Source organism: Kitasatospora sp. NPDC059648, from assembly GCF_042734825.1.
Classification (GTDB): Bacteria; Actinomycetota; Actinomycetes; order Streptomycetales; family Streptomycetaceae; genus Kitasatospora.
Genome location: NZ_JBHWDU010000030.1, coordinates 1 through 52,615, shown reverse-complemented (window position 1 = coordinate 52,615; position 52,615 = coordinate 1). Strand labels below are relative to the sequence as shown.

General features: G+C 75.2%; 42 protein-coding genes. 18 read left to right on the top strand and 24 right to left on the bottom strand.

Annotated elements, in window-relative coordinates; genetic code table 11:
• Positions 1–170: 170 nt before the first annotated feature.
• Entirely contained in the window at positions 171–812 is a 642-nt protein-coding gene (locus ACFV1W_RS19625; protein ID WP_380418142.1) for a polysaccharide deacetylase family protein, read from the bottom strand.
• 717 nt (positions 813–1,529) lie between these two features.
• Between ACFV1W_RS19625 and ACFV1W_RS19620 the strand changes: the two genes are divergently transcribed.
• From ACFV1W_RS19620 to ACFV1W_RS19610, 3 genes are read left to right on the top strand one after another with little or no spacing between them, the layout of a single operon-like run.
• Positions 1,530–2,933, top strand: a complete 1,404-nt coding sequence (locus ACFV1W_RS19620) for a hypothetical protein (RefSeq protein WP_380418140.1) — start codon at positions 1,530–1,532, stop codon at positions 2,931–2,933.
• Between the two features lie 56 nt (positions 2,934–2,989).
• On the top strand, positions 2,990–4,231 hold the full coding sequence (locus tag ACFV1W_RS19615; RefSeq protein WP_380418138.1) for an AAA family ATPase: 1,242 nt from the start codon (positions 2,990–2,992) through the stop codon (positions 4,229–4,231).
• The gene (locus tag ACFV1W_RS19610) at positions 4,228–5,664 is read left to right on the top strand and encodes a VWA-like domain-containing protein (protein WP_380418136.1); all 1,437 of its coding nucleotides are present in this window, start codon (positions 4,228–4,230) and stop codon (positions 5,662–5,664) included. Before ACFV1W_RS19615 ends, ACFV1W_RS19610 begins: the two co-directional genes overlap by 4 nt.
• Positions 5,665–5,760: 96 nt before the next feature.
• On the opposite strand, the gene ACFV1W_RS19605 is transcribed toward ACFV1W_RS19610, so the two are convergent.
• From ACFV1W_RS19605 to ACFV1W_RS19565, 9 genes are all read right to left on the bottom strand, one after another.
• Positions 5,761–8,625 (bottom strand): condensation domain-containing protein, encoded by a 2,865-nt coding sequence (locus tag ACFV1W_RS19605; protein WP_380418134.1) that lies wholly within the window; start codon positions 8,623–8,625, stop codon positions 5,761–5,763.
• Positions 8,622–10,436 carry a non-ribosomal peptide synthetase gene (locus tag ACFV1W_RS19600; RefSeq protein WP_380418132.1) on the bottom strand — a complete coding sequence of 605 codons (1,815 nt, stop codon included), beginning with the start codon at positions 10,434–10,436 and terminating at the stop codon, positions 8,622–8,624. Before ACFV1W_RS19600 ends, ACFV1W_RS19605 begins: the two co-directional genes overlap by 4 nt.
• Before the next feature lie 72 nt (positions 10,437–10,508).
• Complete coding sequence (locus tag ACFV1W_RS19595) at positions 10,509–12,284, bottom strand: amino acid adenylation domain-containing protein (RefSeq protein WP_380418130.1); 1,776 nt, start codon at positions 12,282–12,284, stop codon at positions 10,509–10,511.
• A gap of 41 nt (positions 12,285–12,325) precedes the next feature.
• Positions 12,326–13,501, bottom strand: coding sequence for an acyl-CoA dehydrogenase family protein (locus tag ACFV1W_RS19590; RefSeq protein ID WP_380418128.1), 1,176 nt, complete (start codon positions 13,499–13,501; stop codon positions 12,326–12,328).
• On the bottom strand, positions 13,498–16,584 hold the full coding sequence (locus ACFV1W_RS19585) for an amino acid adenylation domain-containing protein (RefSeq protein WP_380418126.1): 3,087 nt from the start codon (positions 16,582–16,584) through the stop codon (positions 13,498–13,500). The genes ACFV1W_RS19590 and ACFV1W_RS19585 overlap by 4 nt, the downstream gene beginning before the upstream one ends.
• A gap of 260 nt (positions 16,585–16,844) precedes the next feature.
• Positions 16,845–18,104, bottom strand: a complete 1,260-nt coding sequence (locus ACFV1W_RS19580) for a non-ribosomal peptide synthetase (RefSeq protein WP_380418124.1) — start codon at positions 18,102–18,104, stop codon at positions 16,845–16,847.
• 41 nt (positions 18,105–18,145) lie between these two features.
• Positions 18,146–19,510 carry an MFS transporter gene (locus ACFV1W_RS19575; protein WP_380418122.1) on the bottom strand — a complete coding sequence of 455 codons (1,365 nt, stop codon included), beginning with the start codon at positions 19,508–19,510 and terminating at the stop codon, positions 18,146–18,148.
• A gap of 396 nt (positions 19,511–19,906) precedes the next feature.
• Positions 19,907–21,043 carry a PP2C family protein-serine/threonine phosphatase gene (locus tag ACFV1W_RS19570; RefSeq protein ID WP_380418120.1) on the bottom strand — a complete coding sequence of 379 codons (1,137 nt, stop codon included), beginning with the start codon at positions 21,041–21,043 and terminating at the stop codon, positions 19,907–19,909.
• 249 nt (positions 21,044–21,292) lie between these two features.
• Positions 21,293–21,940, bottom strand: a complete 648-nt coding sequence (locus tag ACFV1W_RS19565) for a maleylpyruvate isomerase family mycothiol-dependent enzyme (protein ID WP_380418118.1) — start codon at positions 21,938–21,940, stop codon at positions 21,293–21,295.
• Between the two features lie 71 nt (positions 21,941–22,011).
• Here ACFV1W_RS19565 and ACFV1W_RS19560 point away from each other — a divergent pair, with 71 nt between their 5' ends.
• Positions 22,012–22,980 (top strand): LysR family transcriptional regulator, encoded by a 969-nt coding sequence (locus ACFV1W_RS19560; protein WP_380418116.1) that lies wholly within the window; start codon positions 22,012–22,014, stop codon positions 22,978–22,980.
• 76 nt (positions 22,981–23,056) lie between these two features.
• Here the strand turns inward: ACFV1W_RS19560 and ACFV1W_RS19555 are convergent, their stop codons facing one another.
• Positions 23,057–24,247, bottom strand: coding sequence for an erythromycin esterase family protein (locus ACFV1W_RS19555; RefSeq protein ID WP_380418114.1), 1,191 nt, complete (start codon positions 24,245–24,247; stop codon positions 23,057–23,059).
• Positions 24,248–24,342: 95 nt separating this feature from the next.
• Here ACFV1W_RS19555 and ACFV1W_RS19550 point away from each other — a divergent pair, with 95 nt between their 5' ends.
• Positions 24,343–25,140 (top strand): TioE family transcriptional regulator, encoded by a 798-nt coding sequence (locus ACFV1W_RS19550; protein WP_380418112.1) that lies wholly within the window; start codon positions 24,343–24,345, stop codon positions 25,138–25,140.
• Between the two features lie 86 nt (positions 25,141–25,226).
• Here ACFV1W_RS19550 and ACFV1W_RS19545 read toward each other — a convergent pair whose 3' ends face one another.
• Together ACFV1W_RS19545 and ACFV1W_RS19540 are read right to left on the bottom strand one after the other, a co-directional pair.
• Positions 25,227–26,666, bottom strand: coding sequence for an MFS transporter (locus ACFV1W_RS19545; RefSeq protein ID WP_380418110.1), 1,440 nt, complete (start codon positions 26,664–26,666; stop codon positions 25,227–25,229).
• Positions 26,663–27,076 carry a MarR family winged helix-turn-helix transcriptional regulator gene (locus ACFV1W_RS19540; RefSeq protein WP_380418211.1) on the bottom strand — a complete coding sequence of 138 codons (414 nt, stop codon included), beginning with the start codon at positions 27,074–27,076 and terminating at the stop codon, positions 26,663–26,665. The genes ACFV1W_RS19545 and ACFV1W_RS19540 overlap by 4 nt, the downstream gene beginning before the upstream one ends.
• Positions 27,077–27,305: 229 nt before the next feature.
• Here ACFV1W_RS19540 and ACFV1W_RS19535 point away from each other — a divergent pair, with 229 nt between their 5' ends.
• Positions 27,306–27,971, top strand: coding sequence for a response regulator (locus ACFV1W_RS19535; protein ID WP_380418108.1), 666 nt, complete (start codon positions 27,306–27,308; stop codon positions 27,969–27,971).
• Between the two features lie 177 nt (positions 27,972–28,148).
• On the opposite strand, the gene ACFV1W_RS19530 is transcribed toward ACFV1W_RS19535, so the two are convergent.
• The 3 genes from ACFV1W_RS19530 to ACFV1W_RS19520 form a co-directional block, all read right to left on the bottom strand.
• The gene (locus tag ACFV1W_RS19530) at positions 28,149–29,372 is read right to left on the bottom strand and encodes a sensor histidine kinase (protein ID WP_380418106.1); all 1,224 of its coding nucleotides are present in this window, start codon (positions 29,370–29,372) and stop codon (positions 28,149–28,151) included.
• Between the two features lie 218 nt (positions 29,373–29,590).
• Positions 29,591–30,982, bottom strand: a complete 1,392-nt coding sequence (locus ACFV1W_RS19525) for an FtsX-like permease family protein (RefSeq protein ID WP_380418104.1) — start codon at positions 30,980–30,982, stop codon at positions 29,591–29,593.
• A 5-nt stretch (positions 30,983–30,987) separates the two neighbouring features.
• Positions 30,988–31,761: an ABC transporter ATP-binding protein gene (locus ACFV1W_RS19520; protein WP_380418102.1), complete on the bottom strand. Its 774-nt coding sequence runs from the start codon at positions 31,759–31,761 to the stop codon at positions 30,988–30,990.
• A gap of 363 nt (positions 31,762–32,124) precedes the next feature.
• On the opposite strand from ACFV1W_RS19520, the gene ACFV1W_RS19515 reads away from it, so the two are divergent.
• The 8 genes from ACFV1W_RS19515 (at position 32,125) to ACFV1W_RS19480 (ending at position 40,608) form a co-directional block, all read left to right on the top strand.
• Positions 32,125–33,471 carry a hypothetical protein gene (locus tag ACFV1W_RS19515; protein WP_380418100.1) on the top strand — a complete coding sequence of 449 codons (1,347 nt, stop codon included), beginning with the start codon at positions 32,125–32,127 and terminating at the stop codon, positions 33,469–33,471.
• Positions 33,472–33,509: 38 nt separating this feature from the next.
• Positions 33,510–34,409, top strand: a complete 900-nt coding sequence (locus ACFV1W_RS19510; RefSeq protein ID WP_380418098.1) for a ketopantoate reductase family protein — start codon at positions 33,510–33,512, stop codon at positions 34,407–34,409.
• Positions 34,410–34,502: 93 nt separating this feature from the next.
• On the top strand, positions 34,503–35,081 hold the full coding sequence (locus tag ACFV1W_RS19505) for a DUF6817 domain-containing protein (protein ID WP_380418097.1): 579 nt from the start codon (positions 34,503–34,505) through the stop codon (positions 35,079–35,081).
• A 109-nt stretch (positions 35,082–35,190) separates the two neighbouring features.
• Positions 35,191–35,589, top strand: coding sequence for a hypothetical protein (locus ACFV1W_RS19500; protein ID WP_380418095.1), 399 nt, complete (start codon positions 35,191–35,193; stop codon positions 35,587–35,589).
• A gap of 304 nt (positions 35,590–35,893) precedes the next feature.
• The gene (locus ACFV1W_RS19495; protein ID WP_380418209.1) at positions 35,894–36,127 is read left to right on the top strand and encodes a hypothetical protein; all 234 of its coding nucleotides are present in this window, start codon (positions 35,894–35,896) and stop codon (positions 36,125–36,127) included.
• Between the two features lie 179 nt (positions 36,128–36,306).
• Complete coding sequence (locus tag ACFV1W_RS19490) at positions 36,307–36,477, top strand: hypothetical protein (RefSeq protein ID WP_380418093.1); 171 nt, start codon at positions 36,307–36,309, stop codon at positions 36,475–36,477.
• A gap of 167 nt (positions 36,478–36,644) precedes the next feature.
• The gene (locus ACFV1W_RS19485) at positions 36,645–39,227 is read left to right on the top strand and encodes a SpoIIE family protein phosphatase (protein ID WP_380418091.1); all 2,583 of its coding nucleotides are present in this window, start codon (positions 36,645–36,647) and stop codon (positions 39,225–39,227) included.
• Between the two features lie 289 nt (positions 39,228–39,516).
• Complete coding sequence (locus ACFV1W_RS19480) at positions 39,517–40,608, top strand: PP2C family protein-serine/threonine phosphatase (protein WP_380418089.1); 1,092 nt, start codon at positions 39,517–39,519, stop codon at positions 40,606–40,608.
• Between the two features lie 12 nt (positions 40,609–40,620).
• Here ACFV1W_RS19480 and ACFV1W_RS19475 read toward each other — a convergent pair whose 3' ends face one another.
• Positions 40,621–40,920: a YciI family protein gene (locus tag ACFV1W_RS19475; protein ID WP_380418087.1), complete on the bottom strand. Its 300-nt coding sequence runs from the start codon at positions 40,918–40,920 to the stop codon at positions 40,621–40,623.
• Here ACFV1W_RS19475 and ACFV1W_RS19470 point away from each other — a divergent pair.
• Positions 40,919–41,158: a hypothetical protein gene (locus ACFV1W_RS19470; RefSeq protein WP_380418085.1), complete on the top strand. Its 240-nt coding sequence runs from the start codon at positions 40,919–40,921 to the stop codon at positions 41,156–41,158. The genes ACFV1W_RS19475 and ACFV1W_RS19470 overlap by 2 nt on opposite strands.
• Before the next feature lies 1 nt (position 41,159).
• Here ACFV1W_RS19470 and ACFV1W_RS19465 read toward each other — a convergent pair whose 3' ends face one another.
• Positions 41,160–41,672, bottom strand: a complete 513-nt coding sequence (locus ACFV1W_RS19465) for a hypothetical protein (protein WP_380418083.1) — start codon at positions 41,670–41,672, stop codon at positions 41,160–41,162.
• Positions 41,673–42,301: 629 nt separating this feature from the next.
• On the opposite strand from ACFV1W_RS19465, the gene ACFV1W_RS19460 reads away from it, so the two are divergent.
• Positions 42,302–42,676: a S1 family peptidase gene (locus ACFV1W_RS19460; protein WP_380418081.1), complete on the top strand. Its 375-nt coding sequence runs from the start codon at positions 42,302–42,304 to the stop codon at positions 42,674–42,676.
• A gap of 7 nt (positions 42,677–42,683) precedes the next feature.
• Here the strand turns inward: ACFV1W_RS19460 and ACFV1W_RS19455 are convergent, their stop codons facing one another.
• Positions 42,684–43,967 (bottom strand): ROK family protein, encoded by a 1,284-nt coding sequence (locus tag ACFV1W_RS19455; RefSeq protein WP_380418079.1) that lies wholly within the window; start codon positions 43,965–43,967, stop codon positions 42,684–42,686.
• 252 nt (positions 43,968–44,219) lie between these two features.
• Between ACFV1W_RS19455 and ACFV1W_RS19450 the strand changes: the two genes are divergently transcribed.
• Positions 44,220–46,001, top strand: a complete 1,782-nt coding sequence (locus ACFV1W_RS19450) for a SpoIIE family protein phosphatase (RefSeq protein ID WP_380418077.1) — start codon at positions 44,220–44,222, stop codon at positions 45,999–46,001.
• A 223-nt stretch (positions 46,002–46,224) separates the two neighbouring features.
• On the opposite strand, the gene ACFV1W_RS19445 is transcribed toward ACFV1W_RS19450, so the two are convergent.
• A complete protein-coding gene (locus ACFV1W_RS19445) occupies positions 46,225–47,439 on the bottom strand; it encodes a trans-sulfuration enzyme family protein (protein ID WP_380418075.1) in 1,215 nt (404 codons plus the stop codon).
• A 135-nt stretch (positions 47,440–47,574) separates the two neighbouring features.
• Positions 47,575–47,943: a hypothetical protein gene (locus tag ACFV1W_RS19440; RefSeq protein ID WP_380418073.1), complete on the bottom strand. Its 369-nt coding sequence runs from the start codon at positions 47,941–47,943 to the stop codon at positions 47,575–47,577.
• 219 nt (positions 47,944–48,162) lie between these two features.
• On the opposite strand from ACFV1W_RS19440, the gene ACFV1W_RS19435 reads away from it, so the two are divergent.
• The gene (locus tag ACFV1W_RS19435) at positions 48,163–49,824 is read left to right on the top strand and encodes an LCP family protein (protein ID WP_380418071.1); all 1,662 of its coding nucleotides are present in this window, start codon (positions 48,163–48,165) and stop codon (positions 49,822–49,824) included.
• Between the two features lie 81 nt (positions 49,825–49,905).
• On the opposite strand, the gene ACFV1W_RS19430 is transcribed toward ACFV1W_RS19435, so the two are convergent.
• The 3 genes from ACFV1W_RS19430 to ACFV1W_RS19420 all read right to left on the bottom strand — a co-directional run bounded on the left by ACFV1W_RS19430 (position 49,906) and on the right by ACFV1W_RS19420 (position 52,403).
• Entirely contained in the window at positions 49,906–50,565 is a 660-nt protein-coding gene (locus tag ACFV1W_RS19430; RefSeq protein WP_380418069.1) for a zinc ribbon domain-containing protein, read from the bottom strand.
• Positions 50,566–50,793: 228 nt separating this feature from the next.
• Positions 50,794–51,741, bottom strand: coding sequence for a signal peptidase I (gene lepB / locus ACFV1W_RS19425; RefSeq protein WP_380418067.1), 948 nt, complete (start codon positions 51,739–51,741; stop codon positions 50,794–50,796).
• A 65-nt stretch (positions 51,742–51,806) separates the two neighbouring features.
• Positions 51,807–52,403 carry a helix-turn-helix domain-containing protein gene (locus tag ACFV1W_RS19420; RefSeq protein ID WP_380418065.1) on the bottom strand — a complete coding sequence of 199 codons (597 nt, stop codon included), beginning with the start codon at positions 52,401–52,403 and terminating at the stop codon, positions 51,807–51,809.
• Positions 52,404–52,615 lie beyond the last annotated feature (212 nt).

Genomic DNA, 52,615 nt, shown 5'->3' with positions numbered 1-52,615 from the left:
AAAAGTAACCGCGGCGGGCCCCGGCCGGGCGGGGAGGCCGCCCCGGGGCGGGGTACCACCCGGGGATGAGCTGCGGGCCCGGCGGGGGGGCGGCCCGGACTCTCCGGGCCGCCCCCCTTGCCGGGCCCGCCCTTTCGCACGCCGCTGCGCCGTTCCGTCCCGGCGGCCGGTCAGCAGAGGGTCGCGAAGCCGTAGCCGCGGGCCTTGAGGGTGGACAGGATGTCGGGCAGGGCCGCAGCGGTCTGGCTGCGGTCCCCGCCGCCGTCGTGCAGCAGGATGACCGAGCCCGGGCGGACGTTCCGCAGCACCCGCGACCGGATCGCCGCCGCCCCCGGCCGGGACCAGTCGGCCGGATCCACGGACCAGAGCACGACCTCCTTGCCGAGCGCCGCGGCCCGGGAGCGCACCGCGCCGTTCACCGCGCCGTACGGCGGGCGCAGGCACTTCGGGGTGCGGCCGGTCTGGGCCCGGATGGCCCGATCGGTGTCGCCCACCTGGGAGTTGAAGGAGGCGGGGGAGAGCCGGCGAAGGTCCGGGTGCGACCAGGAGTGGTTCTGCACGCTGTGGCCCTGGCGGGCGACCTGTGCGGTGAGCGAGGGGTGGGCGGCGACGTTCTCGCCGATCTCGAAGAAGGTCGCGTGCACCCCGTAGCGGTTGAGGATCGACAGGATCCTCGGGGTGTAGGTGGGGCTGGGGCCGTCGTCGAAGGTGAGGTAGACGACGTTGCCGCCCCTGGCCCCGGCCGCCTCCGCCGTCTCGGTGGGCACCGCGACCACCGCCCCCGCCACCAGCGCGACGGCGAGGGCGCCCATCGCGGTCCGGATCCTTCCGACTCCCCTGCGTCCCACGGGTCGTACGGCCATGCCTGCTCCCTGACGTCGAACTGCCGAGTACCGGCCAGTCTGCGCCGACGACCGACGGGGCCGCGACCCGCACGGGGGCGATAGGGGGCGAAATCGGCCAGCGGGACGGCGGGTCGGCGGGAGCCGGACGGCAACGGTGGCCTCCGCCATCAGCCCCATCGCGATGGTGGCGCCCACCGGCACGGGACCGGCGGCCCTGCTGCGGGTGGCGGGCGCCACCGGCCTGACTCCCCCTCGGGTGGGGCCGTCGACGGCCGCTCGGACGGTGCCGGAAGCAGGAGTTGCGGTCTGGTCGGAGCGCATCGGTCATCCTTCGGTTTCCCCCGGGCCCCCAACCCCTCGCGGGGGACCTTCCCGGCGCCGGAGGCACCGGCACCGGAGATCTTTCGAACTGACCCACCGGAAGCGCGGGTTGGACGGCGCGCCGATGAGACCCCGCGGGAGGGCCCCCGGGCCCGCGGCCGCACCTCCTCCGCCGACCACCAGAACACACCGGGCCCGGCCGGAACCACCGGCTCCGACCTGGTCTCCAGTACTCCTTGAGCGGGCCGACGCCCGCGCGACGGAAAGGTGTGGCGGACCGGCGACGACCGGCGCTATGCTCCCCGCGATGAACACTTCCGCTGATCTCGGATCGGAGGTCCCGCTCGCGCAAGGTGAGTGCTGATGCTCACCCGCACCGCGAACGGGAACGACTCCCGTCTTTCCTTCTGGCGGCGCGTACGCGAGTACGCCGTGCCGCCCTCCATGATCGAAGCCGCCACCGCACGCCGGCTGTCCGGCGACTGGGCAGGGGCCTGTGCCGCCGCCAACGTCGAGATCGACTTCCAGCTGTCACACGTCGCCCGTACCCACGGCCGGGAGTTCGCCGACCGGCTGCGGGGCGATCTGCGCTGCCTGGCACCGGACCTGCTGCGCTGGCACCTGCCGAGGACCGCACCCGACGGGCTGCTGCGCACCGGGCTGACCGTGCCGCTGGTCCGCTACCCGGGCGAGCGGCCGGTGCACCTGGTGGTCCGGACGCCGCCCGCCTGGGCAGAGTACGGGCAGCGGATCAGCCTGGCGCTCTGGGACGGGTCCCACAACGGTCGCGTCCCCCATCCGCGCCCACGCCCCAGCCGCCGGTTCCGGCTCGATCTGCACCGGCACCTCTGGGACGCAGGCCGCAGTGGGGAGTTGGCGCTGCGCGCCGGTCTCGGCACCCCGATCGGCGGGCTTCCGGCCGACGGGCCGCAGGACGGACCCGGCCGGTGCGGGCTGCGCCACGCCGTCGACCGCTGGGCCGAGGAGGCCGGGCTCCTGCTGCGTGCCGAGGGGCTCCCGCCCGGCCCGGTCGCGGTCCGCGTCGAACACGGCCGACGGCTGCTCATCACCCCGAACGCACCGAACGAGCCGCCCCAGCCGGGCAGGCCGCGCGCGGAGGCCGTCGACGAACTCCGCGCCCTGCCGCTGCTGCCCGACGCCGCGACGTGGGTGCTGCCCGACATCGACCTGCTGCGCAGCGGAGCGATCGAGCCCGACCGGCTGCATCCGCTGGTGGCGGCCGCACTGGCGCCCGGGCACCGGGCCGACCGGAAGCCCCGGCCTCCCGCCGGCCAGCGGCTGGTGGAGTGCCGCGGCTCCCGGCACCGGATCGCGGTGGTCGACGGAGTGCTGACCGCGCTCGACCACGATCCGTCCCAGCTGCGCCGCGAGGAGCTGTTGGCCGCACTGTCCGGCACCCCGCTGCCGTGCCTGCGCGCGATCGACCAGGCGCACCGCGCTCCGGCCGAACTGGCCGGTGTGCGCGAGCGGTTGAACCATGGCGACACCGCCGGGGCGCTGGCCGTGGTGGAGGACCTGCTCGGCCCGCAGGCGGCGCTGCGCGACGGCCCGCTGCGCGACGAGCTCACCGCGGCGGCGGAACGCCGGGTCGCCTACGGCCTCTACCGGGCGGGTCTGACCGTCGACCAACGAGCCAAGGCCGTACAGAGCGGCGTCGCCTACGCCCTCTACCGGACGCCGAGCCTGGCCCGCCACGGGCTCGACACCTTCCCCTTCCCCCGGCGCCCTCGCACCGCCACCCGCTGAGCCCGCTGAACCGCCTGCTCAACCCCCTTGCTTCCGACTTCCCAAGGTGATCACCCATGCCCGTGTCCACGCCCGTGCCCACCCACGCCCGGCTCGACGTCGCCCGCCAACTGCTCGACCTGCTCGCCGACACCCGCACCGAGCCCCGTCCCGACGACCAGCTGGAGGCCCTCACCCTCGCCGTGGCCGCCGACCTGCCCGTCCTGCTCTGGGGCGAGCCGGGCATCGGCAAGACCGCCGCCCTCAACCAGCTCGCCGAGGCCCTGGACCTGCCGCTGACCACCGTCATCGCCAGCGTCCACGAGCCCTCGGACTTCTCCGGCCTGCCCGTCGTCGGCGACGATCCGGCGCAGCAGGGCGTCCCGCTGGCCCCGCCGGACTGGGCGGTGCGCCTGGTCCGGGCCGGTCGCGGACTGCTGTTCCTGGACGAGTTGTCCACCGCACCGCCCGCCGTCCAGGCCGCACTGCTCCGCCTCGTCCTGGAGCGGCGCATCGGCGCGCTCCGACTGCCGCCGGGCGTCAGGATCGTGGCGGCCGCCAACCCGCGGTCCTCGGCGGCGGACGGGTGGGAGCTGAGCCCGCCGCTGGCCAACCGGTTCGTCCACCTCCAGTGGGTGCACGACCACGAGGTGGTGGTGCGCGGCCTCGGCGGGGTGTGGCCGGTCGCCGCCCTTCCGCGGCTCGACCCGGCGGAGCTGTCCGCGGCGGTCGCCTTCGCCCGCCGGGCCGTGTGCGAACTGCTCACCGTCCGGCCCGAGTTGGTGCACCGGCTGCCGACCAGCGAGACCAAGCGCGGCGGGGCCTGGCCGTCCCCGCGCAGCTGGGACATGACGCTGCGGCTGATCGCCTTCGCCACCGCGGCCGGCTCCTCGCGGGAGGTGCTGTCACTGCTGGTCCGGGGCACGGTCGGGGACGGCCCGGGGCTGGAACTGATGGCGAGCCTGGACCGGATGGACCTGCCGGACCCGGAGCAGTTGCTCGCCGATCCGGCGGGCGCCGTGCTGCCCCAGCGCGGGGACCTGCGCCAGGTGGTGCTGGACGGGGTGGTGGCCGCGGTGCGCAACCGGCCGGAGCGGGCGCGCTGGGACGCCGCCTGGGCGGTGCTGGTGCGGGCGATGGACACCGGCGCGCCGGACGTGCTGGTCGTACCGGCCACCACGCTGGCCTCGCTGCGACGGGAGGACTGGGAGGTCCCGGAGGCGATCGAGCACCTGGCCTCGACGGTGGCCCTGTCCCGGCGGGCCGATCGCGCCGCCGTCCGGGTCGCCGCGCGGACCGGCGTGGGGGCCGGCCGATGAACGCGGACACCCTGCCGCCGGGTCAGGGCCAGGGCCCTGGCCCTGGCGCGCCCCGGCCGGACGCCGGCGGCACGACCTCGCCGGATGCCGGCGGCCGGACCGGTCCCGCCCCCACGCCGCGAGACCTCGCCCGGCGAACCGGACCCGCCGCCCCCACGCCGCTGGACGCCGGCAGGCGCGGCCGCCCGAGGACCGACGAACCGGACGCCGCCGGCACCGGCAAGCTGGACCTCGACAAGCTCTACGCCGCCCGCCTGCAGGCCGTCCGGGCCCGCCCCTACCTGGCGACGGCCCTGTTCGCCCTGCACCTGGTGGAGTCCCGGCAGACCCCGACCATGGCCGTGGACCGCTACTGGCGCTGCTACGCCTCGCCGGCCTTCGTCGACCGCACCCCGGTGGAGGAGCTCGCCTCGATCTGGGTGCACGAGGTCTCCCACCTGCTGCGCGACCACCACGGGCGCAGCGACCGCCTGGCGCACGACCTCGGGCTGAGGGGCCCCGCGGACCGGCTGCGGATGAACATCGCCGCCGACTGCGAGATCAACGACGACGCGTTCGGCGACGGGCTGGTCACACCGCCGGGCGCGCTGACGCCCGAGTTCCTCGACCTGCCGGAGGGGCGGCTGCTGGAGGACTACTTCCGCGGCTTCGGCTTCGACCTGCGCAAGCCGGGCCTGGCCTGGCTGGACTGCGGCAGCGGCGCCGACGGCGTGGACCGCGGGTGGGAACTCGGCCCGGACGGCGCCCACGGGCTGACCGCCCAGGAGCGGGACGCCGTCCGCTTCCGGGTCGCCGAGGCCATCCGGGGCCGCCCCGGAAACGCCCCGGCGGGCTGGCGGCGCTGGGCCGAGGAGGTGTTCCACCCGCCGCAGCCGTGGCGGCAGCTGCTGGGCGCGGCGATGCGCTCGGCGGTCTCCGGGCCGGGCGCGGGCGGGGACTACAGCTACGGCCGCCCGGCCCGGCGCTCGGTCGGGCTGCCCGGCGTGGTGCTGCCGGCCCTGCGGCGGCGCCCGCCCCGGGTCTCGGTGGTGATCGACACCTCGGGGTCGGTATCCGACCAGGAGCTGGGCAGCGCGCTGCTGGAGGTGGCGGCGATCGGCCAGGCGGTCGGCGGCCGCCACGACCAGGTCACCGTGCTGTCCTGCGACGCGGCGGCCCGGTCCGTCGGCGGGCTCTGCCGGGCGGCGGGCATCCCGCTGGTCGGCGGCGGGGGGACGGACCTGCGGACGGGCTTCGCGGCGGCGCTGCGGACCCGGCCGCGGCCGGACGTCGTGGTGGTGCTGACGGACGGGCAGACGCCCTGGCCGTCGGTGGCGCCGTCGTGCCGTACGGTGGTCGGCCTGTTCCGGCGCCCGAGCCGGTACGACGAGGACGACGACGAGTACCGGCCGGACGCGCCGCCGGAGTGGGCGCGGGTGGTCGCCATCGGCTGAGGGCCCCGAGTGCCCCTGCCGGCGCCTGGAGTCGGCAGGCACGGCGGTGGCCGGGCGGAGGAGCCCGAAGGCCCCCTCCGCCCGGCCACGCGCGGCTCAGCGGACCATGGCCGCCAGCACGCTGCGCCAGTCCTCCCCCGGCTCCGGCTGCAGCGCGGCCGCCAGGGTCTCCGACCGGTAGTGCCAGGGCCGTCGCAGCTCCGGGTCCGCGTCGGCGCTCAGCTCCACCGCGCTGTCCGACCCGAGCAGTCGGATCAGCTCGGTGCCGAACTCCGCCCAGGACACGTGCCCGTTGATCGCGTTGACGATCCGGCCCGCGGCGGGGCCGTCGGGCAGGGCGCAGGCGGCGAGGGCGCGGGCCAGTGCGGCGGAGTGCACCCAGGCGGCTCCGCTCCACTCGTCCTTCCCGTCGACTCCCGGGGCCGGCAGGACGATCGGCCGACCGGCCAGCGCGGCCTGGTAGAGCTCGCCCGTGGAGCCCCAGCGGAGCTGGTCGCGCAGGCGCTGGTGGGGGCCCCAGACGATCGGGGCGCGCACCACGGTGGCCGGGCCGTGCCCGGTGGCCTCGGCGGTCTCGAACAGCATCCGCTCGCAGTCGAGCTTGGCCTGCCCGTACGCGGTGACCGGCGCGCCGCTGGGGCCGCCCTCGGCGACCTCGGTGCCGGCCGGCCGGCCGTACGCGTCGATGCTGCTGACGAAGACGAACGGGCCGCCGGACCAGCCGTCCAGCAGGGTGCGCATGGCGGCGACGTCGATCTCGTGCTCGGTGAAGGTGCAGGCGGCGTGGATGACGGCGTCCACGCCCTTGACAGCGCGCTGGAGGCTGTCCAGGTCGGCGAGGTCGCCCTCGGCGATCTCGGCCCCGTGCAGGGCGGGCAGGTGCGCGGATTCCGGTCGGACCAGGACGCGTACCGGCCGCCCCTGGGCCATCAGTTCCTGCAGCACCGCGGCGCCGACCCCACCGGTGGCACCGGTGAGCAGCACGGTGCCGGTGCGGGGCTCGGCGGTCGTGCGGTCGCCGGCCCGGGCGACGGCGGCCCGGCGCTCCTCCTCGCGCGCGGCGAGCAGGGCGGCCAGGGCGCGCGGGGTGCGGTGCTCCAGGACGTCGAGGCCGGTGAGCGGCAGCCCGACACGGGTGCGCAGGCGTTCGGCGAGCTGGACGGCGACCAGCGAGTGGCCGCCGAGGGCGAAGAAGTCGCCGTCGGCGGGCGGGACGCTGCCGAGCAGTTCGCCGAAGGCGGTGCGGACCAGGTCGAGCGGACCGGTCCGCTCGACGACGGGAGCGGCGTCGGAAGCGGTGACGGGCGCGGCGGCGGGAGTGGCGGGCTCGGCCCCCGGCAGCCGGCCGCGGTCGACGGCGCCGTCCGCGCCGCGCGGGATCCGGTCCAACAGGGTGACGGCGAGCGGAAGTTCGGCGGCCGTGACCGAGCGCCGCAGCCGGGCGCGCAGATCGGTGCCGGTGGGAGCGACCGGTCCGCGCACCACCGCGAAGGCGAGCGGCGGCCCGTCGACGGCCTCGACGACGGCCGCGTCGGCCACCCCGGGCTCGGCCGACAGGGCTTCCAGCACCGGGTGTTCGCCGGCGGACACCAGGAGTTCGCCGGGCAGCTCGGCGAGCGGGAGCTCCGCGTCCTCGACCACCGCCCGGAGCACCTCGGCGAAGGCCTCGACCAGCCGGGCGGCCGTGGCCTCGTCCAGTGCGTCCCGGTCGTGCTGGACCAGGCAGCGCGGCCGCGGGCCCTCCTCCAGCGCCAGGGTGAGGTCGAACTTGGCCAGCCCGAGGTCGACTTCGACGTCCTCGGCGTCGAGCCCGGGCAGGGTCAGCGGCGCCGGGGGCTGGAGGAGGTCGCAGCTGACCGTCAGCAGCGGGGTGCCGTCGGCGCCGCGCGCCGCCGCGCCGAGGCGCTCGACCACGAGGTCGAAGGGCACCTGGTGGTGCTGCTGGGCCTCCAGCAGGGCGCCGCGCACCAGGGCCAGGGCGTCGGCGAAGGACTCTCCGCCGGTGAGCTCGGCCCGTACCGCGAGGGTGTTGACGCCCAGGCCCACCGTGCGGCGCAGCTCGGGCCGGGCCCGCTGGCCGCTGGCGCAGCCGAGGGTGAGGTCGTCCTGGCCGGCGGCGGTGCGCAGGGTGGCGAAGGCGGCGGCGAGGACGACGGCGAACAGGGTGGCGCCGTGCCGGGCGCCGAGCTGCCGCAGGCCTTCGACGGTGGCGGCGTCGAGGGGGGCGGTGTGCAGGGCGGCGCGGCGGGCGCGGGCGCCGGGCGGGACGGGCCGCAGCAGCGGCAGCGGGCGGGCCCCGGCCAGGTGGGCGGCGCGGGCGTCGGCCGCGGCGGTGAGCTCGGCGTCGCGGGCGCGCTCCTGGCGGGCGTACTCGGCGTACGGCATTCCCGGCGGCGGGAGTCGGGGCTCGGCACCGTCACGGGCGGCGGCGTACAGGGCGGCGAGGTCGGCGGCGAGGGCGGGCAGCGAGCCGCCGTCCACGGCGATGTGATGAATCGTCAGGAGCAGGGTGTGGTCCTCGGGCCCGTGCCGCAGCAGCAGGGCGCGCATCACCGGCCCGGTGGTGAGGTCGAACGGCCGGGCGGCCTCCGCGGCGAGCTGCCCAGCGCCGTCACCGTCGGCGTCCACCACCGGCAGCGGCACCGGCCCGGCGGGCTCGATGTGCTGGTACGGCTGCTCGTCGCGGCGCGGGTAGCGGGTGCGCAGGGCGGCGTGCCGCTCGGTGAGGCCGGTGAGCGCGGCCGCCAGGGCCGCCGGGTCGAGCGGCCCGCGCAGCCGGGTGGCGATCGGCACGTTGTAGAGGGCGCCGCCCTGGCCGAGCTGCTCCATCAGCCACATCCGCTGCTGGGCGTGGGAGAGCGGGGCCGGGCCGGTGTCCTCGGCGGCCGCCGCCCGGGCAGGGGTCAGTGCGGTGCGACGGCTGCGGGCGCGGCGCAGCAGGTCGTTCTGGTCGCTGGTCATCGCTGTTCTGCTCCCGAGGTGTCGTCGGCGGCCCGTAGGACGCGCTCCAGCAGTTCGGCCTGCCCGGCCACGGTGGGGTGGTCGAGGAAGTCGGCGAGGGAGAGCTCGACGCCGAGGTCCTCGCGCAGGTCGTCGACGACCCACATGGCGAGCAGGGAGTGGCCGCCCTCGGCGAGGAAGTCGGCGGCCGGGTCGGTGATCGGGCGCTCCAGCGCCCGGCTCCAGGCCTCGGCGACGACCTGCTGGATCGGGCTGAGTTCGGCTTCGTCAGCGGTCTGCCTGGCGGCGGCGGGGTCGGCGGCCTCGGCGAGCGCCCGCCGGTCGACCTTGCCACTGCCGGTCAGCGGCAGCTCGGCGAGGACGGTCCAGGCGGTCGGCACCAGGTGGGCGGGCAGCCGCTCGGCGAGCCGGGTGCGCAGGCTCCCGACGGCCGTTCCGGCGCCCTCGGCGGGGACCACGCAGGCGGTGAGCGCGGCGTCGGCCTGCCCGGCCCGGCGGACCACCACCGCCACCTCGGCGACCTCGGGGAACTGCAGCAGTGCCTGCTCGACCTCGCCGGGCTCGATCCGGAAGCCGCGAACCTTGACCTGGTCGTCGGTGCGGCCGTGGAACTCCAGTGCGCCGTCGGGACGTTGGCGCACAAGGTCGCCGCTGCGGTAGGCGCGGCCGATGCCCGGGAGCTCGCGGAAGCGCTCGGCGGTCAGTTCGGGCCGGTCCAGATAGCCGTGGGCCAGCCGCTCGCCGCCGATCCAGAGTTCGCCGACCGTGCCGGCTTCCACCGGTGCGAGCCGCTCGTCCAGGACGGCGGTGAAGGAGCCGCCGAAGGCCCGTCCGATCGGGACGGGGCCGTTCTCGCAGTCGGCCGGGGTGATCCGGTGCGCGGTGGTGAAGGTGGTGGCCTCGGTGGGGCCGTAGACGTTGTAGAGCTCCAGCCACGGGAAGGCGCGCAGCACGGCCCCGGCGTGGTCGGGGGCGAGCGCCTCGCCCCCGACGGCCAGGGTGCGCAGCACGCCGAAGATCCGGGACTGCTTGGCCGCCAGGTGGTGGAAGAGCGCGGTGGTGATGAAGGCGGTGGTGACGCCGAACCGCTCGACGTCGCGGGCGAGTTCCTCGGCGCTGGGCCGGTCGGCCGAGGAGACGGCCGTGGCGGCGCCGTGGGCGAGCGGGGCCCACAGTTCGAAGGTGGCGGCGTCGAAGGAGGGCGTGGAGTGGAACAGCACCCGGTCGCGCGGGCCGAGCGCGAGTGCGTCTGGGGCGGTGACCAGGTCGGCGACGGCGCGGTGCGGGACCAGCACGCCCTTGGGGCGGCCGGTGGAGCCGGAGGTGTAGTACAGCAGGGCGGGCGCGTCGGCCTCGGCGGCGTCGGGCACCGCCGCGCCGGTCGCCTCGGCGGCCTCGGTGCCGCGCTCGGTCAGCACGAGGGTGTGCTCGGCGGGCAGTCCGGCCTCGGCGAGCAGCGCCTTGTCGCCGAGGACGAGCCGTACGTCCGCGTCGGCGGTCATCTCGGCGATCCGTGGGCGGGGGTAGGCCGGGTCGAGCGGGACGACGAGGGCGCCCGCCCGCCAGACCGCGAGCTGGGCGACGGCGAACCGGGCCGAGCGGGCGCAGAGCAGGCCGACCGAGCTGCCGGGGCCGATGCCGCGCGCGGCCAGGACGGCGGCCAGCCGGCCGGAGGCGTCCAGGAGTTCGCGGTAGGTGAGACAGGTGTCCCCGTCGGTCACGGCGAGCGCGGCGGGGCGCTGCTCGGCCTGCCGGGCGACCAGGGCGGGGAGGGTGGGGGGCGCGGGGAGCGTGCGGAGGACGGGCGTCATGGCTGGTTCCCTTCCGGGCGCCCCGGCCGTGGGGCCGGAGCGCCGCTGTTCAGGACAGGAGGTACCGCGGGGTCAGCTGAGCGAGGCGCTGGGCATCCGCTCCTCGACCAGCCGCGCGACCGCCCGCAGGTCGGGCTGGCGCAGCACCAGGGGGGCGCGCAGCCGCACGCCGTACTCCCCTTCCAGGGCCTCCAGCAGTCGGGCGGCGGCGAGCGAGTTACCGCCCGAGTCCAGGAAGTTGTCCTGCGGAGCGAGGTCGGCGCGGCCGAGGAGCTCGCGGCAGAGCTTCAGCACGGTGCGCTCGACCGGGGTGTCACCGTCCTCGGCCACCGCCACCGGGGCCTGCGGCTCGGCGGCGAGCAGCGCCGCGCGGTCCACCTTGCCGTTGGCGTCCAGCGGGAACCGCTCGACCAGCCGCACGGTGGACGGCACCGCCTGCTCGGGCAGCCAGGGCCGGACGGCGTCCAGCAGGCCGGCGGGTTCGGCGTCCTCCTCGGTCTGGACGAAGGCGAGCAGCCGTACGCCGGTGGCGGCCGTCTCGGCGGCGACCACGGCCCGGCGCACCCGGGGGTCGCGCTCGAAGGCGGCCTCGACCTCGGCCGGTTCGATCCGCACCCCGCTGACCTTGACCTGGTCGTCCAGGCGCCCGTGGAACTCCAGCACGCCGTCGGCGCGCATCACCACCCGGTCACCGGTGCGGTAGACCCGGTCGGTGCCGTCCACGCCGGGCGGCGCCTGGACGAAGCGGCGGGCGGTCAGCCCGGGGTCGAGGTACCCGGCGGCCAGGCCCCGGCCGCCGATCCGCAGTTCACCGGCCGTCCCTCTGGGCACCGGGCGGCCCTGCTCGTCGGTGACCAGCAGGACGGCTCCGGGGACGGGCAGTCCGATCGGCGGTGCGCCGGCGCCGTGGTCGCCGCCGGGGGCCATGGTGTGCACGGTGGTGACGACGGTCGCCTCGGCCGGGCCGTAGCCGTTGTGGACGGTCGCCGTGACCTCCGGTCCGGCGGGGCGGCGCAGCCGGTCGCCGCCGATGAACAGGTGGCGCAGCGCCAGCCCGGTGGGCCAGGGCCGGGCCAGGATCGGCTCGCCCAGCGGGGTGGGCAGCACGCAGGCGGTGATGCCGGCCTCGCGCCACCAGTCGGTGAGCGCGCCCGAGTCCCAGCGGACGGCCTCGGGGGCGACGACCAGCGCGGCGCCGGAGGTGAGGCCGGCCCACAGCTCCAGGAGGTGCGGGTCGAAGGACACCCCGATCAGCAGGCTGTGCCGATCGCCGGGGCCGAGGCCGATCAGCTCGCGGTACCACTGCAGCAGCGCGCCGAGCGCCGGCTCGGTGACGGCGACGGCCTTGGGGGTGCCGGTGGAGCCGGAGGTGAGGACGGCGTAGTGGGTGCCGGCAGGCACCTCGGCCTGCTCGCCGGGCGTCAGCGCGGCCAGCACGCCGCCGGCGGGCAGCTCCAGCTCCAGCCGCTCGCCGCCGGCCGGCAGCACGGCGGCCTCGCCGACCAGGCAGGCCGGCCGCAGCTGCTCGGCGACGGCCTGCAGGCGCTTCTCGCCGGGGCGCGGGCCGAGCGGCAGGTGGACGGCGCCGAGCTTGGCTATCGCCAGGGTGACGGCGACCAGCTCCACGGAGTGGCCGAGACAGACGCCGACCAGGTCGCCCTCGCCGACCTTGCCGCGCAGGGCCTCGGCGACGGTGTCGGCGAGGCGGTCGAGCTCGGCGTAGCTGTGGGTGTGCTCGCCGTCGATCAGGGCGGGCGCCTGCGGGGTGCGGTGCGCCCAGCTGGTGAACAGGTCGAGGACCGCGCCGTCCTGGTGCGGACGGCCGTACCCGATGCTCAGGGATTCCATCATCGTCTCCAGATGCGTGCGTAGTACGTGCGGAAGAACCGTCAGTTCAGGCCCATGGAGCGGGCGATGATCACTTTCTGGACCTCGGAGGTCCCCTCGATGATCGTGGTCATCCGGACGTAGCGGTACAGGAATTCCAGCGGGTGGCCGCGCACCCAGCCGGTGGCACCGTGCACCTGGAGCGAGCGGTCCACGGCGCGGACGGCGGTCTCGGAGGCGGTGAGCTTGGCGAGCGCCGCGTTCTCGGGCGACTCGCTGCCCTCGTCCACGAGCCGGGCGCAGGCGAGGGTGAGCAGCTTGGAGGACTCCACCTCGGCACGGGTGGTCACCAGGTGCTCCTGGACGTGCTGGTACTCGCCGATCACCTTGCCGAAGGCGCGCCGCTCGCGGGCGTACTCGACGCCGGCCTTCAGCGCGTACTCGGCGATGCCGTTGCACATCGCGGCGACCACCAGGCGGCCGCGGGAGAGGCTGTCCATGGCGAGGGCGGTGGCCGCGCCGATGCCCTCCTCGCCCCCGATGACGGCCTCCGGGCCGACGGTGACCTGGTCGAGCAGCAGCTCGAACAGCGGCTCGCCGGACATCCCCTCGTACCGCTGGCCGATCCGCAGCCCGGGCTGGTCCATCGGCAGCACGAAGGCGGTGGCCCCGGCGGTCGGCCCGGCGCCCTCGCCGAGGTCGGTGGCGGCGACCACCAGGGCGATCCCGGCGTGTTCGGCGTTGCTGACGAAGGTCTTGCGCCCGTTCAGCACCCAGGTGTCGCCGGTGCGCACGGCGGTGGTGGTGAGGTGGAACGCGTCCGAGCCGGCCTGGGGCTCGGTGAGCGCCAGGCAGCGGGTCTGCTCGCCGCGCACCAGCGGGACGAGGTGGCGCTCGACCTGCTCGGGGGTGCCGTGCCGCAGCAGCGGGCTGGGGCCGTCGGAGCCGGCCAGCGCGTACGGGGCGAGCACGCAGCCGCTGCGCCCGGCGGCGTGGTGCAGCAGCACGACGGCGGTGAACGGCATGTCGGCGCCGCCGAGTTCCTCCGGGTAGTCGCCGGCGTAGAAGCCGAGCGCGGCGGAGCGCTTGCGGACGTAGGCCCGCAGGTCGGTCGGGACCTGGTCGGCGGTCTCGGGCAGCTCGGCGGCGAGCGGCACGAGCTCGCGGCGGACGAAGCTCTCGAAGGCGTCGACGAGTTCGCGGTGGCCGTCTTCGAACACGGCCGAGGGGGAACTCACTTGGCACCTCCGGCGAGGACGCGGGCCTGGTCGGCCAGCACGGCGTGGCGGAACAGGGTGCGCAGCGGCGGGCGGCTGCCCAGATGCGGTTCCAGGTAGGCGGCGAGCTGGGCGGCGAGCAGCGAGTGGCCGCCGACCTCGAAGAAGTGCGAGTCCGCGGTGAAGCGGTCGTGGCCGAGCACCTCGCGCCAGGCGGCGGCGATCAGCTCCTGGCCGGGGTCGGCGAAGGTGCTGGGCGCGCTCTCCGGCTCCTCCGGGGCAGCCTCGGCGAGCCGGGCGAGGGCGGCACGGTCGGGCTTGCCGCCGGGCAGGGTGGGCATCTCGGCGACGGCCGTCCAACTGGCCGGGACGAGTCCGCCGGGCAGCCGGCGGGCGAGCGCGGTGTGCAGGGCGGCCTGGTCGGGGTGCTCGGCGCCCTCCAGGAAGCCGAGCAGGCGGGGGCCGGTCCGCGGGTCGGTGTGCAGCACCACCGCGCAGGAGCGGCCGCCGAGTTCGGCGGAGGCCGCCGCCTCGATCTCCTCCAGCTCGATCCGGTGGCCGCGCAGCTTGACCTGGTTGTCGGCGCGGCCGAGGAAGCGCAGGCGGCCCTCGGTGTCGCGGTAGCCGCGGTCGCCGGTGCGGTAGACCCGCAGGCCGCCGAGCGCGGGGACGGTGGTGAAGCGGGCCGCGGTGGGCTCCGGCAGGCCGACGTATCCCTCGGCCAACAGGTCGCCGCTGACGGCGAGTTCGCCGACGCAGCCGTACGGGAGCGGGCGCAGCGTCTCGTCCAGGACGTGCAGGCGCACGCCGTCGAGTTCGGTGCCGAGCGGGATCTCGCCGTCCTCGGTGAGGTCGGCCGCGGTGACCTGGTGGACGGTGGAGGTGACGGTGGCCTCGGTGACGCCGTAGGCGTTGAGCACGGTGGTGGCCTCGGTCAGCCCGGCCAGCGCCCGGGCGGGCAGGCGCTCTCCGCCGAGGACGAGCAGCCGGGGCGCCCAGCGGCCGTCGCGCAGCGCCTCGCGCAGGTCCTCGCGGACGGCGAGCAGGTAGCTGGTGGGCAGGTTGGCGACGGTGACGCCGCGGGCGGCGAGCACGGCCACCAGCTCCGGGCCGGTCGGCACCTCGCGCTGCGGCACGACCAGGGCGGCGCCGGCCGCGAGGGCGGGCAGCACCTCCTCCAGGGCCACGTCGAAGGACGGCCGGGCGAACAGCAGGACCCGGTCGGCGGGGCTGAGTCCGTAGCGGGCGGTGATCGCGGCGACGTACCCGGCGAGGGCCTCGCGGCCGACCAGGACGGGCTTGGGCACGCCGGTGGAACCCGAGGTGTGGATGATGTACGCCGCGCCGTCCAGGACGGCGGCGGGCTCGGCCTTCGGGAAGGCGGGACCGTCCAGCAGGGCCGGGGTGACGCCCTCGGCGGGCAGGGCGAGCGCGCTCTGCCGGGTGGCGAGGACGAGTGCGGGGGCGAGCCGCTCCAGCAGCAGGCCGAGCCGGGCGGCCGGGTCCTCGGTGGACAGCGGCGCGTAGACGGCGCCGAGGCGCAGGCAGGCCAGCAGGGTGACCACGCTGTCGGTGCCGCGCGGCAGTACGGCGGCCACCGGCTGACCGGCGGTGACCCCGGCGGCGCGCATCCGGTCGACCAACTCACCCACGCGGCGGTCGAGTTCGCCGTAGCTTATCCGCTCCGTGCCGGTCAGCAGGGCGAGCGCGGTCGGGTCGTGGGCGGCGGCCGGGTCGAGGCCGGCCGGGGTGACCGGGGCGGCCGGCTCGGCCTGCGGCGCGGGTGCCAGCTCTGCGAGCACCGCCTCGGGCCGGTCGAGGTAGCAGCGCAGCAGCTCCAGCAGGCGCTCGGAGAGCAGCACGGCCCTGGCCTCGCCGAACAGGTCGGCGTCGTAGTCCCAGATCAGCGTCATCCCGGCGGCGCCGTGCTTCTCACCGACCACCCGGCGGTCGTCGGGCAGCAGCACCAGGTCGAGGTCGAAGCGGGTGGTGCCGGTGTTGAAGCCCTCGTACAGCGAGACGTCGAGGCCGGGCGCCTGGACGTCGGGCAGCGCGGCGTCGTGGGCGCTGAACATCACGTTGAACAGCGGGTTGTCGGCGCCGCCGGTGTGCAGCCCGAGTCGGCGGGTCAGTTCCTGCACGGGCAGGTCCTGGTAGGGCAGGGCGCGCATCAGGACGTCGGTGACCTCGTCGACGGCGTCGGTGCCGGAGGCGGTCGGGTCGAGCCGCAGGCGCAGCGGCACGGTGTTGACGAACATGCCGACGGTGCCCTCGTAGCCCGCCGGACGGTTGCCGACGGCGGTGCCGACGGTCACCTCGCGGTGGCCGCTGTGTCGGCGCAACAGCTCGGCGAACAGGGCGAGCAGGGTGCTGAACGGGGTGTGGCCGTCGGCCTTGCTGCGCTCGCGCAGCCGCTCGGCGAGGTCGGCGCCGATCGACTGGCGCAGCTGCCCGCCCCGGTGGCGGCGCTCGACGCCCGGCCGGGCCAGTCCGGGCAGGGTGACCTCCCGCGGGGCGTCGGCCAGCTCCTTGGCCCAGAAGGCGAGCGCGCGGTCGCGGGCCTGCGGGTCGGCCTCGGTGCGGGCGTGCTGCTCGTAGGAGGGGGCGGTGGCCAGCTCGTAGGGCTGGTCGAGGACGCGGGCGCGGTAGACGGTGAACAGGTCGCGCAGGAAGATCGCGAAGGAGTGGCCGTCGTGCACGAGGTGGTGCTCGACGTGGATCAGCCGGTGGTGGTCCTCGGCGAGGCGGACCAGGTGCCAGCGCAGCAGCGGGGCCCGCTCGGTGTCCAGCGGCTCCTCCGCCTCGGCGGCGAGCAGCCGGCGGAAGACGGCCTCCGGGTCCGCCTCGGCGGTGAAGTCGCTCTGTCGCAGCACGGGTTGGCAGTCCTCGGCGACCCGCTGGCCGGGGACGCCCTCCGGCCGGGGCACCAACTCCAGCCGCAGGCCCGGGTGCTGGGCCAGGACGGCGGCGAGCCCGGTGTGCAGGGCGTCCCGGTCGAGGGTGCCCCACAGGTCGAGGACGCCGGTGAAGTTGTAGGCGCGGCTTCCCGGCTGCATCTGCTCGTGCAGCCAGACGATCTCCTGGGAGGGAGAGAGTGCGAACATGGATGATTCCCTTGTGTGGTGGGCGTGTTGGCACTGTGGTGGCCGGGCGCGGGGGTGGGGTGGCCCCGGTTGCGGCCGGCGGGGGCCGGGCCGCACCGGGGTGAGGGTGCGACCCGGGGTTTCTCGGGGAATTGCGGACTGAGGGGCCGGGGTGCCGGGCGGGATTCCGGGAGGGGCCGGAGTCCCGGGGCGGGCCGGGTCGTGAGCGGGGTCCGGGGTCGTGAGCGGAGTCCGGGGTGGGCCGGGCTCCGGGACGTGTCCTAGGCGAGGTGGCGGCGCAGCACCCCGAGCAGGTCGCCGAGGGCGGCCTCGGCGTCGGCGGCCGGGAACCGCTCGCTGTCCCAGGCCAGGTGCACCGTCAGGTCCTCGCCGTGGGAGGCGGAGACGGCCAGCGGCGCGGCAAGCGGGCGGCCGGAGAGGTGGACCTCCCGGCCGGGTACCCCGCCGAGCACCAGGGGCGGGCGGCGCTGGAGGTCCTCGAAGGTGAGCATCGCGTCCAGCGCGCCCGACCAGGGGGACCCGGCGGCCCGGGCGGACCGCACCACCTCGTCGAAGGGGGTGCCGGCGTGGTCGAGGTCGTCCCACCAGTCGTTGCAGAGCGCCTCCAGGTCGGCGGCCGCGCGCGGCGGTACGGCGTGCACCAGGGTGTTGAGGAAGCAGCCGAGCACGGCGGGCGCGCCGGGCGGGCGGCCGCCCCACGGGTAGCCGAGGGCGAGCGGGCCCTTTGTACGGTGCAGCCGCCGGGCGGCGGCGCCGGTGGCGTCCAGCAGGGCGGGGAACAAGGCGCTGCGGGCGCCGCCCTCGACGGCGGGCAGCCGCTCGGTGAGCAGGCCGGCTGCGGTCGCGGCGCCGCCGCCCGCCCCGGTCAGGCCGCCGAGCCGACGCCCCCAGTGGGCGCGCGCGGCGGGCCCGGCGGCGGCCTCCTCCGCGGCCAGCTGGAGTTCGACGGCCTCCCGGAAGGCGGCGACGGCCCGCGCACCGGGGGCGGCCGCAGGTGGCTCGTCCCGTCGGTAGGCCTCGCCGAGCTCGCCGACGAGCGCCCCGATCGACTGCTCGTCGCAGGCCGCGTGGTCCAGCGCCAGGGCGAGCAGCTCCTCGCCCGCGCCGGGCTCCCGGGCCACCAGCAGCCGCAGCGCGGGCCCGTCCAGGGGCCAGTCCAGCAGCGCTTCGCGCAGCGCGTCCTCGGCGCCGCCGCCGGGCGCCACGGCGATCCCGGAGACCTCGACCGAGGGGCCGCCGGTGCGCAGAACGGGTGTGCCGCGGACGGTCGCGAAGGCGCCGCACAGCGCCGGGTGGCCGGCCGCGACGGCGGCGGCGGCGCGGGCCAGCCGGTCGAGGTCGAGGGTGCCTCCGGGGAAGGCGAAGAACAGCGGGGCGAGGTCGGAGCGGGTCTGCGGCGCGAGTCGGCGGGTGATCAGGAACCGTCGCTGGGCGCCGGTCAGCGGGAGCAGCTCCACCGGGGATTCGGCGGCGGCGGAGCGGTACCGGGCGAGGTAGGCGGCGGTGATGCTGGCGTGCACGGAACGGTCTCCGGTTTCCGGTCTCGGCTCGGGTCAGGGGATCAGGGGGCGGTGGGGCTCGCGGCGGGGTGCTCGGCGGGGTGCTCGGCGGCCTGGACGTCCGGGGCGTCCTGGGCGGAGGCACGGGCCTCCGCCGCGTCCACGGCCCCGGGCTCCTGCGGCGCCCCCGGCAGGTCGCGCATCCCCCGCAGCGGCGAGAGCAGCAGCGGCACCGGCACCAGCAGGAAGCCCGCCGCACACAGCCACAGGGCGGCACGCGGGCCGGCCCAGTCGGCGACGAGTCCGCCGCCGAGCGCGCCGATCGGCATGGTGCCCCACACCAGGAAGCGCATGGTGGCGTTCATCCGGCCGAGCAGCTCGGGCGGGCAGACGCTCTGCCGGAAGCTCACCTGCGCGACGTTGTAGGCCACCGCGCCGAACAGCACCACACCCGAGGCGAGGCCGAACAGCAGGGCGCCCGCGGCGCCGCCGGACAACGGCCACAGCAGCGCGAAGGGCGCGGTCACCATAGTGGCCAGCCAGATCAGCCGGGCCTGCCCGACCCAGCGGGACAGCTGCCCCGCGCAGAGCGCACCGGCCAGACCGCCGACGGCGGAGGCCGACAGCAGGGCGCCGATGGCCCCGGGCGACAGGTCGAGCACCCGGACCCAGAACACCGTCTGGACGGCCATCAGCACGGCGGCGAACAGGTTGGACGTGGCGGTGGCGGCGGCGATGGCCCGCAGCAGCCGGTGGCCGAGCACGAAGCGCACGCCTTCGGCCACCTCGGCCCGCAGCGAGCGCCCGGGCTCCGGTTCCGGCCGCGGCTCCTCGACCCGGATCCGGGCGAGCAGCAGGGCCGAGGCGAGGTAGCCGCAGGCGTCGGCCACGATGGCGACCGGCGCGCCGAGCAGCTGGACCAGCCCACCGCCCAGCCCCGGCCCGGCGATCTGCGCCGAGGAGCGCACCGTCTCCAACGCACCGTTTCCGGACACCAGTCGTTCGCGCGGCAGGACGGCGGGCAGGAAGGACTGGTGGGCCACGTCGAAGAAGACCGTGGCCACCCCGGTGACCAGCGCGACCAGGTAGAGCTGGGGCATGGTCAGCACGCCGAGCGCCGCCGCCGGCGGGATCGAGCCCACCGCGAGGCAGCGCACCACGTCGGCGCGGATCAGCACCGGGAGCTTGCGCATCCGGTCCAGCCAGGCGCCGGCCGGCAGGCCGACCAGCAGGAACGCGGCGGTCTCCGCAGCTGTGAGCAGACCGACCTCGAACGGGGTGGCGTCGAGCACCACCACCGCCACCAGCGGCAGGGCGACCAGGGTGACCTGACTGCCCGTCTGGGCCGCCGCGGCTCCGGTCAGCAGGAGCCGGAAGTCGCGGTGGCCGAACAGACGGGCCTGGCGGGGGCGAGGCTTCTCGTTCATCGATGCGACTCTCGGTCACCCATTCGACACGGGGCAAGCACCGGGGCCGTTTCCGGACGAAGCACGGGTCGGCCGGATTCCGCCACTGCCGTGACCGACCCTTGCGCCTCCCTTACAAGCCCTTATGCCCGGGCTGCCAGCCAGCGTGCAGCCGTCACCGCCCGTCGACCAAGGCATCACGATCTGTCGGCGCGTCCCGACGAGCCTGCCACCAGGGAGTCCATTTCCTCGTCCGCTATCCGGACGTCCGCTTTCCGGCCATCGGAGTTCGGTGCTGAATTTGGCCGGAATCGATGGAGCAGGCACCTTCCGTAACCCCACCGTGATATCGGCGTAACCGTCCAGAGCCGTGACCGGCCGCCGCGAAGCGCGCCGTCCGTCGGCCGCGCCCCCTGCTCAGACGGGAGGCCCGCCCCCGGCCGCGGTCGCTGGACCGGCCCCGGTCGGCTCCCCGCGCCGGGTCACGGCGAGCACGGCCATGTCATCGTCGCGCGGCCCGCCCGTCCACCGGGCCACGTCGGCCACCAGCGCGTCCACCGCCTCCCGCGCCCCGGCGAACGGCCCGAGCGGGGCCAGCCCCTGCACCGGGTCGTAGAACTCCCCCGCCGCGTCCCGCGCCTCGGTCACCCCGTCGGTCACCAGCAGCAGCGTGCACCCCGGGGGGAAGGCCCTGCTCTCCACCTCCGGACGGGCCACCCCCAGCACGCCCATCCCCAGCGGCAGCCCCGGATCGGCCGCGTCCCACCGGCTCACCGTGGGCCCGTCCTCGCCCAGCAGGTACGGCCCGGGGTGGCCGCAGTCCAGCGTCCGCGCGACGGCCTCCCCCGGCGGGAACTCCACCAGCAGCGCCGTGATGAACCCCTCCAGCCGGATTTCCTCGCCCAGCGCGACGCTCTCCCGGACCAGCGTCCGCTCCAGAGCGTCCGCGAGCGCACGGAGGTCCGGCTCCCGGTGCGCGTCCTCCCGGAAGGCCCCGAGCAGCACCGACACCGCCCCCACCGCGTTCAGCCCCTTGCCCCGCACGTCCGCCATCAGCACCCGCACGCCGTGCGGAGTGGCCTGCAGCGCGTAGGCGTCCCCGCCGATCAGCGCCTCGTCCTGGGCCGCCCGGTAGCAGGCCGCGACCTCCAGCCCCGCCACCCGCCCCGGCGGCTCGGGCAACACGGCCCGCTGCGCCGCCTCCGCCACCGACCGCACCCGCGCCAGCCTGCGCCCGTGCCGGACCACCACCCGGTTCACACCGACCCCGAGCAGGGCGGCGAAGGCGGTGTTGACCAGCTCCAGGTAGCCGTCCTGGGTCCCGATCGACCCGTCCCGCAGGGCCAGCACCAGGATCCCCGTCACGTTCGCCACCCCGACGGCCACGGTGTCGTGCAGCGTCAGCAGCGCCCCGGACAGCACGGCGGCCGCCGCGAGCAGCGGATCGCCCCAGTAGTCGGACGGATCCAGCGAGTTCCACACCAGGCCGCCGACGATCAGCAACCACGGCGCGGCCCGCACGTACGGCGGCCACTGCGCGGACTTCTGGGCCATCGGCTACCTGGCTTCCGTCTCACTGCGTCCAGCAGGAGGTTCCTCCCGATCGTAGGCACGGGCGGCGGCGGGGCGCAGGACGGTGGCAGGCGGGGGCGCCGGGCGGTGGATGGCGGGGCTCAGGACGGGGGCGCAGGGGCGCGGGGCGGTGCGCGGCGGGGCGGTGGGCGGCGGGGCGCAGGACGGTGGGATCGGCGGTGCTGCCTCCTTTCCCGTGACGGGCGCGGTGGGGCCACGGACGCGCCCCCGTCAGGGCGTGAAGCGCTCCGCCCCGGCCCCGGAGAGCAGCCCCGGCGGCACCCGCCGTCCGTACGTCACCAGCAGCAGGTGCTCGGCCCGCCCCTCCACTCGCAGCGCCCCCTGCCCGTACGACCAGTCCAGATCCGTGGCCCGTAGCCGAACGTCCTCCAGCCGGGCGCCGAAGAAGCGCAGGCTTCGGGCCGAGACCGAGCCCAGCAGGGCCGCGGCCCGGGGCAGCGGGAGGCGCGCGGGCAGGCCGAGGGCGACGGTGACGTCGAGGCCGTGGACGACGTCGTGGGCGAGGGCCGCGATCCGGCCGCCGACCGGGGGCCGCCACGGGTGCTCGGCGTGCTCGGCCAGGACGGCGGCGAGTCGGGCCTCGGTGAGGGCGGCGGCGTCGCGGCGGGCGATCCGGTCGGCCATCCGGTGGACGTTGCCGCCGGAGCGGGCGAGTTCCCCGAGCGTCCGGGCCGTGGAGTGCCGGAAGCCGGTGCTCATGTGCGCGACCACCTCGCGGACCCGCCAGCCCTCGCACAGCGAGGGCGAGTTCCACTGCTCGGCGGTGAGGCCCGCGAACACCTCGGCGAGCTCCCGCCGTTCGGCCGCGATCTGCTCGCGGATCCACCCGATGTCCTGCTCCTGCTGCACGCTGTTCATGCCCCCAGCCTGCGGTCTGGGGCTGTGACCCGTCCAAGACCGGTCGGTTCTGCCACCTATGATCAACAGTTATGGAACTCCGGCAGCTCCAGTACTTCGTCACCGTCGCCCAGCACGGCAACTTCACCCGGGCGGCCGAGCTGCTGCACCTGAGCCAGCCCGGAGTGAGCGCCCAGATCCGCCGACTGGAGCGGGAGTTGGGCCACCAGTTGCTCGACCGAACGGGCCGCGCGGTGCGACTGACCAGGGTCGGCGAGGCGGTGCTGCCGCACGCGCGTGCCGCGCTCGCCGCGGCGGCGACCGCCCGGCGGACGGCGCAGGAGTTCGACGGCCTGCGTCGCGGACGCGTGCGGCTCGGCATGATCGCGGGCGCCGCGCTCACCCCACCGCCGGCCCTGGGCACCTTCCCCGGACTGGCCACCACCCTCGCGGCCTTCCGCCAGGAGCACCCCGGCATCGACTTCTCGCTGGCCGAGGACACCACCGCCCGGATGCTCGGCTGCCTGCGCGAGGGGCGGCTGGACCTCGCCGTGATCGGCCTGCCGACCGCCGCGAGCGGGCGGGAGGGGGACGACGGCTGGACGGCGCTGTCCGGGCTCGCCCTGCACCCGGTGCTGGAGGTCCCGTTGGTCGCGCTCTGCCCGCCCGGCCATCCGCTCGCCGCCGCGGACGGACCACTGCCGGTCGCCGCGCTCGCCGGGCACGCGCTGGTGAGCACGCCGCGCGGCACCGGTCTGCGGACGGCGCTGGAACGTGCCCTCGCCGCGTCAGGGGCGGCCCCGACCGTGGCCGTCGAGGCCGCCGCGCCACCGCAGTTGGCCGAACTCGCCGCGCACGGGCTGGGCGTGGCGGTGCTGCCGGATCCGGGGCCCGCCGCCGGACTGCCGGTCCGGCTGCTGACCGGCCCCGTCCCCCGGGTGCGGATCGCGCTGGTCTGGCCGACCGGGCGGCCGCCGGAACCGCCGACCGCCGCCCTGCTGGCCCATCTGCGCGCCGCCTACCCGGCGCCGTGTCGGGCCGGCCGCCCGGGGCGGCGGTGACGGGCCGCTGCGCGGGCCCGTGACGAGCCGCCACCCCGGTCGCGACGGCACCGCTACGGGGCCCGCGACGGGACCGCTACCCGGCCGCTGCCGCGCCGTCGCCGATGTGCAGCACCGCCGACGCCCCCCCGAAGCTCGCCCGGTCGAATGAGTAGCCCTGCTGCGGGGCCGTGTCCGTGCGGGCCGAGCCCTCGCCGGGCGTCGGCGGCTCCACCAGGGCCCAGGCGGCGTCCGCCCGCTGCCCCAGCACCGCCTCGTACGTCCCCGTCGCCGGCTCGGCCAGCCCCAGCACCTCGCTGCGCCCGAGGCTGCCGGCGACGAACACGTACCGCTCCCCCAGCAGCGGACCGATGATGCGACCCGCACCGTTCCAGCGGCAGTCCAGTTCGCCGGCCGACCAGGCGCTCGGGGCCTGTTGGAGGTGCAGGTTGTGGGAGAACACCAGAGTCGGCCCGCGGTCGGCCTCGACCGCCCGGATGTCCAGCAGGTTCTGCGCCATCAACGCGTCCCGCAGCCCGAGCAGGCCGGACACCCGGTCGCCCAGTCCGAGGCCCTGGATCGCCGCCTGCGCGTGGTAGCGCAGCAGCCCGAGCCCGGCCTGCAGCCGAGTCCGGGCCCGGAGCCACTCGGCGCGTGCAGTCGCTTCGATCAACTCCGGTGCCCGAAGATAGAGTTGGGTCAGCAGGTCGTCGGCGGTCCGGCGCAGCCGGGCGGCCTCCGGGCTCCCGCCGGGAGAGCTCCCCGCGTCCAGCACCGCCTGCTCCCGACTCCAGCGCTCGTCCTCGCCCGCCAACTCGGCGATGTCGGCGCCGAGATCGATGCCGGGGCCGATGCCGGGGCCGGGGCCGGGGCCGAGTCGGAGATAGTCACGGGCGTGTTCGAGGTAGCCGCGCGGGCTGGGCGCCACGGTGTTCTCGGTCGGGATGTCGAAACCGTGGAAGGCCAGCCGCTCGGCCGGCTCCCGGTCGCGGTTGAACTCGCGCATCCAGGCGACGAGTTCGCGGTTGCCCGGCTGAGCACCGAAGCCGTGGGTGAAGCCCTCGTCGAGTACCGCGTCGAGGCTGCCCACGCCGTGCTGGACGTAGTCGTCCACGGCGAACGCGGCCACCCGGTCGGTCTCCAGCGCGATCGAGCGGAAGCCCCGTTCCACCAGTTGGGCGAACAGCCGGTTGCGGACCCGCCCGAAGGCCGGCTCCTGGTGCGTCGGCTCGCCGAGCGCCAGCAGTTCGCAGGAAGGGGTGAGGAAATCTCGGATGTCCTGACTCATGGACCTCAAGCGTATCCTTGAAGGCTCGGTTGAGACTTTTCCCCTCTCCTGCCGGTGTTTGCCGGCAAAACCTTCAAACGGGAGGACACACTGCTGTGCGCCCCGCCGACCTCGCCCGCGAGCACGGAATCTCCACCCAGGCCGTGCGCAACTACGAGCGCGACGGCTTCCTCCCACCCGCCGAGCGCACCCCCAGCGGCTACCGGATCTACACCGCGCTGCACGCCGCCGCCCTGCGGGCCTTCCTCGCCCTCGTCCCCGCGTACGGCCACGCGACCGCGGGTCTGGTCATGGCCGCCCTGCACGCCGCCCGCCCGGACGAGGCGCTGACGGCCATCGACCGGGGCCACGCCCAACTGCTGCGCGACCGGGAGACGCTCACCGCGGTCCGCCGGGCCGTCGACCACCTCTCCGCCGAACAGGCCGAACCCGTCGAGATCCATGGCGCGCGCCCCGGCCCGTCCCCCCGCCCGCTCCAAGGCCCGCTCAGCATCGGCGAACTCGCCCACCGCCTCGGCCTCACTCCCGCCACCCTGCGCTCCTGGGAGACCGCGGGCATCCTCACCCCGCCCCGCGACCGCGCCACCGGCCACCGCCTCTACCACCCCGAGGACATCCGCGACGCCGAACTCGCCCACCTGCTCCGCCGCGGTGGCTACCCGCTGCCCCACATCGCCACCGTGGTCCAGCAGATCCGCACGGCGGGCGGGACGGCCGGCCTCGCCGAGGCCCTCGACGGCTGGCAGCACCGCCTCACCGCCCGCGGCCGGGCGATGCTCACGGCCGCCGCGTTCCTCGACGCCTACCTGTCGCTGTCCACCGATCCGCCGGACTGGTCCGCCGGGGAACCGGCCGGGCGCAGCGGGAGCGGAACGCCGACCGGCGCGAAGTAGGGCGACGCACAGCCCGTGATGGTCGAGGCCGCCCCCGGCGTCCACGACCTGGCGCGGGCAGTCGAGCGGCAGCTTCTGACGGGCGATCAATTCTCTTTCGCACCAGCGCGGCTGACAGTCGCCCCCATCCGGGAGAGTGAGCGGTCCGGGAGCGTGAGGAGGAAGAGCAGGGCTGCGCCGCCGAGCATGGACAGCGCGAGGTGGTGCAGGCCGGCCGTGGTGGCGCCGTGCGGGAAGAAGGCGGCGTTCGCGGCCGAGGCCGCCATCGCCCCGAGGTACGTGAAGGTTCGCAACAGCCCGGCCGCGGAGCCGATGGCGGCCGGGTCGGCCTGGTGGTACAGCGCGGTCTGGTTGCCGAGCCCGATCAGCCCCTGCGGTACGCCCGCCAGCACTCCGACCGCGACCAGCAGGACCAGCGGGCTCGCGGATCCGGCCAGCAGCAGGGCGGCGCAGGCCGCCGTTTGGAGCGCCGCCCCGACCACCAGCTTGCCGCGCACCGCCGGACTGCGACCGGTCAGGCTGGAGACCGTGAGCGCACTGAGGGAGAGCGGGAGCAGCACCAGCCCGGCGGAGGCGGCGCTCAGCCCGCGCCCCTCCTCCAACCACTGGGTGTAGCCGTAGAGGAAGGCGTAGACGGTGGTGTAGCCGAGCACCTGGCGCAGATAGGTGGCGACCAGCGGACGGTTGCGGACGAGTGCCCGCAGGTCGATGAACGGGCTGCGGGCACCGCACTCCCGCAGCGCGAAGCCGACGCCGGCCAGGAGGGCGAGCACCGGCAGGTACCAGTGGGCGGAGCTCGGCTTCATCACGAACAGCATCGACGCCAGCAGCAGGACGGCGAACAGCGCGATCCCGGCGTGGTCGAGCCGCTCCCCGCCCTTGCGGCGCGGGGGCGCGACCGGCAACCGGAGCACCCCGAGCGCCAGACAGGCCAGCGACAGCGGGAGGTTGACGGCGAAGATCGTCCGCCAGCCGCCCAGCCCGATCAGCAGCCCTCCGAGGGTCGGCCCGACCACGGCGATGGTCTGGTTGGCGACGGCGAGCACCGTCAGCACCCCGGTGGGACTGCTCCGACCGGTGCGCTCGGCCTCGCTACGGGTGAGGTGCATCGCGGCGGGGTAGGCGGCGGAGGTGCCGATCCCGAGGAGCACCCGGGCGACGATCAGCAGGGCGAAGGAGGGCGCGAGCGCACCGGCCAGTCCCGCGAGGCCGACCAGCGCCGTCCCCGCCAGGTAGAGCCGACGGGGCCCGTAGCCGTCCACCAGCCGTCCGATCACCGGCTGGCCGACGGCGGTGGCCAGGTAGAGCGCGGTCACCAGCCAGGCGGTCTCGGCGGGTGGCGCGCCGAAGGCGGTGCCGATGGGCACCAGGGCCACCGCGATCATCGAGGAGTTGATCGGGTTGAGCACCGAGCCCAGCACCATCGGGACGAGCAGCCGGCGGTTGAACCCACCGTCCTCAGCCGGCTTCCGGCACTCCTGACGGCGCGACCGGAGCCGCGCCAGCAGTGTCGTCGGGCCGGTCATCGCCGGTTCAGCCGATCCATCAGGGCCAACGCCGTCAATACGGTCGTGCGTTCGGCCTCGGTGAAACCCTCCTGGAACGCCCGGGCCAGCCACTCCTCGCGGGCCCTACGGCTGTCCGCGATCCACGCCAGTCCCGTCTCGCTCAGGCCGACCAGCTGACGGCGCCCGTCCTCTGGATCGGGACGGCGAACGACCAGCCCGTGTTCCTCCAGCACGGCCAGCGTGGCCGCCATCGACTGCGGGCGGACCCGCTCCGCGGCGGCCAGCGCACTCGCGGAGGCCGGCCCGTCCGTGATCAGGCGGCTGAGTACGGCGGTCTGGGACGGCGTGAGGCCGCTCGCACCCTGCCCCTTCTCCTGGAGGGTCCGGCGCAGACGACTGATGACGGCACGGAGCTCCCGGGCGGCCAGCGTGGCGGAATCTGCCCGGCCGGCCGCATCGGGGCGCCCGACGGGATGGGCGGCGGCGGAACAGGCAGGATCGGCCAGGGCTTCAGGGATCACGCGGGCGGTTCGCTTCTCGGTCACGGTTCCACGCTAATTTCATCAGTCCAAACTGTCCAGCCTTGCTGTATATATCTTTCGGCCGACCCCGCCGCCCCGAGCCCCCCGAGCCCCCCGAGCCCCCGATAATGGCGGCATGATCGACAAGCAGCTCCGCGTCGTCCTCGCCGAGGACTCGGTGATTCTCCGGGAGGGGATGGTCGAGCTCCTGACCGCCCGCGGCTGCGCGGTGGTCGCCACCGCCGGGACCGCCCCCGAACTGGTCGCCGCCGTCACCGAACACCGGCCCGACGTGGCCGTGGTGGACATCCGGATGCCGCCCACCCACACCGACGAGGGCATCCGGGCCGCGGTCGAGATCCGCGCCACCGTGCCCGGGGTCGGGATCCTGGTCTTCTCCCAGCACGTGGAGACCGCCTGGGCCGCCCGGCTGATGGCCGGCGGCGCGGCCGGCATCGGCTACCTGCTCAAGGAACGGGTCGCCCGCACCTCCGAGCTCGTCGACGCACTGCACCGGGTGGCCACGGGCGGTACGGCGCTCGACCCGGAAATCGTCAACGGGCTGATGCACGGCGGACGGCGCAGCCTGGTGGAGTCACTCACCGTCCGCGAGCGCGAGGTGCTGGAGCTGATGGCCCAGGGCCACTCCAACCGCTCGATCGCCGGACTGCTGGTGGTGTCCGAGCGGGCGGTGGAGAAGCACGTCGCGGCCGTGTTCACCAAGTTCGACCTGCCCGCGACGGAGGCCGACAACCGGCGGGTCAAGGCCGTCCTGGCCTACCTCGCGGAGACCGGAGCCTGAGGCGCGAGCCAGAGGTCCGAAGCCTGAGACCCCGAAGCCTGAGAACCCGGAGCCTGAGGCCCGGAAGCCCCGCCGGCCCGACCCACCGACGCACCGCGCCGCCCCCGACACATCGACCTGCACGGGGCACCGCCGCACCTGCCCGCCGGGGTACCACGCCTCCGTCCGGCGGACTCGTCACAACCTGCTCGGCAGCTCGGCGGTGACGACCGTCGGCCCGCCGGACGGGCTCTCCACCCGCAGCACCCCGTCCACCGCCGCCAGCCGGTCGGCCAGTCCCGTCAACCCCGTGCCCGCACCGCGTCCGATCGCGGCGCCGCCACGCCCGTCGTCGCGAACCGTCAACCGGACCAGCCCGTCGACCGCGCTCGCGCTCACCTCGGCCGTCCGCGCGCCGCTGTGCTTGGCGAGGTTGGTGAGCAGTTCGGCGGCACAGAAGTAGACCGCCCGCTCGATCACCTCCGCCGGCCGCTCCCGCAGGTCCAGCCGGACCGTCACCGGCACCGGCGAGCTGGCGGTCAGCCCGGACAGGGCCTCGGCCAACCCGCCGTCCAGCGCCACCGGATGGATGCCCCTGGTCAGCCGGCGCAGTCCGGCGATGGTGTCGTCGGTCTGCCCACGCGCCCGGTCGACCAGGGTGCGCAGCCGCCCGAGGTCGGGACCGGGCGAGTGCCCGGCCCGAGCCCCTGGGGTGTGGGCACTGCCGGGCGCGTGGCGGCCGTCGGCCCCGGGCACCTGCGGCTCGCCGAGGGCGTCGTCGGCCAGCGAGAGGGTGATGGCGAGTGCGACCAACTGCGCCTGGGTGCCGTCGTGCAGGTCGCGTTCGAGCCGCCGCAGCCGGTCCGTGCTCTCGGCGAGCAGCGTGGCACGGGCGTTCTCCAGCTCACTCACCCGCTGCTGAGAGCGCACCGGCCCGAGCAGCCCCTGGGCCAGCGCACGGTTGGCCCGGCTCAGGGCCCGCAGTGCGGCCGGTGCGGCGGCGAGCACCACGAGGCCGGCCGGTGGCCCGGCGCCGTCCAGCCAGCCGACCGGGCGTGGGCCCGGCTCCAGCAGCCGCACCCACAGCGGGAAGCCGGCCAGCCACACCGCGACCAGCGGCAGGCCGACGGCGGCCAGGAAGCCGAGCGCCCCGAGCGGCAGCCGTAGCAGGAGGTAGAGGAGCGCCCGCCAGGCCACCGGGTCGGTCAGCACCACCCGTCCCCGGGCCAGCACGCCCGAGGGCCGCGCCAACGGCGGTGGCGCGGCGACCCGCTCGCCCAGCAACCGGCCGACCAGCCGTCGGTGCAGGCTGCCGAGCCCCCGTGCACCGACCAGGGCGACCGCGACGAACGGCAGCCCCAGGACGGTGAGCGAGAGCAGGGCCCCCGCGTAGAGCACCGCCACGGCGTAGACCGCGCCCAAGACTCCGAGCGGCAACCCGAGAACGGCGAACGCCACCTCGCCGCCCCGGACCGACAGCCTCCGCCGCCACCTACTCACCACACGCCTCACCCATCACCGATCAACCGGCCCCAGCATTCCCCAGACGCCACCCGAACCGCCGCACGCCCCGGACCATCCGTCACACCGGTTCCTCCCTCCCGTACGCCACACCTGCCTCACCTCGCGCGCCCACCTCCTCACCCCCGCTCCCCGCCCACCTCCTCCACCGCACGCCCACCGATCGCCCGGAGCCCGGTGCCCACGATCCCCGGCACCGTCAGCACCGCCGCACCCGCCACCACCCAGCCGCAGGCCGCTCCCGGCACCACCGGCAGCACCGAGCCGGTGACCGCCACGCTGAACGCCCCGGTCGCCGCACCCGCCACGGCCGCCCCCAGCAGCACGCCCACCACCGTAATCAGCGCGGCCTCGACGGAGAGCATCCGCAGCAGCTGCCGCCGCGTCGCCCCGACCAGTCGGAGCAGTGCGAACTCGCGGCGCCGGTCGGCGGTCAGCGCGACCAGGGTGTTGACCGTGGAGACCGCCGCGAAGCAGACCAGCAGGCCGAGTTCCGCCTGCCGCAGCCAGACGTCGCTCGCCTTGGTGACGCTGGTGGTGGCTCCTGTCGCCCGGGCCGCCTGTTCCGCGGTGCTGGTCATGATCAGCATCGTCGCGGCGAGCCCGACCAGCAGCGCGACGGGGACCACGGCCGAGGAGAGCCGCACCGCGTAGCCGCGCAGGTTGGCCTCCGCCAGCCAGCCGGCCCGTGGGAGCAGCAGCCGGGCCGGGACGCCGAGCACCGTCGCCAGCAGCCGGGCCGCGACCGGCCCCAGCAGCGCGACCGCGACCAGCAGCACCAGCGAACCGAGCATGGCTGCCTGCCCCGCCTTGTCCAGCTCTCCGGCCGGTCGGCCGGCGGCCAGCCGCAGCAGCAGGACGCCGCCCGCCAGCACCACCGCGCCGGCCAGCAACCGCGCCGCGCCCGCCCGGCGCTGCCCGACCGCGCCGTCGGTGAGTGCGGCGGCCGGGGCGGGTCGGGTGATCCGCCGGGCCGTGAGCGCGGTGGCCGCGCGGCCGACCAGCAGTGCCACACCGAGCGCGACGAACACCGGCACCGGCGTCCCGGGTATCCGCAGGCCGGGCGCGGCCATTCCGCGCCGCTGCAGGGCGGCGAGGAAGGCCCGGGCGGCCAGGAGGCCTCCCGCACAGCCGGGCACGGCCGCCATCAGCACGGTCGCCGTGACCTGGGCACGCACCACCCGCCGGATCTGCCGGGGCGTGGCCGCCACCGTCCGCAGCAGGGCGAGGTCACGGTGCTGCTGGCGGAGGGTGAAGCCGAGCGCGTTGACCACCACGAACAGCGCGACCAGTACGGCGATCTCCCCGAACGCCCCCGCGATCACCACCAGGCCGGGCCCCTCCACCGGAACCCGCGCGACGGCTCGCGGAGCCGTGAGCTGCGCCGCGACCAGCGAGCCGAACAGCGTCACCGCCCCCGTCGCCAGGAACAGCGCCACTGCCAGCCCGGCGAACGCCGCTGGGCGACGCCGGATCTGGCCGACCGCCAGCGTCGGCACGGTACCGATCACGATCCTCATCCTCCCAGCCTGCTCAGCCGCTCGCCCACCTGCGCCGCCGTCGGCCGGACCAGTTCGTCGACCAGGACGCCGTCGGCCAGCAGCAGCACCCGGTCCGCGTACCCGGCAGCCACCGGATCGTGGGTGACCATCACGCACGTCTGCCCGTCCGCGTCCACCCCCGCGCGCAGCAGGTCGAGGATGTCGTGCCCGGTCGCCCGGTCCAGCGCGCCCGTGGGCTCGTCGGCGAACAGCACCTCGGGACGGGCGACCAGCGCCCGGGCGATCGCCACCCGCTGCTGCTGGCCGCCGGACAGCTCGCCGGGCCGGCGGCGCTCCCGCCCCGCCAGGCCGACCCGGGCGAGCGCCTCCCGCACCCGCGCCCGGTCCGGCGGGTGCCCGGCCAGCCGCCCGGGCAGTTCGACGTTCTGCGCGACCGTCATGGCGGGCATCAGATTGAAGGCCTGGAAGACGAACCCGACCCTGGTGCGCCGCAGCTCGGCAAGCCGCCGCTCGGGCAGGCCGGAAACCTCCGTGTCACCCCAGCGGACGGTGCCCCGGCTGGGGCGGTCCATCCCGGCCAGGCAGTGCAGCAGGGTGGTCTTGCCCGAGCCGGAGGGCCCCATCACCGCCGTGAAGGTGCCCGGCGCGAAGGCCACGGACACCCCGCGCAGCGCCCGGACGGCGGCCGCGCCCCGCCCGTACTCCCGGTGCAGCCCCGCGCCGGTGAGCGCCGTACCCGTCACCCCGCCCTGCGCCGCCGCGACGGCGGCTGTCGTCATCCCGTTCATACCCCCGATCATGGACATCCGGGACCGTCGGATCGATTGTGCTGGCACCCCAATCCGGGGTTCGGAAAACCGAACCCCGCAGGTGGTGCTACATCCCCTCGCGCCGGTTCCGCCCCCGCAGCCACACCGGCCGGGTCAAGGACGCCGGCCTGCACCAGGTCGCCGTACTCGGCGGTGGCGGCGTTGCGCCGCTGGCCGATGTCCGGCTCGGACAGTCCGTCGCCACCGCCCGTGCAGGCGGTGCCGTCCGTTCCCCGCCCTCCCACGGCACCCCAGGCCGGCCCGCCCCTCCCGGCCCGCCCCTCTCCGTTCCCGGCGAAAACCGGACTCCCGGACGAGCCTCCGAGGAGGGATCATGATCGGGTGACCATCGACCTGCTCCCCGGCCGCGGCGTCCGTCTGCCCGCTCCGCTGCCCGAGCTGCGGTTCGGACTCTCGGAGGCGGCCGTGCGGGCGCTGCTGGCCCCGCACGGCGAGCTGCTGCCGGGCGGGGTGCACCCGGTGTTCGTCTGCGGCTCCCGCTGGGCGCTGGCCTTCCGCCTCCCCGGGGTGACCGTCACGCTCTCCTCCGGCGGCGGCGACGGCAGCGACAGCGACGTCCTTGAGGGCATCGGGGTGGGCCGGACCCCGGACGACGACCGCTCCGCATGCCCGGTCGGGTACCTCGGGATCGACGTGTTCGGCTGGCCGGCCCACGAGTTGGCCGAGGCGCTGCGCGCCGAGGGCCTGCCGGTGCCCGACCCGGAGCACGGCACGCTGCGCCACACCCACCTCTACCTCCACCGGAGTTCGGCCCGCCCCGCACGCCCGGCGCCCGGCCGGAAGCCGCGCCACGAGGCCCCCTACTACTTCGACTACGTCTCCCTCCACCGCACGGCAGCCGAGGCCGCCATCACCACGCACCCGACCGGCAGTGCCACCGGTCCGCACGACGCGGCGTTCCTCCCCCGCCTGGAACTCTCCGCGCGCCCGGCCGAGCGGCCGATCACCGAACCGGTCCCCAAGCTCGGCGGCGAGCCATGCTGGCTGGCCGAGCCCTCTTGGCCGCTCTCCCCCGACACCGGTGAACCGATGGTGTTCATCGGGCAGTTCCCCGTCCCCGGCGCGGAGGAGCGGCTGGCGTACCTCTTCCTGGCGGAGGTCGACGGCGTCATGGGCGGCCTCGATCCGGAGGCCGGCGACGGCGTCCTGCTGGTCCAACCCGGAGGCCGGATACCGCCGTTCGCCGTCATCGGCCCGCCCGGCACCCGCGGCCGCACCCTCTGGCGCCGCGACGGCGACGCCGGACCCGGCGGCGACGAACCCCGCGGCCACGAACCCGGCGGCGCCGGACCCCGCGGCCACGAACCCCGCGGCGACGAACCCCGCCGCAAAGGGACGACCCCGGTCGAGTTCCGCCTCGATCTGCTGCCGCTGTCCGCCGAGGCCCACCGGTCGATGGACCAGCGCGCCGCCTTCCAGCGGCACCTGCGCGGCGAGGGCCCCGAAGTGCCCTTTCCTGACGGCGAGCACGTGTTCGACCACCTCGGCGGTCTCCCGTCCTTCCCGAGCGGACGGGCCGGCCTCCCGCCGCCCTGGCGCTACTTCTTCGCCCTCTCGGACGCCCGGGAGGACGACGATCCGTACTTCCTGAACTTCGGTTACGGCGTCGGCTTCGGCTTCCTCAGTCCGGACGGTCTGGAGGGCCGCTTCTGCTGGCAAGCCACCTGACCCGGGGAAGCCCCGGCACCGTGCCCCACCTGTACCCGATGCCCGTACCCCTTCAAGGAGTCACCGTGTCCACCACCCCCCTCACCGTCGCCGTCCTCGGCCCGGGCGGCGTCGGCGGCCTGCTCGGCGGTCTGCTCGCGCGCGACGGCCACCGGGTCATCTGCCTGGCCGGCGAGCAGACCGCGGCCGTCCTCGCCCGGGACGGACTGCACGTGCGCAGCGGCCAGTTCGGAGAGTTCACCGCCCGGGTGGAGGCCGCCACCGAACTGCGCGAGCCGGTCGACGCCGCCTTCGTGACCGTCAAGGAGACGGCCCTGGTGCCCGCGCTCGACCGGATGCCCCCGCAGGCCGTCGGCCCCGGGATCGTGGTTCCGCTGCTCAACGGTCTCGACCACATGGCGGTGCTGCGCGAGCGCTACCCGACCGGGCGGGTGGTGGCCGGGACGATCCGGGTCGAGGCCACCCGGACCGCCCCCGGCCGGATCGAGCACACCAGCCCGTTCGCTGCCGTCGAACTGGCGGCGCCCGTCGAGGAGTTCGCGGAGCAGCTGCGGCACGCCGGGCTGGACGTGGCCCTGCGCGAGGACGAGACGGCGATGCTCTGGAGCAAGCTGTCCTTCCTCGCCCCCTTCGCCCTGCTGACCACCCGGCACGCCGACGGCATCGGTGTCGTGCGTACCGAGCACCGGAGTGAACTCCTCGCCGTCCTGGACGAGATCGCCGCCGTCACCGGGGCGATCGGCGCCCCGGCCGACCCCCGGACGCTGCTGGCCGCCTTCGACCGGATCCCCGGGGCGATGAAGTCCTCGATGCAACGCGATGTCGAGGCGGGCCGGCCGACCGAGCTCGACGCCATCGGCGGCGCCGTGCTGCGGGCCGCCGCCGCGCACTCCGTCCCCACCCCGACCATCACCCGCCTGGTCCGCGAACTGTCCTGAGGGGGCAGGGCGGGTCAGCGGCCGATCGCGGTAGTGGAACGGTGAACCGCGGTCGGTTGCGGGCCGGTCGGCGACAGGAGTAGAAATCCACGGGTGACGCCAGCCGACCGCCGCAGCACCCCCGCGTGGAGCCACGTCGAACAGTTCCTCCGCGCCCACGACGCCGACCGGATCCCGCACCCGGGCGGCACCCTGCTGGAGCACCTGACCAGGGTGGCCGCCCTGTTGGCGGACTGGGGCGCCGACTCCGCCGTCCAGGCCGCCGGGCTCTGCCACGCCGCCTACGGGACCGACGGGTTCGACGGCGCCCTGCTGGCCGTGGACGAACGGGACACCCTGGTCGAACTGGTGGGCGAGCGCGCCGAGGCGCTCGTCTACCTCTACGCCAGCTGCGGCCGGGCCGCCGTCTACCCGCGGCTGGGCCGGGACGAAGCGCCGCTGTTCCACGACCGGTTCACCGGACGGGACCACACCCCGCCGGAGGAGGACCTGCGGGCCTTCCTCGCCATCACGGCCGCCAACGAGCTCGACGTGTTCACCCACAACGCGGAGCTGGCCGCCCGCTACGGCCCCGCCCTGTACGAACTGCTGTCCCGCACCAGGGATTTGCTCCCGACCATCGCCTGGCAGGCCTGGCACGGGAAATTCGGGCAATCGACCCGAATCAGCTGACGTGACGTCAACGACTTTATTTTTCAGCGGCTTTCGTCGATCGTTCACTTGTCGTGCCGGAACCACCGCACGAGGACCGTGCGTTCTCGAAGGCGGGAGGGATACAGACATGACAAAGAAGCCGTACCGACTTGCCGCAGCCGCGACCGCACTGCTCCTGGCGGCCCCCTTGTTCACCGCGTGCAGGAACGCCGACGAGGCCCTCGACTGCGGTAAGCGGGCGATCAGCCTCACCGGCGATGTCCAGGACCTCACCGACTCCGCGCTCAACGTCGGCCAGATCACCGACGAGAGTCGGCGCAAACACACCGTGGACGCCCTGAAGAGGATCGTCGAGGACACCAAGAGGATCCGCAGGGACGGGGACGGCAAGCTCGACGCGGCCGCCGACAGGCTGTCCAAGGCCGTCGACAGGGCCCAGGACGCCGTCTCCCACGGGAAGGAGCCCGACTTCGGACCGATCGGCGACGCCGCCGGCGAGCTGACCAAGTCCTGCGCCGGAGCCTGACCCCAGCGGCCGGGAGCACCGACCGACCCCGGCGCTCCCGGCCCGTCGCCACCGCCCGGCCCGTCGCCACCGCCCGGCCCGTCGCCATCGCCCGGCCCGTCGCGACCTCCCGACCGCCGCCAGGCGGTAGGAACGGGCACCGGACCGAACCGCACCCCGGAGGCAAGGCACAGGCTTCCACCTCGGTCCTGGCCTGCGCTCGGGTGACTCTCGCCTCCGCTGCGCGCATTGCGCTCATCCCCTGGGATACCTACCGGTGAACATGTGCCATGTGAACACCGACCCCGCTCCCGGGAAGGCCCTCATGCCCGCTGATGACGAACTCCGCCGTTTCCTCGCCGCCCTCAGCCCCGCCAGCCGCGAAAAGGTGCAGGCGCAGCCCCGCGAGCGGCAGGAGCAACTGGCTGCGGCCTGGGAGACCGAACTCAGCGAGGACACCGATCTGGACACGCTCGATGAGCTGTCGCCTGACGCGGCCGCGGACGAGGCGGCCGAGCGGGTGGTACGGCGCTTCTCGAGTAGTGACTCGCGGGGCTGATCTGCCCTGGGGAGGGATCGGAGCTCACCACCGGGTCCCGTCGGCGGTCAGCGGCCCGTAGGGCAGCAGAGGCACGGCCTGGTCCAGCGGCCCGTAGGGCAGCAGAGGCGCGGCCGGGTCGACGTGGTCGCGGGCCGCGGCCTCGTGCGCCTGCCGCGCACGGTCAAGCGGGCATTACGGTGGGTCACGAGGACCTCCGTGGGGGGCAGAGCCCGGACACCTCCACCACACCGGAGGTCTTCGCCAGGGTCAAACCCGGCCACCTCAGCAACGCTCTGGTCGATGCAGCCATGCGGCCCGCCCGCGGCATCCTCTGCACCGCCCCGCAGGCCACCGAGGACAGTGCGTGACCGTGGGCGACACCCCGCGGCCGGCTTCTCTCCCCTCATCGACCGGCGAGCCTTCCTGGATCACCCCGGTCCACTGCGAGGCGGGCCCGTCTGGCGGCCCTCCCGGCGGGCGGGAAGAATGGTGATCGCAAGGCTTGCCGCCGTGAGACGCGGAGTTGGTAACTGGTGTGAAGAGCTCCCCCCGCCCCGCTGAGTCCGCCACGCCGCTCGCGCCCGGGCCCGGCGCCGGTGAGAAGGGGCTCAGGTCGGGCGCCCTGGGGCTGTTCTCGTCGGTGGCGATCGGGATCTCCTCGACCGCGCCGGCGTACAGCCTGGCGGCGACGCTCGGCCTGATCGTGGCCCGGGTGGGGCTGCAGGCCCCGATCATCACCATGCTGGCGTTCGTGCCGATGCTGCTGATCGCGTACGCCTACCGGGAACTGAACGCCGTCAACGCCGACTGCGGGACGACCTTCGCCTGGTCCACCCGCGCGTTCGGCCCGCACACCGGCTGGATGGGCGGCTGGGGCCTGATCGTCGCCGACGTGATCACAATGGCGAACCTGGCAGAGATCGCCGGCATCTACGGCTTCCGGCTGGTCGGGCTGGAGTCGCTGGCGGCCAGCCGGGTGTGGACCACCGTGGCCGGGGTGGTCTGGATCGCCCTGATGACGGCGGTCTGCTACGTGGGCATCGAGGTGTCGGCGGCCCTGCAGCGCTGGCTGGTCTGCCTGGAGGTCGCGACCCTGCTGCTGCTCGCCGTCACCGCCCTGATCAAGGTGTACACCGACGGGCCGCCGACCGCGATGCACGTCTCCGCCTCCTGGTTCAATCCGCTGAACGTCCCCTCCCCCCAGGCACTGACCACCGGGGTGCTCGCCGCGGTGTTCATCTACTGGGGGTGGGACACCGCGCTCACCGTCAACGAGGAGACCGCGGACAGCCGGCACACCCCCGGGCGGGCCGCCGTGCTGTCCACCGTCCTGCTGCTGGTCCTCTACGGTCTGGTCTCCACCTCGGCACAGGCCTTCGCCGGGGTCGGCACCACGGGCATCGGGCTGGCCAACCCGGACAACTCCAAGGACGTGCTCTCCGGCCTGGGTGGGGCGGTGTTCGGCACCACCGGGCTCGGCCCCGCCCTCACCGAACTGCTGATCCTGATGGTGCTGACCTCGGCGGTCGCGTCCACCCAGACCACCATCCTGCCGGCCGCCCGCACCGTCTTCTCGATGGCCGCGCACAAGACCGTGCCGGCCGGCTTCGCCCGGCTGCACCGCCGGTTCCTGACCCCGACCTGGTCGACCGTCGGCATGGGGCTGGTGTCGATCGTCTTCCTGGTGCTGCTCACCTCGGTCAGCCACGACGTCCTGGCCGATTCCATCGACTCGGTGGGCTTGGCAATCGCCTTCTACTACGGTCTGACCGGATTCGCCTGCGTCTGGTACCACCGCCGGGTGCTCACCCGCAGCCTCCGGGACCTGCTGTTCAAAGGCGTCCTGCCCGGGATCGGGGGGCTGATCATGCTCTTCCTGTTCTGCTACGCCGCCTTCCACGTCTACGCCGCCCCCGACTACGGCGCGACCTCCGTCCGGCTGCCGTTGCTCGGCCGGGTCAGCGGGGTGACCGTACTGGGGCTGGGCTCGCTGCTTGTCGGCCTGGCCCTGATGCCGGTGGTCACCCGGGGGCACACCGCGGCACTGCGGCTGCAACGCAGCCTGCTGCCGCACCGGCTGCCGACCCTGAGCGCGGTCGAGTCGGCCAGCCGCTACCTGCCGGCCGACGCCCGCTCCGGGGTGGGCGGGGACTGGTACGACGTCATCCCGCTGTCCGGCAGCCGGGTCGGCCTGGTGGTCGGCGAGGTGCTCGGCCACGGCCTGGGAGCCGCCGCCGCGATGGGCCGACTGCGGGCCGCCGTCCGTGTGCTGGCCCGGCTCGACCTGGATCCGGAAGAGTTGCTCGCCCGCCTGGACGACGTGGTGCGCGAGGAGGACGACCGGGGCAGCCCGCGCGGCGTCGGCGTGACCTGCCTGTACGCGGTGTACGACCCGGTCGACGGCCGGTGCAGCATGGCCCGGGCAGGCCACGCGCCGCCCGTCGTGGCCGACCCGGCGGGCGGCGTCCGCTACGCGGAGCTGCCGGCCGGGCGGCCGCTGGGGCTGGGCGGCCCGCCGTTCCAGCGTGCCGAGCTGGACCTGTCGGCCGGCAGCCTGATCGCCCTGCACACGGACGGCCTGGTGGAGACCGTCGACGGCCGGCGCGAGCTCGCCGAGACGCTGGCCGGGCTCCACCGGCCGCTGGAGAGCCTGTGCGACGAGGCGATGGCGACCCTGCTGCCCGGACCGGTGGACGACGACGCCGTCCTGCTGCTGGTCCGCACCCGTCGGCTCGGCGCCGGGCAGGTCGCCGACTGGGAGCTGGCGCCCGACCCGGCGGCGGTCGCCCAGGCGCGTCGCAGTGTCGCCGGGCGGCTGGACGAATGGGGCCTGGCGGACCTCGTGTTCACCACCGAGCTGATCGTCAGCGAGCTGGTCACCAATGCGATCCGGTACGCCCCCGGGCCGGTCCGGGTCCGGCTGATCCGGGACCGCAGCCTGATCTGCGAGGTCTCCGACACCGGGCACACCTCGCCGCACCTGCGCCAGGCCGCGCGGGACGACGAGGGCGGGCGCGGCCTGTACATCATCGCCCAGCTCACCGAGCGCTGGGGCACCCGCTACACCGAGGACGGCAAGACCATCTGGGCCGAGCAGGCCCTGCCCGCCGAGGACTGACGACCGCGACCGGGCCGACCGCGACCGGCGCCCCCGCCGACCGGCGCCCCCGTCGGGGCGGGCGTACCCGCCGAAGGACGGCGGCCTTGCGCCGGCGCCCTCGCCAGGGCATCGGCGTTCTTCGACCGGATCCTGCCGAGCGCGTCCTGCTCCGAGGCGCGGGCCGCAGCGCGCGGGTCGGAGGTGTCGATGCGGCGCTGCCGGTCGATCCGGGAGGGGAGAGGCGCTTAACTGTGGAGTGGGGAGAGCGACGCGGCCGTGGGGGCCAGCGGTGCAGAAGGGCAGTCCGGTGGCTGATGTCTCGAACACGAGGGCGTGGCGTTCGCCGCGATTCCTGCCCAGGTGGTCGCACCGGGTCACGATCGGCGGCTATGTGCTGGTCGCGATCGCGGTGGCGCTGGATTTCGCCAGTGGGCCCGGTATCACGTTCGCCCCGATGCTCGCCGCCCTCCCCGTCCTGGCCGGGGTGGGCGCCCGCAGGGCCACGATCCCACTGACAGCCGGGGTGGTCGCCGGCGCGATCGTCGTCGGCATGGCGGCCTACGACGCCGGCGTGCCCGATGTCGTGATGGCGACCGCGGTGGCCACCGTGGTCGTGGTCACCTTCTTCAGCTGTGTCAACGTCGTGGTGGTGACGGCTCAGGAGCGGGAGCTGCACAGGGTCCACACGGTCGCCGAGGCCGCGCAGCGTGCCCTGCTGCGCCTGGTGCCGCGGCGGATGGGGCCGCTGGTGGTCGCGGTGCGCTATGTGGCGGCGGAGGCCGAGGCACAGATCGGCGGGGATCTGTACGAGGTGATGCCGACCCCGTACGGAGTGCGGCTGTTCCTCGGCGACGTGTGCGGCAAGGGCTTGGCCGCGGTGGAGACCGCCGCCGACGTGCTGGGGGTGTTCCGTGACGCCGCGCGGGCCGAACCGGATCTGGCGGAGGTGGCCAGGAGGCTGGACTCGGCGCTCGCTCGACGTCCGGAGAGCGAGGAGTTCGTCACCGCGGTCCTGGTCGGCATCCCCGACACACCGGGACCGGCGGTCGTGGTCAACTGCGGGCACCCGCCGCCGCTGCTCTGCCACGACGGTCGGGTCAGCACGGTGGAGCCGTCCGCCGAGGCACCCCCGCTGGCGCTGCTCGGTCTGGTCGGCGGGGACTACCACGCCGGGTCGATCGCCTTCGACCGCGGCGACCTGCTGCTGCTCTACACGGATGGCGTGTCCGAGGCCCGGGACGCGGCGAGCCGGTTCTACCCGCTCGCCCAGCGCCTGGCCGCGCTGCCGCACGGGGAGCCGGACGCCTTGCTGGACGAGCTGCTCCTGGACGTGCGGGCGCACGTCGGCTCCGGTCTGACGGACGACGCGGCCCTGCTCGCCGTCCGCCGGGAGCGATGACCGGTTGACCTGTTACGCCGGCCGCTGGTGCCGGTACTCCTCCAGCGCCGGCGACGTCCTCATCGCGCGGAAGTTCGTGATGGTGTACTCGGCCAGCCCCGCCACCGAGTACGGGTCGCTCTTGGTGATGTCCTCGATCCGCGTCCGGTCGACACCGACCGCCACGATGACCGCTCCATCGCGGGGGTCCTTGGGACCCGATGCGATGAAGACGCCGGATTCGTAGTTCGAGTCGAGCCAGGCGACGTGCTCGGGGTGGGCCGCTTCGATGCGATCGAGCGGCGCGATGTAGGTCAGGTCAAGAATGAACATGATCGGCATCATAGCGCTGGGTGATCGACCGGACACGCAGAGGCAGTGGCGCCGGTGGCGGCCGAGCAGGACCACCAGGAGAGCCGGGGTTCGCGCAGCCCGCGACCGAGCCGGAGCAGCAGGCCACCGGCGCCCTCAGCCGGACCCGCTGGACGGCCACACCCTGGCCTCCGCCCGGGAGTACGGCCTGCTGCTCCAGGCCTACGAGCACCTGTTCCGGTCCACCCCGGGCGGGTGACTCACGCCTGCCAGTGCGGCTTTCCGCTCACCATCCGGCAGTAGATGACCCGTCCGCCGGCGTCGTGGGTGCTCCGGCCGAGGTCGTCGTTGCGGCAGAACTGCCCGGCCGCGTAGCAGTTGCCCGCGTTGGAGCGGATCTCGCACCCAGAGCCGCCGGCCGCCGCCCGGGTGGGCTGCGGCTCCGGGTCGGTCGGCGGCTGCGCCGTGGTCGCCTTGGGCTGCGGCTTGGCGGCCGGCGTCTGCGGGTGGGTGGCGGACGGGGCCGAGGGGGCGGACGGCGGCGGGGCGGACGGCGAGGCCGGCAGCGTCGACGGAGTGACCACCGGCGGGGCCGGGGGCGCGCTCGGCGTGGGCGCGACGGGCGCACCCGCCGCGGTGATCGGCGCCGGGGACGCCTTGCCGTCCGCCGCCGACGGATCGCAACCGGCCAGCGCCAGGCCGACGGTGAGGACGAGTCCGGCGAATCCGGCCAGGCCGGCCGCCCGGCGGCGGCCGGGTATCCGTGAAGTCATGAGGGGAGAACGCTCCGTTCCGTATGGGCGAGGCGTGCGAGTCAAGCAGAACCCGCACACGCGGTGGCCACGCTTTCCCCACTCGTTTGCAGATCGAGACAATCCGGCCGCCCGGGCGTGACGGGCCGCGGGCCGCGACGCCCTCGCCCAGGCGCTCGGCGACCGCTGGGCCGGCGCCTGGCTCGACGGACCGCGGGCCGAGCTGGTGGTCGCCACCACGGACGCCTCCGCCGCCCGCACCATCACCGCCCACGGCGGCCGGGCGACCGTCGTCCGGCACCCGCTGAAGGCCCTGGACCGGGCCAAGGACTCCAACACCGTCGTGGTGCAGTCCGCCGACGACACCCGTACCGAGGCCTTCCTGGTCCGGTCCGGGGTGGACCGCGCGCTGGTCCGGGTCGAGCGGGCCACCGCCGCGCCCCGGCCGCTCGCCGACCTGCACGGCGGGGACACGTACTACATCGACAACGCCGCCCGCTGCTCGATCGGCTTCCCGGTCACCCAGGGCGGCCGGCCCGGCTTCGTCAGCGCCGGCCACTGCGGCCGGCCCGGACGACGCGACAGCCTCCGACGGCAGTTCGATCGGCGCCTTCCAGGGCTCGACCTTCCCGGGCAACGACTGGTCCTGGGTGGCGGCAGGCCCGGAGTGGACCGCCCAGCCGCAGGTGAACGACTACGCCGGCGGCGCGGTGACGGTGAGCGGCTCGACCGAGCAGACGGTCGGCGGTTCGGTGTGCCGCTCCGGCTCCACCACCGGCTGGCACTGCGGCACCGTCGAGGAGCAGAACGCCACCGTCAACTACCAGGAGGGCAGCGTCTACGGCGTCACCCGCACCGACGTGTGCGCCGAACCGGGCGACTCCGGCGGCTCGTTCATCTCCGGCGACCAGGCCCAGGGCGTGACCTCGGGCGGCTCCGGCGACTGCTCCTCGGGCGGTGAGACCTACTTCCAGCCGGTCAACCTGATCCACAGCACCTACGGCCTGACCCTGGCCACCGGCTGAAACCGTCTCACAGCTCAGCCGTCCGGCGCTCGAACACCTCGGGACGGGCGGTCTCCAGCGCCGTGGAGACCGCGCCGAGGAGCACCGCCTCCTCCCCCAACAGGCTCGGCGCGAGCGTCGGACGCATCGGAGCGAAGCGGTGCAGGGCCTGCTCCAGCGGTTCCAGGAGCAGATCCGCGCTGCTGCCGATGCCGCCGCCGAGCACCAGCAGGTCCGGGTCGAGCACGGCGGACAGCACTGCGACGGCGTAGGCCAGCCGCTCCGCCTCCCACCGCACCGCCCGCAGCGCGGCGGCGTCGCCGCCCCGGGCCCGCTCGAAGACCTGCTTGGCGGTCAACTGCTCACCGCCCTCCTCCTCCAGCCCGAACCCCCGGGCGGCCCGCACCACCGCGTCCGCCGCGGCCTCCTGCTCCAGCGTCGTCCCGCCCGGTTCTCCCGACTCCCCCGGCCCGCCCGGGCCGCTCGCCCCGCCCGACTCCCCCGGCCCGCCAGGGCCGCCCGCAAGGCCGGGCAGCGGCACCAGCCCGATCTCGCCCAACGCGCCGTGCGCGCCGAGCAGCAGCTCGCCGTCCCTGACCACGCCCAGCCCGAGCCCGGTCCCGACCAGCAGGTAGGCGAACATCCGGCTGCCCCGCCCGGCGCCGAGGGTGTACTCGCCGAGCGCGGCCAGGTTGGCGTCGTTGGCCACCGTGACGGCCGTTCCCAGCCCCTCCCCGATCCGGTCGAACAACCCCGGCCGGCCCCAGCCCGGCAGGCTGGTGGCGTACCGGACGCCGCGCCGCTCCTCGTCCCACACGCCGGGCGTGCCGATCACCGCGTGCACGATGTCCGCGGCGCCCAGGCCCGCCTCAGCGGTCGCCTCCCGCGCGGCGGCGACCACGGCGTCCGCGACGGCGTCCGCCGTCCGGCCCCGGTTGGCCACGTCCCGCCGGGCGACCACGGTCCCGGCGAGGTCCGCCACCGCGACCCGCAGCCGGGCCCGGCCGACGTCCACGCCCAGCACGTGGCCAGCGGTCGGGTCGACCTCGTACAGCACCGCGGTGCGGCCGCGCTCGGGGGCCACCCGCCCGGCCTCGCGGACCAGCCCGGCCTGTTCCAGGTCGGCCAGCGCCGCGGAGACGGTGGGCTTGGACAGGCCGGTGTCCCGGGCCAGTTGGGCGCGGGAGGTGCCGCCGCCGGTACGCAGCAGCTCCAGCAGGAGCCACTCGTTGTTGCTGCGCAGCCGCTGCCGGTTCCACGGCACCCCGGGGGCCCCGGCCGCCGGGCGACTGGTCGGCTGGTGGGGGCTCATCGGTTCCTCCGGTCTGGGCTGCTGACGGTCCGCCACGGGCGGCGGGCCCTGGCACCGCCCGCGGCACCCGGTGTCGGGCGCCGCCGCCCAAGTATGACCGGTGATCACCCGGCGCCGACCGCTCAAGCCCTCCCCCGCCGGTGCGTGCACGCGCACGCAACCGGCCACGGCTCGGCTACGGGACCGCCTCCGGCCGGTCAAGCTTTCACCCAGTCGTGGGCGCGCCGCGCCCCGGCGCGTGATCATGGACCCATGCACTCCCGGCACGGCAACCGACCCGAGGGCACCCCGCCCCCGTCCCCGGACGCCCGCTCCCTGGCGGCGACCGCGGCGGCCCTCGCCGCGAGCCTCGGCTCGGTCACCGGCAGTGGCCGGTTCGAGACCGATCCCGACCTGCTCCGCGAGGTGCTCGCCGCCGCCCCGGTCGGCGTCGCCCTGCTCGACGAGCACCTGCGCTGGCGCTACCTCAACCCAGCCTTCACCGCCGCCACCGGACTGCGCCGCGCGGACCTCCTCGGCCGCACCGCCGGGACCACCGCGTTCGCCGGCGCCGTCGAGCCGCTGCGCCGCGTCCTCGCCGACGGACACGACCACGAACACGTCACCGGCGGTCCCGAGGGCATCGGTTCCCCCGTGCCGCCCGGCCTACGGGTGCGCTACCGGCCGCTGCGGCGGGCCGGGCGGGCCACCGGCGTCATCGTCGTCGTCCTGGACGGCCCCGCGGCGGCCCCCGAGCACCCGCGCGAGCCCGAACGGGCCCCCGCCCCCGAGCCCCCGGGCGAACTCGAACGGGCCCGCGCCCGGCTCGCCCTGCTGGACGCCGCCGCCGAACGGATCGGCACCACCCTCGACACGGCCACCACCTGTGCCGAACTCGCCGCCTTCACCGTGCCCGCCCTCGCCGACCTCGCCACCGTCGACGTGCTGCCGCCCGAAGCCGAACCCGCCCGCCCCGGCCGCTCCGGCGCCCGGCGCCTGCACCGCGCCGCCGTACGGGCCGTGCCCGCGCTCGACGCCGCCCTCGCCGAACTGCCCCGCCCGGGCGAGTCCGTCCGCCACCGCGAGGGCTCTGCCGCTGCCCGCGGCCTGGCGAGCGGCGTCGCCGTCCGCACCGAACCCGGCCCCGCGGACGCCTGCCCGGCCGATGCCGCCTCCCTGCTCGTCCTGCCGCTCGCCGCCCGCGGCCGCCTGGTCGGGCTGCTCACCCTCGGCCGCACCGCCGCCGCCCCTGCCTTCACCCCCGCGGATGCCGACCTTCTCGGCGACCTCGCCGCCCGTGCCGCCGTCGCCATCGACAACGCCCGCCGCTACACCCACTCCCAGGGCATCGCCCTGGAACTCCAGCGCGCGCTGCTGAGCGAGCCCGGCAACCCGCACCAGAACCTCGCCGTCGCCTCCCGCTACCTGCCCTCCGGCAGCAGCTCGGTCGTCGGCGGCGACTGGTACGAGACCGTCCGGCTGCCGTTCGGCCGCACCCTGCTGGCGATGGGCGACGTCATGGGGCACGGGGTCGAGGCCGCCGTCGACATGAGCCACTACCGCTCGGCGCTGCGCGACATCGCCGCCACGGACCTGCCGCCGCACCGCATCCTGGGCCAGCTCGACACCGTCATCTCCACCGATGACTCCGCCCGCCCCGCGACCTGCCTCCTGGCCCTCGCCGACCCCGGCCGAGCCCGCTGGACCCTCTCCAGCGCCGGCCACCTCCCACCCGCCCTGATCGCGCCGGACCGCCCCACGGAACTGCTGCGCGTCCCCACCGGCCCCCCGCTGGGCACCGGCCTCGGCGGCTACGAGCAGACCGCCCACCCGCTCGACACCGGGCAGACGCTGCTGCTCTACACCGACGGCCTGGTCGAACGCCGCCACGAGGACATCGACACCTCCCTGGAGCGCCTCGCCGCTCTCCGCCTCCCCGCCGCCGGCGACCTCGACGACCTCCTCGACGCCGTCCTCCACTCCCTCGCCCCGCCCCCGGCCCCGGCCGCCGAGGACGACATCGCCCTCCTCGCCGCCCGCCCCAGACCGCGCTGACGGCCCGTAGCCGGGCGACGGCTCGACGGCCGCCCACCGGGCCCGCTCCCCCGGATCGAGGCGGGGCCCCAGGTGCGGCACTCCACGAAACCCCGGATGTCCGTTCCCACCCGACCGCGTCCTGCCCGCGGGAACGGACCCTTCGCGGCCGGACTACCGCCCGCCGACTGCCACCCGGCGGTTACGGCCCGGCGGCTGCCACCCAGCGGCTGCCGCCCGGCGGTCAGGCCTTCGCGAGGGCCTGCTCCACGTCCGTCCACAGGTCCTCCGGGTGTTCGATGCCCACCGACACCCGGACCGTGCCCGGACCGATGCCCGCCGCGGCCAGTTCCCCGTCCGACAGCTGCCGGTGCGAGGTACTGGCCGGGTGCAGCACCAGGGTGTGGACGCCGCCGAGCGAGGGCGCCAGGGAGGCCAGGCGCACGGACTCGGTGAAGACCCGGGCCGCCTCGCGGCCGCCGGCCAGGTCGAAGGCGAGGACGCCGCCGTGGCCGTCCGGCAGGAGGCGGCGGGCGAGGTCGTGGTCGGGGTGGGAGGGCAGGCCCGGGTAGTGGACGGCGGAGACCGCCGGGTGGGCGGAGAGCCGGGCTGCCAGGTCGAGGGCGGTGTCGCAGTGGCGGCGGACCCGAAGGGCCAGCGTCTGCAGGCCGCGCAGGGTCAGCCAGGCGGCGAAGGGGTCGGCGCTGGCGCCGAGCTCGGTCGCGTGGTGCCAGACCTTCCGGTGCAGGTCGGTCTCGGCGAAGACGGCGATGCCGGCGAGGACGTCGGAGTGCCCGCCCAGGTACTTGGTGGCGGAGTGGATCACCACGTCCGCACCGTGCTCGATCGGTCGGCACAGCAGCGGGGTGGCGAAGGTGTTGTCGACCACGCTCAGCACCCCGGCGCCCCGGGCGACCTCGATCAGCCCGGGCAGGTCGGTGACCCGGGTGGTCGGGTTGGAGATCGTCTCCAGGTGCAGCAGCCGGGTACTGGGCCGCAGCGCCGCAGCGACCTCGTCCGGGTCGTCGCCCGAGACGTGGGTCACCTCGACGCCCCACCGCTGCGCGAGGTCGGCCAGCATCGCGAACGTCCCGCCGTACAGGCTCCGTTGGGCGATCACGTGGTCGCCGGAGCGCAGCAGGGCCAGCAGCACGCTGTTGATGGCACCCATGCCGGAGGCGGTGGCGATGGCGCCGGTGCCGCCTTCGAGGTCGGCGACGGCGCTCTCCAGCGAGCGGACGGTGGGGTTGCCGAACCGGTTGTAGAAGAACGCCCCGTCGGGCCCGCCGAAGGCGGTGGTGAGCGCCTCGCTGGTCTCGAAGGCGAACAGGTGGCTCTGGTGCAGCGGGACGCCCAGCGGACGGCTGCCGGTGGTCTCGGCCAGCGCAGGGTGGACGATCCGGCTCTCGGGGCGCAGCGCCTCGGCGGGATCGGTGCGGTCGGTGCGGTGGTCGCTCATGCCGCCATCCTGTGGGGTCGCGACCGGGCCGGACAGGGCCAATCGCAGCCAAGTGGCCCGCCCCGGAGCTGTTCCGGCACCCGGGGCGGGCTCAGCGGCGGCTCAGCGGCAACCCTTCGGCAGTTCGTCGGCCACTCAGCGACGGCGGAAGAGCCGCCGCACGAAGTGGACGATGCCCCAGATCAGCAGGATGACGACAACGATGACGAGGATGACCACGACCAGCAGGAACTTGCCGAGCTTGGCGAAGAAGCCCGACTTCTTCTTCTCCTGCTTCGCCGCGGCGTGGGTGACCCGGGCGGCCTGCGAGCCCTGCGTCGCGGGCGCAACCTGCGTGACGTGCGCCACATTTGCGGACGCCGCCGCCGGCGCGACGGCCGCGCTTCCGGCGGCGGTCCGGGTGGCGGCCACCGCCGTCGCGCTCGACGCCGCGGCGCCGAGGCCGACGGCGGCCAGCAGCGCCACCAGGGCGCCGGCCATCGAACGTGCGATCCGGTGAGTCATCGTGCTCCTCGTGCGGGTACGGAGCGACGGAGATGAGACCCGGCGACCTTCTCTCATGGTCTGACCAGTATTTTTCTCATCTGCGCCTAGTATGCTCCACTGAAAGTTCTACAGCGGTGTAAAAGTTTAGCGACGGGCCGGCCCGGATCCACTCCGACCCAGGACCACGCAAGCCACCGCTCCGACGGGGGTTCCGTGGCAACTGTGGAGGATGACGCCGTGTCGGGTCGCAGGGGTTCCACCGAGACCGAGAATTCGCCGCGCCGGGCCGGTGGACACAGGGCCGCCGGTCGCGCGGCCGACCCCGGTAAGGGCGGGACGGACAAGGACATATCCGACACCCGCCCCACCAGCCGGGCCAAGCCCAAGCCCAAGCGCAAGCGCAGCACCAAGCAGAAGGTGCTCTGGGCCACCGCCGGCTGCACCGCCCTCCTGGTGCTCGCCGGCGGCGCCGTCTACTACCGCCTGAACAGCAACATCAGCACCTTCGACGGCGACGCCCTCAGCAAGGACCGCCCGGAGGCAGCCGCACCGGACGCCCAGGGCCGCACCCCGGTGAACGTCCTGCTGATCGGCTCGGACAGCCGCGGCAACGGCAACAGCGACCTGGGCGGCGGCGGGGACGACGGCGCCCGCTCGGACACCGCGATCCTGCTGCACATCTACGCCGACCACAAGCACGCCGTCGGCATCTCGATCCCCCGCGACTCCCTGGTCAACCTCCCGCCGTGCAAGCTCCCCAACGGCAAGTGGACCAAGGAGCAGACCAATGTGATGTTCAACAGCGCCTTCTCGGTGGGCAACACCGACCAGGGCAACCCCGCCTGCACCCAGAACGCCGTCGAGAAGCTCACCAACCTGCGCGTCGACCACACCATCGTGGTGGACTTCAGCGGCTTCGCCGCGATGACCTCGGCGGTCGGCGGTGTGGAGGTCTGCCTGCCGAACAACATCTACGAGGGCGACCTCAACCCCAACCTCGGCCGCAAGGGCAAGCTGATCTTCGCCAAGGGCAAGCAGAAGGTCGAGGGCCAGGCCGCCCTGGACTACGTCCGGGTCCGGCACGGGATCGGGGACGGCTCCGACATCGGCCGCACCAAGCGCCAGCAGGCGTTCCTCTCCTCCCTCATCAAGCAGGTCAAGGACCGCGGCATGGACCCGACCACCCTGCTGCCGCTCGCCGACGCGGCGACCAAGTCGCTGACCGTCGACCCCGACCTCGGCTCCGCCGCCAAGCTGATGTCCTTCGCCATGTCGATCAAGGACGTCAACCTGCACGACGTCAAGTTCCTCACCGCGCCCTGGCGTTACGAGGGCCCCCGGGTAGCCCTGGTACACCCCGACGTGGACCAGCTCTGGGCCGCGCTCAAGGCCGACCGCACCGTCGACGGCCAGGACGCCAGCGCCCAGAGCCCGGCCGCCACCGACTCCGCCGCGCCCGCCGCCCCGCCCACCACCGCGGCAGCGCCCACCCCCACCGCGGACGCCAGGAACGCCGAGATCAAGGTCGCCGTGCTCAACGGCACCGGCGAGAGCGGCCTCGGCAGCAAGGGGGCCGAGGCCGTCAAGGGCGCCGGCTACACCGTCACCACCGTCGGCAACGCCGCCGGGAAGCCGCGCAGCACCACCGTGGTCGAGTACGGCACGGGCGAGCGCACCGCCGCCGAGTCGGTCGCGAAGCTGTTCCCGGGCGCGACCGTCCAGCCGGGCGGCCGCGGCCTGAGCGTGGTGCTCGGCCACGACTTCGCCGCCGCCAACCCGGCCTCCGCCGCCACCTCGGCGCCCGGCGCCCCCAGCGCCCCGGCCCCACTGCCGACCAGCGTCAGCGGCACCGCCCGCTCGGCGGACGACGACCCGTGTGCCAACGTGTCGTACGGCTGAGCCGCCCGCGGCGACGACGAACGGGCGGGCGCCCGCGGACTCCGGGTCCGTGGGCGCCCGCCCGTTCCGGCCACCGCCCGCTCAGCGCCTCGTCCCGCAGGACGGGCAGAACGCGGCCCCTTCCGGCACGTCCTTGTGGCACTGCCCGCACTGGACCGGTTGCGCCAGCCTGAACCCGCAGCCCGGGCAGAACGGCGTGCCGTGGGTCTCGGCCCGGCACTGCGGGCAGACCAGTTGGGTCGGCGTGCGGACGTCGAACTCCGCCCCGGCCTGCTGGCCGACCTGGTACGCCCGGTCCGTCACCATGTCGTTGAGGCCGCGCCGCTGGGCCGCCGCCGCCTCGGCCGCGGTGTCCGGGGCGCAGGTGAGGCACAGGCCCTGCTCCGGGGTGAAGCAGCGGCCGCAGACGTAGTGGGTGCAGCGGGCGCACCGGTTGAAGTTCGACCGGGCGTTGGCGATCGCGCGCTGGAAGGCGGCGTCCCGCGAGGTGCCCCAGGTCTGGCCGGCCAGGCCGTCCGCGGCGTTGCTGATGGTGTTGGCGTTGCCGCCGATGAGGTTCCAGGCCGCGTTGACGCCCTTGCCTATCCAGCCCGCCACCTGGCCGGTGGTGAACCGCTCGAAGGGCGAGCGCCAGGTGTCGGAGCAGCGGTAGCAGTAGAACTCGAACTGGAAGCCCGCACCCGTGCCGTATTGCTCGCACAGATCACGGTAGTTGTCGCTGAAGTAGATCTCGGAACTCACGTCGTCCCCGGTTGCTGAAGTGGCCTGCCGGCAGTCGCTCCCAGGGACGACATGGGTCTTTGAACGGTTCCACCGAATTCCCGACACGCTCTTCACGACCCCGCGGCCCCCCGCCGGAACCCCACCCGGCGTGGGGCACGGCGGGCGGGTTCCGGTGGCCGGAGTACCACCGGGTGGAGTTCCCGGGGAGCCGTTCCGGCTCGGCGCGTCCGGCTCGACCCGTCCGGCTCAGCCCGTCCTGCGCCGCGACCGCCGGCGCCGCCACAGCGCGATCGGCACCACACCGGCCAGGGCGAGCGCCGCCGGGGCCGGGGGCTCCTGTTCCGGCAGGGCGCCCGCCGCGCCGGAGGGCACCTTGTCGAAGGTGCCCGGGACGGGCAGGGTGGACCAGTCGGAGATCGGCCAAGCGACCACGAAGGCCCGGCCGACCACGTCGTCCACCGGCACGAAGCCGTCCCCGGTGAGGTTGTGGTGCGGGCGGGAGTCCCGCGAGTTGTTGCGGTGGTCGCCCATCACCCACAGCTTGCCCTTGGGCACGGTGACGGTGCCGACCGGGTCGTTGTCGCAGGGCGTCGCCCCAGCGAACAGGTACGGTTCGTCCAGGGCGGCGCCGTTCACCTTCACCGGGCTGCCCGCGTTGCACTCGACGGTGTCCCCGCCGACCGCGATCACCCGCTTGATCAGGTCCTTCTCGTCCGCCGAGGGCATCAGGCCGACGGTGCTCAGCACCTTCTGCACGCTGCCCATGATGCCGTCGTCCTTCGGCGCCGCGTCCTCCAGCCAACCGCCCGGATCGTGGAAGACCACCACCTCTCCGCGTTCCGGCTCGGCGCCGAACCACGGGGTGAGCTTGTCGACCAGCACCCGGTCGCCGATCTGCAGGGTGTTCTCCATCGAACCGGAGGGGATCGAGAAGGCCTGCACGAAGAAGGTCTTGATGCCGAGCGAGAGCAGCAGGGCGATCACCAGCAGGATCGGCAGCTCCTGCCAGAACGGGCGCTTCTTGCGCGCGGGCTTCGCACCGGCGCCGGGCGTCTCCTCCGGCCCGGCCGCCGCCTTCTCCTCCTGGCCGGCCGCCGGCTGGTCACCCCCCGTCCCGGCCCTGCCCGGTCCGGTCGCCGGCCTCTCCTCTGTTCCGCCGCTCTCGCCGGACTCCGTACTCTGCTGCACACTCATCTAATCGGCCCCTCCCGACGGCCCGGCGGGAGCCCGAAGCGGGGACTCCCTGACAGGGAACGAACCTACCGAACAGAGGTTCCCGGGCGCGCCCTGACGTGGATCCGCTCGCCCTGCGGGCCGAACAGGCTGAGGAACTCCACCGGCTGCGAACCGGCGTTGCCGAAGGCGTGCGGGGTCCGGGTGTCGAACTCGGCGGCCTCACCGGCCGTCAGCTCCAGGTCATGCGGGCCGAGCACCAGCCGCAGCCTCCCGGAGAGCACGTACAGCCACTCGTAGCCCTCGTGGACCTTCAGCTCCAGCTCCGGTCCGCTGTTCCGGCCGGGCGGCAGGATGTGCTTGTACGCGTGCAGACCGCCGAGGTGGCGGGTGAGCGGGACGATGGTCTGGCCGTTCCTGGTCACCGGGCGCGGGTGGATCCGGGGGTCTCCGGTGGCCGGGGCGCCGACCAGTTCGTCCAGCGGCACCCGGTACTCCCGGGCCAGCGGCAGCAGCAGTTCCAGGGTGGGCTTGCGCTGCCCGGACTCCAGCCGGGACAGCGTGCTGAGCGAAATGCCGGTCGCGGCGGCCAGTTTGGCGAGCGTGGTGCCGCGCTCCCGGCGCAGGGCCCGCAGCCGGGGGCCCACCGTGGTGAGGACGTTCTCGAACTCTTCGTCGGCCATGCCTGCTATTCGCCGGGACGGCAAGGGTGTTTGTCAATCCGGCACACCGGTGGCGGTTCTCCCGGAGAGCGGCGGGGCACACGGCGGGGCCCGGGGGGGGCCGCCCCAGGCCACCCGGCCCCCCCCCCCCCGGCCCCCCGGAACCCCCCCCCCCGGGGGGGGAAGAGCGCGGTGCAAGGCCTCGCCCTGGGCCCCCCGGGGGCGCCGCCAGG

What these genes read in the sequence shown, in the direction of transcription:
- ACFV1W_RS19575 (WP_380418122.1), bottom strand. Translation starts at nt 19,510, where the DNA reads ATGAACGAGAAGCCTCGCCCCCGCCAGGCCCGTCTGTTCGGCCACCGC.
- ACFV1W_RS19420 (WP_380418065.1), bottom strand. Translation starts at nt 52,403, where the DNA reads ATGGCCGACGAAGAGTTCGAGAACGTCCTCACCACGGTGGGCCCCCGG.
- ACFV1W_RS19475 (WP_380418087.1), bottom strand. Translation starts at nt 40,920, where the DNA reads ATGTTCATTCTTGACCTGACCTACATCGCGCCGCTCGATCGCATCGAA.
- ACFV1W_RS19440 (WP_380418073.1), bottom strand. Translation starts at nt 47,943, where the DNA reads ATGACTCACCGGATCGCACGTTCGATGGCCGGCGCCCTGGTGGCGCTG.
- ACFV1W_RS19560 (WP_380418116.1), top strand. Translation starts at nt 22,012, where the DNA reads ATGGAACTCCGGCAGCTCCAGTACTTCGTCACCGTCGCCCAGCACGGC.
- ACFV1W_RS19620 (WP_380418140.1), top strand. Translation starts at nt 1,530, where the DNA reads ATGCTCACCCGCACCGCGAACGGGAACGACTCCCGTCTTTCCTTCTGG.
- ACFV1W_RS19510 (WP_380418098.1), top strand. Translation starts at nt 33,510, where the DNA reads ATGCCCGTACCCCTTCAAGGAGTCACCGTGTCCACCACCCCCCTCACC.
- ACFV1W_RS19555 (WP_380418114.1), bottom strand. Translation starts at nt 24,247, where the DNA reads ATGAGTCAGGACATCCGAGATTTCCTCACCCCTTCCTGCGAACTGCTG.
- ACFV1W_RS19470 (WP_380418085.1), top strand. Translation starts at nt 40,919, where the DNA reads ATGATCGGCATCATAGCGCTGGGTGATCGACCGGACACGCAGAGGCAG.
- ACFV1W_RS19625 (WP_380418142.1), bottom strand. Translation starts at nt 812, where the DNA reads ATGGGCGCCCTCGCCGTCGCGCTGGTGGCGGGGGCGGTGGTCGCGGTG.
- ACFV1W_RS19465 (WP_380418083.1), bottom strand. Translation starts at nt 41,672, where the DNA reads ATGACTTCACGGATACCCGGCCGCCGCCGGGCGGCCGGCCTGGCCGGA.
- ACFV1W_RS19585 (WP_380418126.1), bottom strand. Translation starts at nt 16,584, where the DNA reads ATGTTCGCACTCTCTCCCTCCCAGGAGATCGTCTGGCTGCACGAGCAG.
- ACFV1W_RS19565 (WP_380418118.1), bottom strand. Translation starts at nt 21,940, where the DNA reads ATGAACAGCGTGCAGCAGGAGCAGGACATCGGGTGGATCCGCGAGCAG.
- ACFV1W_RS19610 (WP_380418136.1), top strand. Translation starts at nt 4,228, where the DNA reads ATGAACGCGGACACCCTGCCGCCGGGTCAGGGCCAGGGCCCTGGCCCT.
- ACFV1W_RS19615 (WP_380418138.1), top strand. Translation starts at nt 2,990, where the DNA reads ATGCCCGTGTCCACGCCCGTGCCCACCCACGCCCGGCTCGACGTCGCC.
- ACFV1W_RS19495 (WP_380418209.1), top strand. Translation starts at nt 35,894, where the DNA reads ATGCCCGCTGATGACGAACTCCGCCGTTTCCTCGCCGCCCTCAGCCCC.
- ACFV1W_RS19595 (WP_380418130.1), bottom strand. Translation starts at nt 12,284, where the DNA reads ATGGAATCCCTGAGCATCGGGTACGGCCGTCCGCACCAGGACGGCGCG.
- ACFV1W_RS19605 (WP_380418134.1), bottom strand. Translation starts at nt 8,625, where the DNA reads ATGACCAGCGACCAGAACGACCTGCTGCGCCGCGCCCGCAGCCGTCGC.
- ACFV1W_RS19600 (WP_380418132.1), bottom strand. Translation starts at nt 10,436, where the DNA reads ATGACGCCCGTCCTCCGCACGCTCCCCGCGCCCCCCACCCTCCCCGCC.
- ACFV1W_RS19520 (WP_380418102.1), bottom strand. Translation starts at nt 31,761, where the DNA reads ATGAACGGGATGACGACAGCCGCCGTCGCGGCGGCGCAGGGCGGGGTG.
- ACFV1W_RS19445 (WP_380418075.1), bottom strand. Translation starts at nt 47,439, where the DNA reads ATGAGCGACCACCGCACCGACCGCACCGATCCCGCCGAGGCGCTGCGC.
- lepB (WP_380418067.1), bottom strand. Translation starts at nt 51,741, where the DNA reads ATGAGTGTGCAGCAGAGTACGGAGTCCGGCGAGAGCGGCGGAACAGAG.
- ACFV1W_RS19455 (WP_380418079.1), bottom strand. Translation starts at nt 43,967, where the DNA reads ATGAGCCCCCACCAGCCGACCAGTCGCCCGGCGGCCGGGGCCCCCGGG.
- ACFV1W_RS19500 (WP_380418095.1), top strand. Translation starts at nt 35,191, where the DNA reads ATGACAAAGAAGCCGTACCGACTTGCCGCAGCCGCGACCGCACTGCTC.
- ACFV1W_RS19535 (WP_380418108.1), top strand. Translation starts at nt 27,306, where the DNA reads ATGATCGACAAGCAGCTCCGCGTCGTCCTCGCCGAGGACTCGGTGATT.
- ACFV1W_RS19450 (WP_380418077.1), top strand. Translation starts at nt 44,220, where the DNA reads ATGCACTCCCGGCACGGCAACCGACCCGAGGGCACCCCGCCCCCGTCC.
- ACFV1W_RS19545 (WP_380418110.1), bottom strand. Translation starts at nt 26,666, where the DNA reads ATGACCGGCCCGACGACACTGCTGGCGCGGCTCCGGTCGCGCCGTCAG.
- ACFV1W_RS19570 (WP_380418120.1), bottom strand. Translation starts at nt 21,043, where the DNA reads ATGGCCCAGAAGTCCGCGCAGTGGCCGCCGTACGTGCGGGCCGCGCCG.